We start from the raw sequence: 48,908 nt of genomic DNA, 5'->3' as shown, positions 1-48,908 counted from the left end.
AAAATAAAAAAGCCTTATTTTTAAAGGCTTTATAGCGTATTCAAATATTAGGAAATATAAGTGTTTTGTCCCCGCCGTGGTCACGAATAAACAAAAAAGACATGAAAAATAGTAAGCTTGCTTAAACTGTTTTTAATGTCTTTTTTGTTTTCAAAGCGGATGCTGCATTATCCATTACGTTGGGAATTATAAGCTAAAAAATCTTTTTATTTCTTCAATAATTCCTGCAATGGCTTCAACTGTTCCATATCGATATTCGAACTTTTAAGAACTGAAATCATGGTCATAATATTCGTTGGATTCATATCCTTGCCCAAAATCCGAACTAAGGCAAAACCAACATCTTTTTTATTGGCAAACAGAACAAATTCATTAATATGATTATCAGAACCTACATAACTCACAGAGGCACCTTCTTTTCCGGAACCATATTTCATCAACTGTTGGAATTTAGAGTTCTTTAAAATCAGGTTGACTTTGGTGTGTTCGGTTTCAAATTGCACCTTGTTCGTGTCGTTGATTTTAAAAGCCAAAATATTCATTTTATCGAAAGATTGCAAGGCATTACTTTGCTCCACTGACAATTTTGTTTTGTCAACGTTCAAAATGCTTGGAGAAACATCTAGGGCGATGAAATTCTTGTTTTCAGTGTTTTCAACAAAGTACTTTTGCAACGAAGGATCAGAACCGCAGCTTACCAAAAACAAGCTAAAGAATGCTACAATGCTATATATTAGTTTCATCTTATTTTCTAGCTTTAGTGGCTTTTTTTAAATCATCACCGCCAGGAATTCGCATTTTATCGGTAAGAATAGCGATTTCATTCAAGTCGAAATCGCCCGTTAACGACATCAATATTGTCTGATTTTCCTTGCTAGCTCCTTCAATAAACATCAAAAGTTCTTTAATTTGACTATCGCTTGCGCCAGATTTTATCAGTATCCGAATGTTTTTCCCATTGTTATTTATACGCATCAATTCCTCTAACCCTGCGCTCTTAACATATTTGTTTGCTGCTGCTTTCATATCGGCAGTAACTCTGACACTGCTGGTAGTAAAAACTTTAAGATTGTCTAATTTCTTTATCAAATTCATGTATTGCTGTGATTCCTTATCAGAAGCATCCACCTTGACTTTACTCATTAATTCGAACATTTTTTTGTTGACGATAATCGAAGTTACATCGTCTTGTCCGTCGAATTTATCGAAGGTCGCTTGGGCAAAAAAGGCATTTGAAACCAATGCTAATACTAGTGTTATTACAAAATTTTTCATTTTTTATGGTGTTTATTGTTATTTAAAAATTAAGTTTTTTGAATTATTGTATTCTTGAATGTATTGCACACTTCCTATACCCACGTTGACTTGGCTTGATAACATTGATAATGCTCTTTGCGTTTCCCTAAAAGCAATTTCAGGATTGTGATATGTTCCAAGATTTTGATCCTGACTAGCATTAAAATAATTGACATACGTAAAAGTTGTTATTCCCAGTAAAACAACAATTGAAGCTGCGATAGACAACCACATTCTGTTTTGCTTTATAGATTTTAATGGAATTTTTTGCTCTTTTGTCAAAGAAAAATAACCAAAAATAGGTTTGTATTGTTCCAAATGCTGTGCAACATTCAGTGACGAAAAGTAATTTTTTAATTCAATTTCCTCAGCAACACTAGTGTCTCCCCGAAAGTAATTTTCTAATAGAATTTCTATTTTATCCAATTCCATAACTGTGTGTTTTTATCATAAATTCTCTAATTGTTTTCCTTGCTCTTGAAAGCGCCACGCGAATCGCCGTTTCATTCATATCCATTATTTTTGCAATTTCTACAAATTCGTATTGTTCAATATCTCGCAATTGAATAATAAGCCGTTGTTGTTCTGGCAATTGATCGATTATTTTTTCGACCCAATCGAGACTGTCTTTGCCTTCCAATATTTTATCAGAACTTGGCGCCTTATTATCGAAATTAGTATGAACAATTTTAAGATTTCCTGCTCTTTTAGATTTTAACTGATCCAAACAATAGTTCTTAGTTATCGTCATCGCAAAAGCTTCCAGATTATTATAATCATCCAAACTCGAATTTCGGCTCCATAATTTCACCAAAACTTCTTGGGTTGCGTCCTCGGCTTCCTCCGTGCTTATGAGCAATCGCTTGGCCAGTCGAAAGACTTTGTCTTTGAAAGGAGTGATCAACTTCACAAACTCGTTTTGGTTCATATAAAATATTTATTAGAGCAGTTAATACATTAAAGACGAAACTAATTTATTTTTGTTACAAAGTTTATAAAATAAAACTAAAGTTGGTATTTTTGCGTTAGTTTATTATCAAAACCAAAATATGAAAACAACATTCAAATTTATAATTGCATTCCTTTTAGTCACTTTTACTTTCCAAAGTTGTCAAGACAATGATGATGTAGCGACACCAAATAATTTAGAAATTCAAAACTTCATCTGGAAAGGACTAAACTTGTATTACTTGTGGCAAGCTGACGTTCCTAATTTAGCCGACGACCGATTTGCAAACCAAACCCAACTCAATGCCTTTTTATCAGGATATCCTGTTCCTGAAAAATTGTTTGATGCTTTAAGGGTCGATAAAACAATCGATAGATTCAGCTGGATTGTAGATGATTATTTAGTTTTAGAAGGACAACTTCAAGGATCAACCAATAACAATGGAGTAGATTTTGGATTAAGTTATAAATCATCTGGATCTACAGAAATAATTGGCTGGGTTCGTTATATTATTCCAAATTCGAATGCCTCAACCAAAGACATTCATCGTGGTGATGTTTTTTATGGTGTAGATGGAACGCAACTTACCGTTAGCAACTACCAAGCATTGTTGTTTGGTTCAAATAATGATTATACTTTAAATTTAGCCGATATAAATAGTGGCGCATTTACACCAAATGGAAAAAATATTACTTTAACAAAAACCGTTTTGGATGAAAATCCAATTTTAGTAAATACCGTAATCAATTCTGGTTCTCATAAAATAGGATATTTAATGTACAATGGATTTTATTCTAATTATGACACCCAATTAAACGATGCCTTTGGAACATTAAAATCACAAGGAATTACTGATCTAGTTCTAGATTTAAGATACAATGGAGGTGGCTCAATACAAACTTCCGCCCGATTAGCAAGTATGATTACTGGGCAATTTACAGGACAAGTATTTGCAAAACAACAATGGAATGCAAAAATCGAATCCTATTTTGACTCCAACGACCCGGAATCATTGAAAAATTTATTTACCGACAAAATAGGAACTACTCCTATTAATAGCTTGAATATGACTAAGGTTTATATTCTAACTTCTAAAGGAACTGCATCAGCAAGTGAACTAGTAATAAACGGATTGATCCCTTATGTGACGGTTGTTCAAATTGGTGACATAACTGTTGGCAAAAATGTTGGCTCCGTAACTTTGTATGATTCCCCTGATTTTGGAAAGACAAACAGAAACCCAAACCACCGTTATGCGATGCAACCTCTTGTTCTAAAAATAGTAAATGGAGCTGGTTTTGGAGATTATCAAAGTGGCTTAACTCCAACTTTTTCGCTTGCCGAAAACCTTAGCAGCCTTGGAGTTCTAGGTAATTCGGCTGAGCCTTTATTGAGCTTGGCCATTGGAAAAATCAACGGAACTAGAAAAATAGCTCAGCCAATTACAGGAATGCAGTTTGACTATTTCCTAGACACAAAATCTATAAACGGCATACAAAACCAAATGTATCTTGAAAAAGCTCCCGAAGGATTATTGAAAGCTTTAGAATAGAAAAAGTAAAATACAAAAAAAAGGCTTTCATCACTGAAAGCCTTTTTTTGTATAAACTGTTTTCGGAATTATAAATTGATATTCAACCCCAATTTGAAGTTTCGTCCAAGTGAACTATAACCTACGTTTTCAACAAAATCAGCCTTCAAAATATTGTTAACTATTCCAAAAATTGTCATTCGGTTTTTTACCAATTCATATCGAACTGTAGAGTTTATCAATTGGTATGAACCCAAAACTATTTTTTGTGTTGTATACAAATTCCCGTCAAAGAAAGCATCTTTTCTACCATCGACATATTGATAATTTACGTTTAAAAAGGCTCTCTTACACATTTGCAAATCGAATGAGGAATTCAATTTATGCTTTGGAATCAATCCGTCCAAGGCTTCATCAACTTGCGTAAAAGTGTAATTAGAAATCCATTTAATATTTTCGTTTATAGTAAAAGTGATCTCCGTTTCTACACCTTTGGCTTTATTCATTCCGTCGATGTTAATGTATTTATAATCGGAAGAAAATCCAATGAAATTATTTTGTTCCCGATAAAATCCTACGGCCGAAAATCGAAGCCTTTTATCCAAAAGTTGCGTTTCGAAACCCGCTTCAATCGTACTGTTTTTCTCTGGTGTCAAAGCCGTATTTCCGTATTCCGAATACAACTGATATAAACTTGGCGTCACGAAAGCCGTGCTGTAAGAAGCCAATATTTTAAATGGAATAGCTTTAAAATCATAAGAAGGATTCAAGTTATAAACTAACTGATTCCCGTATTCACTATGAATGTTTAATCGTGCTCCTGCATTCAAATTCAAACCAAAATCCGAAGTAAATAAACCCGTAACATAAGGATCGATCATATTGATTTTAGCATTTTCTTTCGCAATGCTTCCATAAGGCGTTCCGCTGCTCATATCAAAAAACTGGTATTGTGCTCCAGTCACCAAAAACAAAGACTTAGAAAAATTGTATTTATTAAAACCGTCAATATTCACACTTCTAGAATCGTATTGAGAAAACCCAACAGTTCCAGAATAACTATCCAATTCATCATAAGCACGAGATAGTGTATTGAAACTTGAATTCAGGATAAATTGTCCATTATTGTATTTGTATTTTGGCATAAAGCCAAAGCGAAATTGTTCGGTATTTGAATGATTCAAAGGGGTGTCATTTGTTCCTGTATTGTCAAAACCACCATCATAATCATTGTTGATCTTGTCAAAATTTCCAAAGAAATCCAACGTCAATTTATCGGTGGCTTTATAACCCAACTTGGCCAAATAATTGATCCTCGAAAATTGATCCTCTTCATAATTGCCGTTCTCAATTGGCGGAGCAATTTGTGACATTCCATTAGTCTCGGTACTATTCAAAGAGGCAAAATAATTAATTTTTTTCAGGTTTCCGTTTACCGAAAAACCTTGGCTAAAATCTTGAAGACTCGTCTTTGAAGTTAAAGCGGTGTTGTTAGTTCCTGCATTAAAAAAAGCATTTCCCGCAATGGATTTTTTGCCTGATTTTTTCAAAGTGATATTGATCACTCCAGTCGCAGCACCTGTTCCGTATAAAGTGCTGGCGGCTCCTTTCATAATTTCGATACTTTCGACTTGGTTCGCTGGAAGCAAACGCAAATCATATTCTAAACTAATTCCAGAAGCATCGGTAACCGGAATTCCGTCAATGAGAATAAGCACCTGATTATTTTTTCCGCCTCGAATGTAGTACCCTAAATTTTTTCCGGCTACACTTTGACTACCATTAATTTCGATACCCACAACCGAACTCAGAATGGCCGCAATGCTTTGTCCTTCCCTCTTTTTTAAGTCTTCAGAAGTGATTTTGGTGATAATTTTTCCAGACTTTTCTTTTGGTAAAGCGAATTTTGAATCCGAAATTACTACTTCATCCAGTTGAGTTCCCGATGCAATTCCGTCTTTTTGCTGCGCAAAAACACAGTTGGTCATCAGCACGAATAACGCACTGATACGAACGATTTTGTTGTTCATTTTAGTAAAATATTTTTAATAATAAAAAATGGGAGAAAAGCATAGAATGACCCATACCCAAACCTTTTTTCCCGAAAGTTTGATACTCAGTGTATTAGGCAGGTCTCCTGGCTTGCGTCTTGTTGTTTACCTTCCCATCCATATTCAGGACAGTGGTTTTGTAGATAACAACAAGCTGAATAGCTTACAGTTGCGGGTACAGCGTAAGATTTTTGAATTTTGATTTTTGAATAATGATTTCGGATTTAAATCTGAAATCAAAAATCGTTAATCATCAATCTTCAATCACTCTCTTCCCTTTTAATGCCGTTTTAAAATTAAAAACAGCAACCTCAATACAGCTGCAAATGTAATTCTAAGATTTGAATAAAAAAATAAAAATGATTTTTAAAAAAGAATAAATATACCTTTGCATATCTATTTCAAAAGTGTTTCTATGAAATCTGTTTTTCTCCGTGCTATTCTATTTTTATCTGTATTTCTATTAAATGGATGTAAACAAAACGACTTCATTTCTGAGAAAAAATCAAATACAAAAAATAAAATTCAGCATGCCAAAGGTTTGGAAATATACAAACACAAAGGCTTTACGATAGTAAAAATAACGAATCCTTGGCCTGAAGCCAAAGAAAGTTTTACCTACATTCTTCAAGAAAAAAACGGAATTATTCCTGATAGTTTAAAGAAATTCACCGTTATTCCAATTCCCATAAAATCGATTGTTGTGACTTCGACCACCCATATTCCAGCATTGGAATTATTGGGAGTCGAAAACACTTTGGTTGGCTTTCCAAACACAAATTACATTTCTTCCGAGAAAACTCGAGTATTAATTGATGCGGGAAAAGTGCGCGAAGTGGGGTCGAATGAAAGTCTGAACACCGAAGTTTTAATCGATATGAAACCTGACGTTATTATCAGTTTTGGTTTAAATGACAGCAATCCAACCTTGGATAATCTACAAAAAAGCGGCTTAAAAGTAATGATTAACGGCGATTGGACGGAACAATCTCCACTTGGAAAAGCGGAATGGATTAAGTTTTTTGGGGCATTATACGGATTGGATTCCAAGTCAAATAGGGTATTTTCAAATATTGAAACCGCATACAATTCTACTCTGGCTTTGGTAAAAAAATTCACGATAAAACCCACAGTACTCTGCGGGGCAATGTATCAAAATCAATGGTTCGTACCACAAGGTGAGAGCTGGGCTTCTCTATTTTTGAAAGATGCACAATCTGATTATTTATGGAAAAACTCCAAAGGAACCGGGAGTTTATCTGTGCCTTTTGAATCCATATTGGAAAAAGCACAAAATGCCGAATTCTGGATTGCTCCTGGGGATTTTTCGACATTAAAAGAAATGACCGACAGCAATCCGCATTACAGCCAGTTTCATTCATTTAAAAATAAAAAAGTATATTCGTATGCGGTAAATAAAGGAGCAACAGCTGGAATCATTTATTTCGAATGGGCCTCTACTCGTCCCGACTGGGTTTTAAAAGATTTGATTAAAATTTTCCATCCGGAATTATTGCCGAATCATAAACTTTATTTCTTCCATAAATTAGAATAAATTGATGAACACCAAACAAAATACTATTCTTTTTACTATCCTAATCATCGGAGTGATCTTCTTGTTTATCATTAACATAAGTTTGGGTTCGGTTTCTATTCCAATAAAAGAGGTTTTCAATAGTATTACGGGAGGAAATTCAACTAAGGAAACTTGGCAATACATCATCATCGATTATCGATTACCCAAGGCTATCACTTCGATTATCGTTGGAATGGGGCTATCCATCAGCGGATTGTTGATGCAAACTTTATTCCGAAATCCATTGGCTGGGCCTTACGTTTTAGGGTTAAGTTCTGGCGCAAGTTTGGGCGTGGCAACAGTTATCCTGGGCGCAACATTTTTACCTCTATCTTTGGCTTCTTTTTTACTTTCCTCCTACGGAATTGTTTTGGCATCCAGTTTGGGCAGTTTTCTGGTTTTATTAGCGGTTTTGGTAGTTTCTCAAAAGCTGAGAGATACAATGGCAATACTAATTGTCGGGTTGATGTTCGGAAGTTTAACTAGTGCCATCGTAGGCACACTTACTTATTTTAGCACCGCAGAACAATTACAAAAATTTACTTTTTGGTCCTTGGGAAACCTTGGAAATTTATCTTGGTCTTCACTACTCATTTTGTCCATTTGTGTAGCAATTGGTTTGCTTTTGAGTCTTCTCAGTGTCAAGCCACTGAACGCGTTACTTTTAGGAGAAAACTATGCTAGAAGTTTAGGGATGAATTATAAGAGAATCCGATTGATTATCATCTTTGCCACCAGTATTTTGGCGGGAAGCATCACCGCTTATGCAGGACCAATTGCTTTTATTGGATTGGCGGTTCCTCATATAGCCAAGCTAGTTTTCCAAACTAGCAATCACAACATTTTGTTCTGGAGCAGCTTGCTTTTTGGAGCGATTATTATGCTTATTTGTGACAGTATTTCGCAACTTCCGGGAAGCGATATTACGCTGCCTATTAATGCTGTAACTTCTGTTTTTGGAGCTCCTATTGTGATTTGGTTGTTAGTTCGAAAACGTAAAATGATGAACTAATGGAAAACAATAGCATCTTACAAACTTCAAATTTAAGTATTGGTTATACAACCAAAAGCGAAACAACAACCATTGCCGGAAATTTAAACCTAAATTTAAAAAAAGGTAAACTAATTTCATTAATTGGTGCCAATGGTATTGGAAAATCAACCCTTTTAAAAACCATTACAGGAATACAGAAACCTCTTTCTGGAACTGTTTTGTTGAATGAAAAGAACATTCACGAACTAGACTCCTTGATTTTAGCACAAAACCTAAGTGTTGTTTTGACCGAAAAATTACCTCCAAGCAACTTGACTGTTTTTGAACTTATTGCTTTAGGAAGACAGCCCTATACAAATTGGATTGGCAAGTTGACCGACAATGATTTTACAAAAATAAATGAAGCAATCGAGCTCACCCAAATTGGTCATTTAGCATCCAAAAAACATTATGAAATCAGTGATGGACAACTACAAATCGTCTTGATTGCAAGAGCTTTGGCGCAAGACACACCTTTAATAATTTTGGACGAACCCACAACCCACTTGGATTTACTACACAAAGTAGTGCTTTTTAAACTGTTAAAAAAACTAACTCAAGAAACTGGAAAGTGTATTCTATTCTCGACTCATGATATTGATATGGCAATTCAATTGAGCGACGAAATGATTATTATGACTCCCGAAAATGTTGTTCAGGACCAACCTTGTAATTTGATTACAAAGGGAAGCTTCAACACTTTGTTCAAAGACGAAAACATTGTTTTTGATAGTAAAAAAGGGAAGTTCGTGATAACTTAACCGCAAAGACAAAAAGGAAGCGGGAAGTTTTAAAAGTTTTAAAAACCAAATATTTATTTTAAACACTGCCAACAGCTATTTACCAATAGCAATCTGTCGTTTTGCTTCGCCAATAACAAACGCAACCGAATTTGCAATATTAAAACTTCTAATTAAATTCGACATAGGAATCGTAAGATGATTTTCGAATCGATTCAAAACCTCTTCGCTCAAACCCACGCTTTCTTTGCCAAAAACCAACCAATCGCCATCCTGAAAATCATTTTCTAAATACGATTTTTCGGCATGAGAACTCATTAAGAATACTCTAGACTTGTCTAGAATTTGGGCTATCCATTCTTCGATATTTAGATATTCAGTAGCGTCTAAATGGACCCAATAATCCAATCCGGAGCGTTTCAGGTTTTTATCATTAATGACAAACCCAAAAGGGTGAATCAGGTGCAAACGGCTTTCGGTGCCTACACACAAACGACCAATGTTTCCAGTATTATTGGGGATTTCGGGTTCTACAAGAACAATGTTTAACATTTTTATTTTGAATTTTTATATTTCGAAACTTTCAACTTCAACCACTTCTCCGGCTTGCAAATCATTTAAATGGACGTTTCCTATTCGAACGCGTACCAATCGCAAGGTTGGAAAACCTACCGCTGCGGTCATTTTCCGAACTTGGCGAAACTTTCCTTCATTGACTGTGATGGAAGTCCAAGAAGTGGGACCATGACGTTCGTCTCTTATTTTTTTTTCTCTTGCGCCAAAAGCGGGAATTTCATTGATGATAAAAGAATCGCAAGGTTTGGTTATGTATTTTGTGCCGTTGAAACCTATTTCGACACCATTTTTTATTTTCTCGATGGCATCTTGATTTATAATCCCGTCAACTTGAACATAATATTCTTTATCTACTTTTTTGCTGCGCACGATTTCGCTCATTTTACCATCTGTGGTGAGCAACAATAACCCTTCGGAATCCTCATCAAGACGACCAATAGCCATTGTGCGTTCAGGAAAATTGTATAATTCCCCTAAAAGCTTCTTTTTCCTTTTGAGCTCATAAATAAACTGGCTTAAATAGCCATAGGGTTTGTGAATGATGAAATGGCGGTATAACATTTTGAGATACTAGTTCTAATAATTGGTTGCAAATTTACAGTTTCCATTTCTTGTTATTCTAATAAAAACCTTTCAATTCTAAAAATATTACTTATTTCGTAATAATGATTTCACTTCCTGTAAACTCCCATCTACTTTTTCGATTTGCAATCCCAGAATAGCCGCAATCAATGGGTAGATACTCACATTTTGAAATGTACCAGTTTTTTTATCCTTCTTAAAGTTGGGGCCTTTGGCATAAAAAATCGCATGCATATCTTTATTACAATTATCATATCCGTGGGTACCACCAACTGTTTTTTGGTTTATACTACTAACCAAACTATAATTTTTTTGAGCTTCAATTACAAAATCCAAAACCCTAGGATTACTTCCATAATGGAATCTTTTAGGTAAATCTTTAGTTGCCCAAAACTTTATATGTGGTACTTTTTTTAAAGCGTGAGCGATAGAATCCTTATATCCTTCTTTGGCCTGGATACTCATAATGGGATTGATTACTTGATGATATCCTACCCAATTTGGTTTTAAATATTCTAAAAGAGTTACTTTTTTAGAATCGGATATATTGGCCATACCATGATCAGAAACTACAATTAAATTTATTTTATTTCCAATAGGTAATGCATCTAGTTTACGAACTAAAACTCCAATAATTGAATCCATCTTAGCTACAATTTTTCCGTTTTCTACCGACATAGGGCCAAATGTATGCCCGGTATTGTCCGGCTCATCAAAATAAAGCGTGATTAAGTGAGGCCGCTCTATTTCGGGAAGATTTAACCAGTCAATCACTGAATTTATTCTATTGGCATACGGAACAGTTTCGTCATATTTTTTATAAATACTTGGGCTTTTATCACCAGTTTCTGATCCTGGCCAAAAAAAGGAAGCTGTTTTTAAACCTTGTTGTTCGGCGACATTCCAAATGGGATTGCCACCATAAAACTGGGCGTCGTTTTTTGCAGCGCTCGATAAGGAAAATTTTTTTTGGAGCAAAGGATCATAAAAACTATTATTGATTATTCCGTGATGATCTGGATACAAACCTGTTACTATAGAATAATGGTTGGGGAAAGTTTTAGTAGGATAGGAAGGTTTCATAGATTTTGCATGCACACCCACTTTAGCTATGGCATTTAAGTTTGGAGTTACAAAATATTTTGGATAGTCCCATCGAAAACCATCTAAGGAAACCAAGACTACATATGGTTTATCAGAATCTTGGCTAAATACCAACCCAAAATTAATCAACATTAAAAATACAAATAGCTTTTTTATAATCTTCCTATTGATTCCTGTAAGAGCTTCTTTTTTCATATTCAAATTTTAAAGTACACTACAAATATATCGTTAACTTTAATTTTTTTCATTAACAAATCTTCAAATCATTTTATTTAGAACTCTCATTAGGTATTCCAAAAAATACATTCTTCAAATTATCCCCTTATGCATTCTTAAATTAATAATATTCCTTACTTTTACTTTCTACAATAAAACATCTTTTTTATGTCTAATATTCTTCCATTTTTACTGTTATTTATTATCGTTCTAGCTATAGGTATTTTCATTGGAAAACTACTGTTTTTAACCAAATCTAAATCCGAAAAAAAATTTCTTGAAGAAAAATTGAATGATTTAAAAGAGCAATCTCTAACCGAAAAAGTGGCTTTAGAGAAACAGCTGAAACAAAGCGTTCAAGAAAAGGAAAGTATACGCAACGAAAAAGAAGCGATAAACATTCAATTGATAAAGAAGGAAGTCGATTTTGAAAATCTTTGGCAACGCAACAAAGAACAAAAAGAAGAAGTTGAAAAACTTCAGGAAAAGTTCACAAAGGAGTTTGAGAATCTAGCTAATAAAATCCTAGACGAAAAATCAAGCAAATTTACAGAGCAAAATAAGGAGAATATGAAAAATATTCTTTCGCCTTTACAAGATAAAATTCAGTTATTCGAGAAGAAAGTCGAAGACACACATAAGGAAAGCATTGATTATCACGCGGCTTTACGCCAACAAATTATTGGTCTGAGTGAAATGAATGCTCAAATGAGCAAAGAAACCTTAAACTTGACCAAAGCATTAAAGGGAGATAGCAAGATGCAGGGAAATTGGGGCGAGCTAGTCCTGGAACGGGTACTTGAAAAATCTGGACTAGAAAAAGACCGGGAATATTCTGTACAACAATCGCACACCAATGAGGGCGGACAAAGGGTTTTTCCTGATGTAGTTATCAATCTTCCCGACGGTAAAAAGATGATTGTCGATTCAAAAGTGTCCTTGACAGCTTATGAAAAATACATTAATGAAGAGGATGATAGCTTGAAAAATGGCTATTTAAAAGAGCACGTAAATTCAATAAAACGCCACGTGGATCAATTGGGCGAAAAAAATTATCACGATTTATACCAGATAGAAAGTCCTGATTTTGTGTTGCTTTTCATTCCGATGGAACCCGCTTTTGCAATGGCATTAAACGAAGACACGACATTATACAACAAAGCTTTCGAAAAAAACATAGTAATTGTAACCCCTTCTACTTTATTAGCAACATTACGAACAATTGACAGCATGTGGGCCAACCAAAAACAACAGGAAAATGCTTTTGAAATTGCGCGCCAAGCGGGAGCTTTATATGATAAATTTGAAGGTTTTGTCGCCGATTTAATTAAAGTTGGAAAGAAAATAGACGAAAGTAAAATAGAATATCAAGGAGCAATGAACAAGCTCGTGGATGGAAAAGGAAATCTAATCACAAGTGTCGAAAAATTAAAAAAAATGGGAGCTAAAGCCAAAAAGTCTCTGCCAGAAAACATCTTGAATCGTTCCAATGTAAAAAATATATAAAATTTGCAAAGTTATCTATTCTAGTTAATAATTCTTTTTGTATGAATTTTTTTATTTTATTGTATTGTGCAAAAAAAACCTTTAAAGATTAAATTTAGCACTAAAATAAAGGAAATTACATTCCTATTGCTGTTGTTCATATCGAACAATAGTAATGCTCAAAACGAAATGATTATCAATAAAGGAAACATATCTTTTGAAGCTTCTATCCCTTTATTTGAAGAAGCTAAGACGTCAAACGAATCTGTACAATGTGTTTTAAATATAAAAACTGGAGAAATCAACAGCGTAGCTATTATCAAAAATTTTTATTTCAAAATCGCTTTAACGGAAGAGCATTTTAACGAACATTATTTGGAAAGTGATTGTTATCCAAAAGCTCTTTTTAAAGGAAGAATTACAGGTTTTAATTGGAATTTCGCCTAAAGAATTTAAAATGAAAGGCAAGCTAGAAATGCATGGAAAGAAAAAGGAATTTACCACACCTATTTTTCTTAGAAAAGTAGCTAATGCTTTAGAAATTATTTCTAATTTTATTATAGAAACAAATGATTTTAAAATTAAAATACCAAGTGTTTTGAGCATGAAAGTGGCGGATATGGTTAATATTGAAACTAATTATTTATTACAGTAAACTTAAACTTTCAAACAATCCCTAAGGGCTTTTTCTAGATTTTTAAATTGCAATTGAAATCCTAATTTTTCGATTTTATCAGAAGAAACTCTTCTTCCCGTGAGTATGATTTTAGCCATTTCTCCTAATACTAGTTTTAATAAAAAATCGGGGACATTAGGCAACCAAATAGAATAATCATAAAATTTTGCTAATGTTTTAGAAAAAATAGAATTTGTTGTGTCATCTGCTATTGCAGCATTATAAGCTCCATTCATTTTTTTATTGTATAACGCTTCTAAATAAATAGCACACAAATCATCGATATGAATCCAAGGCATATATTGTTTCCCGGAACCTAAGGCGGAACCCAACTTCAATTTAAAAACGGGTATCATTTTTTTTAAAAATCCATCCTCCTTTCCTAATACCAATCCAGTTCTAATTTTAACAGTTCGAATACCTAGACTTTCAATAGTGTCAGCGGCAGCTTCCCATTTTTGACAAGTTAAACCCAAAAAATCGTTGACCGAAGGTGTTTCTTCTGTACAAATTTCCCCGCCGTTTATTGCACCATAAATTCCGACTCCAGAAGCCGAAATAAAAGCGTCAAGTTTTTTATCTTCCTTATTTAAAACAGTATAAATTAATTGGATAGATTGTTCTCTACTTTCAATAATTTGTCTTTTTCGGGTTGTCGTCCATCTTTTTTCGGCAATATTTTCACCGGCTAGATGAATGATATAATCCGCATTTAAAACGGAATTTTCATCAATATAAAGACTATCAATATCCCATTTATAATAGGTTATATTTAAAGTATTTTGTTTATCACTTCTACTCAAGATAGAAACAGAAAATCCATTAGCTAGCAACAAATGAGTCAATTGCTTACCTATAAACCCAGAACCTCCACTTATTAAAACATTTTTTTTCATAGCAATACAAAATTAACCATTTTAAATGATATTTAAAACATTAACATTTTATTTTGTTTAACTTATTTAATATATGGTTAAACATTACGTATCTTTATTGCCTAATTTAAAACAAGAAAAATGGGTGCTAAAAAATCAACAATTACAAAAGACAAAATTGCTTCAATGTATATGAACTTTAGATTGGAGAATATTGGTAAGCTTAAATCCGTTTATCAATTTGCAAAAACAAATAGTTTTGATGAAACAATATTTTATTCGTATTTCGCAAATGTTGAAAATCTTGAAAAAGAAGTTTTTAAAATATTTTTAGAAAAAACATTAGAATTGATTCAGAAAGATAGCAACTATGAAAGTTATGACACAAAATCTAAAATGCTTAGTTTTTATTTTACATTTTTCGAAATTTTGTCTGCTAATAGAAGTTATGTAACAATGAGTTTGAAAGAACATCAAAACCCACTTAAAAACTTAACACAGCTTTCTAGTTTAAAAAGTGGTTTTAGGCAATACGTTTTGGAAATATACTCAAATCAAGAGTTAATGAAAAACGAAAAAATTCAAATTTTTCAAAAAAAGGCACTTCAGGAAACGGCATGGATTCAACTTTTAATGACACTAAAATTCTGGTTAAGCGATGAATCTCCTGCTTTTGAAAAAACGGACATCTATATAGAAAAATCAGTAAAGCTAAGTTTCGAATTAATGAATAGTGCACCCCTAGATAGTTTAATTGATTTTGGTAAATTTATTTACAAAGAAAAAATTCAAAATATATAATGAAAACCATAGACTACATTCCTACTTCAAAAATAGAAAGAGCAACAAAATTAGTTCAAACAGGTGCAAAAGTTGGAGTGAATTACTTAAAGTATTACGGGGAGAAAATGGTAAATCCAGAAATGAATCGTGATAAACTTAATGAAAACAATGCTGAAGATATTTATGATGGGCTTAAAAATTTAAAAGGAAGTGCACTGAAAGTAGCGCAAATGTTGAGCATGGACAAAAGTTTTCTACCACAAGCTTATGTAGAAAAGTTTTCTTTATCACAATTTTCTGTACCTCCACTTTCTGCTCCTTTAGTGTTAAAAACATTCAAGAATAATTTCGGCAAAAGCCCATATGAAATCTTTGATGATTTCAATGCGAATTCCGTTAACGCAGCAAGTATTGGACAAGTTCATTTGGCTACAAAAGACAACAAAAAACTTGCTGTTAAAATTCAATATCCTGGTGTTGCCAATAGCATTTCCTCCGATTTAGCCTTAGTAAAGCCCATAGCAACCCGAATGTTTAATCTTCAAGGCAAAGATTCCGTCAAGTATTTCAAGGAAGTAGAAGATAAATTAATCGAAGAAACTAACTATATTTTAGAACTTAAACAAAGTCAGGAAGTGGCGAAAGCTTGTGATAAAATCGAGAATCTAATATTTCCAAATTACTATCCTAAATATTCTTCTGATAAAATAATTACAATGGATTGGATGACAGGAATTCATCTGTCAGAGTTTACCAAAATAAATTCTAATTCAGGAATTGCAAACAAAATTGGTCAGGCATTATGGGATTTTTATATGTATCAAATTCATGTTTTAAGAAAAGTTCATGCTGATCCGCATCCAGGTAATTTTTTGGTAAACCAAGAAAATCAATTGGTTGCACTTGATTTTGGATGTATGAAAGAAATTCCAAATGAATTCTACGTTCCCTATTTTGAATTAATAAACAAGGAGGTTATTGACAACAAAAAACTATTTAGCACTAAATTATTCGAATTAGAAATTCTTAGAGTGGACGATTCTAAAGAAGAAATCGAATATTTTACCCAAATGTTTTATGATTTATTATCCCTATTTACCAAACCATTTCAAACCCAAACATTTGATTTTTCAGATGAAGAATTTTTTAAAAATATTGCGCAATTAGGAGAACGGTTTTCAAAAGATCCCAATCTACGCAAAATGAATGGAAATAGAGGGTCTAAACATTTTATATACATGAATCGAACTTTTTTTGGATTGTATAATTTGATGTTTGATTTGAAAGTCAAAATTGTGGTAAACCAGTATCTAAAATATTAGCCTTGAAAAAAGAACTCTCTGATATAGATAAAGACAGAATTATAGAAATGGCATGGGAAGACCGAACTACATTCGATTCCATTTTGTTGCAATTTGGATTAAAAGAACAGGAAGTTATCGATTTAATGCGAATCGAAATGAAACCTTCCAGCTTTAGAATGTGGCGAGAAAGAGTGCAAGGACGAAAAACAAAACACGAAAAATTAAGGAATTTTAGACAAGGTCGATTTAAATGCAGCATGCAAAGACAAATTAACAACAACAAAATTTCAAAGAGATAATAAATAAAGACATGAAAAACATACTAATAATTGGTGGTAGCAAAGGAATAGGAAGTGCCATTTTGTTGCAACAATTAGAAACAAACTTGATTTACAATATTAGTAGAAATGCTCCGGATATTTCACATCCAAACCTGACCCATTTTACTGTTGATGTTTTGAATGATTCACTACCAGAAATAGCAGCTATTGACACCTTGATTTATTGTCCGGGCTCTATTAATTTGAAACCCATCGGAAGTTTAAGCATCGATGATTTTAGAAATGATTTCGAAATCAATGTCATTGGTGCCGTAAAAGCAATTCAAAAATATTTACCGATATTGAAGAAAGGAATAAATCCATCAATTATTCTATTCAGTACCGTTGCCGTAAAATTAGGGATGCCTTTTCATGCTAGTATTGCCACAGCGAAAGGAGGAGTTGAAGGCTTAGTAAAATCTCTTGGGGCAGAATTAGCATCACTTGTGCGTATCAATGCAATAGCGCCTACTATCACCGAAACTTCACTGTCTGCAGGTATTTTAAGAAATGACAAGATGAAAGAAAACATGATGGAACGCCATCCGATGAAAAGTTATTTAAAGGCAGAAGAAGTGGCAAATATGGTTAACTTTCTCATTTCGAAAAATGCAAAATCTATCTCGGGACAGGTATTCGAAATGGACTATGGTATAGTTACTTTTAAAATATAAATAAATAAAACAAGTTTAATAAAGATATAAAAAATGATAGCAAAACAAATAAAAGGGTACGAAAAAATAGAAAAATACGATACTGAAACAACTGCCGTAATCGCTGAAAATTACAAATCAATAATAGAAAATCTAGGAGAAAACATTTACAGAGAAGGCCTTGAAAAAACTCCAGAAAGAGCTGCAAAAGCGATGCAATATTTAACTCACGGTTATGGATTGTATCCTCTAGAAATTCTAAAATCAGCCGTTTTCACAGAGAACCACAAACAAATGATTGTTGTAAAAGATATTGAAGTATACTCAATGTGCGAACATCATATGTTGCCCTTTTTTGGAAAGGCACATATAGCATATATTCCGAATGGAAAAATTGTTGGGTTGAGTAAAATTCCAAGAGTAGTTGATGCCTTTTCTAGAAGAATGCAAGTTCAGGAAAGACTTACGGATCAGATAAAAGATTGTATTCAAGAGGCTCTAAACCCGCTAGGTGTTGCTGTAGTTATTGAAGCACAGCATATGTGTATGTGCATGCGTGGCATTCAAAAACAAAATTCGGTTACCACAACATCTTCTTTTACGGGTTCATTCGAAAAAGACAAAACCAGAAAAGAATTTATTAGTTTGGTTTCCAATAAATTAAGTTGAATTTAATAAGACAAATAAAAAAATGAAAATTCTCTTAACAGGCGCAACAGGATATATCGGGAAGCGACTATTGCCTATTTTAATAGCGGAAGGTCACGAAGTGGTTTGTTGTGTAAGAGATAAAAACAGGTTTTATTGTCCAGAAGAATTTTTATCAAAAATTAAAATAATTGAAGTCGATTTTCTCAAAATTCAAACTTTAGAAGTTATTCCAAATGACATAGAAGCCGGATATTATTTGATCCATTCGATGTCAAGTTCCGCTAATAATTATGATGAGTTAGAAAAAATTTCGGCAGAAAATTTTGTTCATAGAATGAACCAAACAACTGGAAAACAAGTTGTTTATTTGAGCGGAATTGTAAATGACAAATCCCTTTCGAAACATTTATCCTCTAGAAAAAAAGTGGAAGATGTTTTAAGTACTGGAAAATTTGCATTGACAACTTTAAGGGCAGGAATTATTGTGGGTTCTGGTAGTGCCTCTTTCGAAATTATCAGGGATTTAATTTATAAACTTCCAATTATGATAACTCCTAGATGGTTGAACACTAAATGCCAGCCGATTGGCATCAATGATGTACTCGAATTTTTAACTAAATCACTAAACAATCGGGTCACTTATAATAAAAATTTTGACATTGGCGGTCCCGATATTCTAACCTATAAAGAAATGCTTTTGGGTTTTGCAAAAGCAAAAAAATTAAAAAGATGGATTATTACTGTACCAGTAATGACGCCTAAATTATCATCGTATTGGTTGTATTTTGTGACTTCAACTTCCTATAAATTGGCCTCCGCATTAGTCAGTAGTATGAAAGTAGAAGTGGTTTGTAAAAACAATGAAATAAATGAATTGTTAGGCTTAAAACCAATGACTTACGAACAAGCTTTATCAAGAGCTTTGATAAAAGTCGATGAAAATAAGGTAGCTTCGAGTTGGAAAGATTCCTTAGTTAGCGGCCGATTTAGTAGTAATATTTCTGAATTCCTTAAGGTTCCTAAGAAAGGTTGTTACATTGACCGCCGAAAAAAAGAAATTATAAACAGGGATTTTACAATCGAAAGAATTTGGTCAATTGGCGGAGAAACGGGTTGGTATTATGCAGATTGGCTTTGGAGTTTTCGCGGATTTATTGATAAAATGTTTGGTGGTGTAGGTTCCCGCAGAGGAAGAACAAATAAACATGAGATTCATCCTGGTGATGTGTTAGATTTCTGGAGGGTTTTAATTGCAAACAAAGAGCAGGGTAAATTAGTTTTATATGCCGAAATGAAATTACCCGGAGAGGCTTGGCTCGAGTTTAAAATTATTCATAACACATTATATCAATCTGCAACATTTAAACCCAAGGGAATTTTGGGGAAAATTTATTGGTATTCGGTTTTGCCATTTCATGGTTTTATTTTCAATGGTATGTTGAATAAATTAATCAAATAATTTACTTCAAAATTCCTTTTTTGTATGTTTCAATTGCTCTGTTTCTAGCAAATGTGTGCTCCACCATTGGCTTCCCATATTCCAAATCAAATTCCGGAATCCATTTCCGTATATAAATTCCTTTTTCATCAAATTTTTTGAGTTGGATTTCAGGATTAAAAACTCTAAAATAAGGTGCTGCATCGCAACCTGTTCCGGCTGCCCACTGCCAATTTCCCACATTAGAAGACAATTCAAAATCCAATAATTTTTCTGCAAAATAGGCTTCGCCCCATTGCCAATTAATCAATAAATGTTTGCATAAAAAACTCGAAACAACCATTCGAACCCTGTTGTGCATGTATCCCGTTTCGTTTAATTGTCGCATTCCTGCATCAACCATAGGATAACCTGTTGTTCCAGAACACCATCGCTTAAATTCATCTTCGTTATTCCGCCATTGAATCCCGTCATAAGCTGGTTTAAAATTTTGTGTAACGACTTTTGGAAAACAGAACAGAATCTGCATAAAAAATTCTCTCCAAATCAGCTCACTCAAAAATACTTGATTTTTATTTGCCGCCCAATTTACTAATTTTCGAATGCTAACTGTTCCAAAACGCAAATGAGGCGAAAGATAGGAAGTAGCGTCCAAAGCTGGAAAGTCACGTATTTCCTGATAATGAACAATATTTTTTAAATTATGTGGAATCACTTTTGTGGGGTTTTCCTCGAATCCAATTTGTTTTAAAGTTGGAAAAGAAAACTTAGTTTTATAAAAATTAGAAAAGTATTTACTGGCATCATATTCTTGAACTGGACAAAATGAATTGTATTTTTCCAACCATTTATTTTTATATGGTGTATAAATAGTATACGGCAATCCGTCAGCTTTTGAAATTTCTTTTTCCTCAAAAATGACTTGGTCTTTAAAAGAAAAATGTACTGTTTTATTAGCTTCCAATAATTCGCAAATAGCCAAATCTCTTCTGATGGCATAAGGTTCGTAATCTTTATTAAAGAAAACTTCCTTGACATCATATTCCTGAATAAGTGCATACCAAACTTCTGATGTTTTACCTTTTTTGATCAAAAGAGAGCTTCCTATTTCCTCTAATTTCTGATTTATTTTAGAAAGCGAATCGTAGATAAACCCAACTCTGGAATCATTTTTTGGTAAACTGTCTAAAATTTCTTCATCAAAAACAAACAATGGAATGACAGGATGTTTCGATTCCAAAGCAAAAAATAAACCTACATTATCCTCTAAACGCAAGTCTCTACGGAACCAAAATATAGCAATTCCTTCTTTATTCATTATTTAGAATTGAAGATTTCATCTACTTTTAAAACCCTATATTCGAATATTTCTATCAACTTATTCTTCACAACAAGTGTATTCATTATTCTTCCTATGAAACCAAGAGGCAAGCCGTAATGAACAACATCAGTCATTTTAGTTCCATTTTCAACGGCTTCAAAAAAGTGCTTGTGATGCCATAAAGAATAAGGTCCGAAACGTTGTTCGTCTATGAAATAATTATTTTCTTTAACAAAAGTAATTTCGGTGACCCAAGGTAATTTCAATCCCAAAAGCGGCGACACCGTGTACTGGATAATTTGCCCTGCATACATTGATTTATTATCGAAATCCGTAATCTTAAAACCCATCGTTTCCGGAGTGATTTTTTGAAGATTTTGCGGACTCGAAAAAAAGGCCCAACATTCTTCAACACTTGCATTTATATGTTGGACGGTTTCTTTTTTATATAATTTCATTTTGTTTTTTTTTCTATTTTATTTATTAAAACCAAACTCATTAATAGCATGGTAAATGCGTAGCCTATATCTTCAATTGGTATTGTTCCTAGCCTAATTCCTAAATTCTCAAAATTGTTATATAACACTACGGGCTCCTCAATAAAACTCCCTGTGAGTATTCCATTTACAATCCCAAATGGAATCAGTATAATTAGAAAAGTGATAAAAAAAGTTTTCAAAATCTCAGGAACCCTGAAAACGGCATAAGTCAAAACAAGTACTAAAAGGATGTAATTAATTGAAGTATATAGTTTATTATAATGAATAATAATCGTGGGAATAAGTATTAAAATCAATATCCCATAAATGATTCGTACCGTTTTATCAGATAATGAAACCTTTGGATAAAAATAGTGAAAAGCAAAGTGAATAAAGATACTGGCATAGGGAATACAGATGAAAAAAAGCCATTCTTCGATAGGTAATCCAAAAAATTCTAAACCAGAATGGTATCGGGGATTAAAGCTCCAAACTCCTATATTAGTGAAAATAATATCCCAAACGATAAAGAAAATAGCCGTTATAAGAATTGCAGAAAAAACAGATTTCCAACGTTTTATATACTTCATCCGGCTTTCGAAACTGTACAGAAACGGAATTAGAAAAGAGGTGATATTTAAAATTAAATATAAGGACATTTTAAATTTTGAAATATTTAAAAGGCACAAACAACATTCCAAAACACTCTCCTTCTCCTTTACCCAGGTGTTTATGATGCACTTTATGCCCTTTTCGAAGTGCCACCAAATATTTATTTTTAGTGTTTTTAAACAATTTGAATCGCTGATGGATCATCACATCGTGAACAAGAAAATAACTCATCCCGTAAGCAAAAATTCCTAATCCAATGAAAAATCTAAAATCAAACCCAGCATTAGCTCCAAAATAAAAAAGAAGGATGCTTGGAATAGCAAAAATCACAAAAAAAGCATCATTTCGTTCGAAAACATGAGCGTATTTAGGTTGATGGTGATCTTCATGTAAATACCACAAAAATCCGTGCATAACAAACTTATGCGTACACCAAGTGACGCATTCCATAAGGATATAAGTGGCTAAAAAAATTAACAAAGATATCATTCTAAAATGGTATTAAGTTGAACTAATAATTTACACCAATTTCAATTTGTAAGTTACAAAAGAATTGGTTAACAATCGTGCTTTTGTGTAATTAGAAACTCGAATTCTTGAATTTCCAATTTCATAATAAGGCGTTTTTTCTAACTTATTCAACAATTTTTTATAATAAACATAGGCAGTATAAACTCCGAATTTAGCTTCTAAAGGTAGTTTTTTAATGCCCTGAAAAGCAATTAAGAAATCTTCTTCTATTTCTTTTATAATCATTTCTTTCGATTTTTCGTCAAATGACTTTAGGTCTACACCTGGGAAATAATTTCGATTTAAAACTAAATTATCATCTTTTAAGTCTCTCAAAAAATTTACTTTCTGAAAAGCAGAACCCAATCGCATCGCCTCGGCTTTCAATTCATCATATTTCTGATCATTCCCATTGACAAAAACCTTTAAACACATCAAGCCAACAACATCAGCAGAACCATAAATATATTCATGATATTCCTGCTTGCTGTGATAATCAGATTTTATCAAATCCATTTTCATGCTCTTTAAAAATGACTGAATTAAATCGTCAGAAATATTATATTTTACAACTGTTTGCTGAAATGAATTCAATATTGGGTTTAAGCTAATGCCTGTTTTTTGAGCCTTATAGTATTCGTTTTCAAAATCATTTATTAAAGCTTCTTTGTCGAAACCATGGAAGGAATCGACAATTTCGTCAGCAAAACGAACAAAACCGTAGATGCTGTAAATTGCATCACGAATACTTGGTGCAAGCATTTTAACCGCCATTGAAAATGAAGTGCTATAACTTTTTGTTACTAACACACTGCATTTAAACGAGACTTCATCAAATAATTTCTTCATAATTCTTATTTATTTGAAAATTGTTTAATAATTAAATCAGACACTATTTTTCCTGAAATTATTGATGGCGGAACTCCAGGTCCTGGAACGGTTAGTTGACCCGTAAAGAATAAGTTCTTTACTTTTTTACTAATTATCTTTGGCCGTAAAAAAGCGGTTTGTGTTAAAATATTAGCTAATCCATAAGCGTTTCCTTTATATGAATTGTAATCTTTGACAAAATCATTGACGCAATAACTTTCTTTAAAAATGATATTATCCGTTACTTTCTGATTCGTTAGCTTTTCAAATCTTTTAATAATATTCTCGAAATAAATTTCTCGAATCGAAATCGAATCCTTAATACCTGGAGCAATTGGAATAAGGAAAATTCCAGCCTCTTTACCATCTGGCGCAACAGTTGAGTCCGTTTTGCTTGGAAAACTAGCGTAGAATAATGGTTTTTCGGGCCATTTTGGATTGTCATAAATGTCTTTTGCGTGAATATCAAAATCAGTATCAAAAAACAAAGTGTGATGAGAAACATTTTCTATTTTTTTATCAAAAGCAACATAAAACAAGAGTGATGATGGGGCAAAAACTTTTGAATCCCAATATTTTTCGGAATAGCCTCTATACTTTTCGTCTAATAAGGTTTCAGTATGATGGTAATCCGCACCGCTCAAAACAACATCAGATCGAAATGTAAATCCGTTAGAAATAACACTTCGTACGATACCATTTTCAACATTTATTTTCTCAACATTTTGATTTGTTTTAATTTTTACCCCCAATTCAACAGCTAAAATATACATCGCTTTGACCACTTCATACATTCCTCCTTTGGGGTGCCAAGTTCCTAAACCAAAGTCAGCATAGTTCATAAAACTATAAAAGGAAGGCGTATTTGATGGTTTGGCACCTAGAAACAAAACAGGGAACTCCATAATTTGTTGCAAGCGACTATTTTTGATTTTTTTTCGAACAGAAGTTCTAATACTGCTAAAAAATTGATTTGCTTTCTTGATAGTAACAGGTGTAATTAACTCTGTTATTGAAATTCCAGGTCTATAAACTAAATCCTTGATAGCAACATCATAGTTATGCTTAGCGTTATCTAGGAAGGAATATAAATGAATTGCACTTCCTGTTTCCTCTTTTTCGAAAACACCTAAAATATCTGGAAAATTATCTGGAATTTTAATAGAATCTAATTCATCAAAGTAGACTTCATAAGCAGGATTTAACTTTTCTAGATGGTAGTAGTCAGAAGGTTCTTTGTTGAAATCAGCAAAGAATTTTTCGAAAACATCTGGCATCCAATACCAAGTTGGTCCTATGTCAAAAGTAAAACCATCTTTTAGAAGCTGCCTAGCTCTTCCGCCTACGGTATCATTTTTTTCGAGAATCGTAACGTCAAAACCTTCCTTGGCTAAGTAGCAAGAAGCTGCTAAAGACGAAAAACCGGAGCCTATTATTGTAATTGATTTTTTCATTTGTTAAACAAATATACAACAAAGTTAAACAAAATTAAAATATTAACAACAAATTATAATACGGACACTAAATTAGAAATAGAATTAAATACAGAAATTGTTTTTGGAAGTTTTTCATTATCAATAAATTGCGTCATTTTTCCAAGCAACCAAAACTGTGAATTAGCATCAATTATTTCAGTAGAAATTTCTTTTAAATAATCATCAATGCTATCTTTTGTAGGCTGAACAGTGAAATAAGACACATAAACAATATTGTCAAAATATTTTTTCATGTCTTTTAAACTATCGATAGGCACACTTTCTCCAAGATATATTGTTTTATAACCGTTTAGTAATATCTCGTAATTCAAATACATTAAACCTAATTCGTGAATCTCATTTTCAGGGAGATAAAGCACGAAAATTTTATCTGATCTTGTAGGCTCTAGTATTTGAACTTTCTCTGTATTTATGAGTAATTTTTGTTTGATTAAATAGGAAATAAAATGTTCTTGGGCGGGTGAAATTGTACCCGATTGCCACAACAAACCTATTTCATTCATTAGCGGAATAAAAACATCGTAAAAAACATCTCGAAAAGATTTTTCAGAAAGCAAGCTGTTGTAAGTATTAAAAAACAAAGCTTGATCAAAGCTAACCATCGCCATTTTAAATGCATTTAGAGCGTGATTTTTAGAACTTTTTTCAGATATAATTTCTCGAACGAGAAGCGCTATTTTTTCAGTAGACAACTCCGATATTCTGGATATTTTATAGCCATAAGAGTTTAACAATGTGATATTTAAAAGCTTTTGTAAACTGGCAGAATCATACGTTCGAATATTAGTATCTGTTCGAATGGGCTGAAGAATATCATATCTTTTTTCCCAAATTCGAATTGTGTGTGCTTTTATTCCAGAAAGATTTTCTAAATCCTTTATACTAAAAACCGTTTTAATGTTGTTTACCATTTATATAAATTTAATGAACAAATGTATAGTTTAATTTTCAAAAAAAATGATTATAAAAAAAGATAGGCATAATTTTTAATTTTTTAAACAACAAAAAACCATTAATTGATTTAAATTTACCTTTTTAATAAAAACTATAATTAATTTAAAAAAGATGTTTTCTAATTCCCTAATTTTATAAAAAAATCTATGTCCATTTCTAATAAATTTCGTCTCGATAATAAAGTAGCCATTGTAACCGGTGCCAGTAAAGGAATTGGCAAAGCCATTGCATTGGCATTAGGGCAGCAAGGTGCAAAAATCGTAATTGTCAGTCGCAAGCAAGAAGCTGTTGATCAAACAGCAAAAGAATTTTTAGCAGAAGGAATACAAGCCATTGGCATTGCCGCAAATATGGGAGATATTTCACAAATAAAAAACATGGTAGACCAAGCGGTAAAACACTTTGGAGGAATCGATATTGTGATAAACAATGCCGCAATTAATCCAACTTTTGGTCCAATAATAGATACTGACAACGCTGTTTTTGATAAAATTATGGGAGTTAACGTGAAAGGCGCTTTGGAATTATGCAAACAAGCCTATCCATTTATGAAACAAAAAGGAGCCGGTTCTATAATCAACATAAGCAGTATTGAAGGCATTACACCCGGAATGGGTTTAGGATTATACAGTATTAGCAAAGCCACTTTAATTGCCCTTACTAAAGTTTTGGCAAAAGAATGGGGGTCCGATAATATTAGAGCGAACGTGATCTGTCCTGGATTAATCAATACAAAATTCAGCCAAGCATTAACCGATAACGAAAAAATTTTGAAACACGTATTGGCAAAACAAGCATTGCCACAACTTGCCGAACCAATTGATATTGCAGGATTGGCATTGTTTTTAGCTTCGGATGCGTCATCATTTTGCACCGGCTCCGTAATCACTGCCGATGGCGGTTACACCATTTAAACCCGATTTTTATGATAACACTATTTTCTAGCGAAAGATTAAAACTAATCTATCCAAAAGTAAAAACATTTGTTGAACAGGAACTGTATCCCATCGAATTAGAATTACTGCATTTACCATTTAAAAAAGCGGCAATTATTCTCGAAGAAAAAAGAACAAAAGCAAAACAAATGGGTTTATGGGCACCATACTTATCTGAAAAAGATGGTGGACTTGGACTAAATATGATTGAATTTGCACAAATAAGTGAATTAATGGCGATGACTCCTTTTGGCCATTATGTTTTTAATTGCCAGGCACCAGATATTGGAAACATAGAATTAATGCACAAACATGCTTCAAATTCATTAAAAGAAAAATTTTTACAACCCTTAATGAAAGGCGAGATCAGAAGTTGTTTCTCGATGACAGAACCGGAATTTGCTGGTTCAAATCCTATAAATATGGGAACAACCGCAGTCCTTGATGGAGATGAATATGTTATCAACGGTCACAAATGGTTTACAACTTCGGCTGATGGTGCCAACTTTGCAATCGTAATGGCAAATACAAACGAAAATGCATCTCGTTACGAAAGAGCAAGCATGATACTTGTTCCGACTAACACAATAGGTTTTCACTTAAAAAGAAATATTTCTATAATGGGAGAAACCGGTGAAGGATGGAGCAGTCATGCAGAAATAGAATATATAAATTGTAGAGTTCCAGCCACAAATTTAATTGGCAAAGAAGGTAGCGGATTTTTATTGGCACAAGAACGCTTGGGCCCGGGAAGAATTCATCATTGTATGCGATGGATTGGAACTTGTGAAAGAGCTTTTGAAATGATGTGTAAAAGAGCTGTCAACAGAGATATGGGTGACGGAACAAAATTAGGACAGAAACAAACCATTCAGAACTGGATTGCCGAAAGTCGTGCCGAAATTAATGCGGCGAGATTTATGGTTTTACACGCCGCAAACAAAATGGATTCCGAAGGTAGCAAAGCAGCAAAAACTGAAATTTCTGCTATCAAGTTTTTTGTGGCCGGGATCTTGATGAAAGTATTGGATCGAGCCATTCAAACTCACGGCGCATTAGGCGTTACAGACGACACTCTTTTGTCTTTCTGGTATAGACACGAAAGAGGAGCCAGAATTTATGATGGTCCAGATGAGGTGCACAAATCCTCTTTGGCAAAAGCCATTTTAAAAGGATATGGTTTAAAAATATAAATTTTAATTAAATAATAATTCTATTTATGAGTGACTATTCCGAAAATATTGACAAAGCAGTCGCTATTCGTGAAGGAGAAAATTTGGATGAAAATAAATTAAAGGATTATTTGTCTCCAATAGTGCCAAATTTTAATGGAGAACTTACAATTGAGCAGTTTCCTGGAGGTTATTCTAATCTTACTTTTTTGTTAAAAACATCAAAAAAGGAATATGTTTTGCGCAAACCACCAGTGGGCGCCAATATCAAATCGGCACACGATATGTCAAGAGAATTCAATGTGTTAACCGCATTAAAACCAGTTTACAATCCAATCCCAAATCCAATATCATATTGTGACGATCTATTAGTTTTGGGTGCTCCTTTCTATATAATGGAAAGAGTTCGCGGGATTATTTTACGAAATAAAGCCCCAAAAGGAATTGAACTCACTCCGGGAATTATGAAATCAATTTCAGAATCGGCGGTCGATAACTTAGCCGCTTTACACTCAATAAATATAGAAACTACAGGCTTAATTGCTATGGGAAAACCCGAAGGTTACACCAAGCGTCAAGTAGAAGGCTGGATAAAAAGATACGATGTTGCACAAACTGATGTTATCGAAAATATGAACAAAACCGCTTATTGGCTGCAAGCAAACATTCCTGATGAGGGAATTCCTGCCTTCATTCACAACGACTATAAATATGATAATTTAGTACTTGACCCAGAAAATTTAAACCGTATTATTGCAGTATTGGATTGGGAAATGGCAACAGTAGGCAATCCTTTAATGGATCTTGGAACAACGCTCGCTTATTGGGCCGAAGCCAATGACAGCGATGCCTTAAAGCCCTTTAATCTAACTTGGCTTCCAGGTAATTTAACTCGGGATGAAGTGGCGCAACGTTATGCTGACACAAAAAAAATAACCGCCCCAGATATGTTGTTTTATTATATTTTTGGCTCTTTTAAAATTGCAGTAATTGTTCAACAAATTTATGCGCGCTATAAAAAAGGATTTACAACAGATGCTCGGTTTGCCAATTTATTATATGTGGTAAATGCCTGCGCTTCGAATGCTCAAAAAGCAATTCAATACAACCGAATTAGTCACTTTTATTAAAATAAAAAATATGCAATTGAAATTAACCGACATCAAAAATGTATTAATCCTGGGAAGCGGAACTCTGGGTCTTCGAATTGGATTACAAGCCGCAATTAGTGGATTCAACACCACAATTTACGACATCAATGAAACTGCATTTACCTCCGCAAAAATAATTCAGAATGACATTCTTAAAAGCTTGATTAAAAAAAATCAGATAACAAATGACGAAGCTTTAGCTGCAAAAAACAGAATTTCATTTACAACAGACGCTACCCAAGCTGCGGTAAATGCAGATTTCGTCAGCGAATCCGTAGTAGAAGATTTAGATATAAAGAAAAAAGTTTGGTCGCAATTTGCACAACTTTGTCCGACACATACCGTTTTCACTACGAATACTTCCTATCTTACTCCTTCCCTATTTGCAGAAGAAACGGCGAGACCCGAAAAGTTTTGTGCCTTTCATTTTCATGATGTTTTTATTGCCAATGTAGTTGATGTGATGCCCAATTCAAAAACAGAACAATGGGTAGTGGATTTGTTAATGGAAATGGGGGGTAAACTAAATCAAACTCCCGTCTTTGTAAAAAAAGAATCACCCGGTTATATTTTTAATGCGATGCTGGTTGCCTTTATTAGTGCTGCTGGAGCATTGGTAACCTATGACGTTGCAAGCATTGAAGATGTTGACAGAAGCTGGATGGGGAATTTCAAAATGGAAATGGGTCCTTTCGGAATTTTAGACATAATCGGATTGGAAACAGCATGGCACATCACCAATGCTGGCACAGATACCAAAAGCCAAAAACTTGCGGAATTACTAAAAACGTATATTGATCAAGGAAAATTAGGCGTAAAAACTGGTGAAGGATTTTATAAATATCCAAAACCTGAATACCAACAAAGTCATTTTATAAATGGCAATAAACAATAAAAATTAAAGTCTATGACAAAGCAATATATAAGTATGGAAAACATTCGTTTTCTTTTATTTGAAGTACATAAAATTCAAGATTTATTAGATTATAAACGCTACGAACACATTGGCGGAATCGAAGAAATAAATTTGATTATAAACGCCGCAAAAGATATCGGTGACAAAGAATTGTTTCCCTTTTTTAAAGAAATGGATGATAAACCAGTAGTGTTTAAAGACGGTAAAATCCATTCGCATCCACAATTAAAAAACATTTTTAAGGCTGTTGCCGATGCGGGTTGGTTTAGCGCCACATCTGAATTAGAACACGGAGGAATGCAATTACCATTCACCTTATATTCTGCAGGACATCTTATTTTCGAAGCAGCAAACAGTAGTGCTCAAGGTTATATCGGGGTTTCCACTGGCGCAATGGAACTTATAGAATCTTTTGGAAATAAAGCATTAAACGAAACCTATGTCCCTAATATGATGGCTGGTAAATGGCAAGGAACAATGGCACTTACAGAACCTCAAGCTGGCAGTTCCCTGTCTGATATTACAACTGCCGCCAACCCAACAGAAGACGGTTATTATGAAATAGTGGGGCAAAAGATATTTATTTCTGGCGGAGAACATGAAGCCTGCGACAATTTTATCCATCTCACATTAGCAAGAATAAAAGGTGCGCCAGCAGGAACAAAAGGCATTTCCTTGTTTGTAGTTCCAAAATTTAGTCCCGAAAACGGAGAATTAAAATACAACAATGTAATTTGCGCTGGGGATTTTCAAAAAATGGGACAACGCGGTTACGCGACCACGCATTTGGTTTTTGGCGATAATGGAGTTACAAAAGGCTTCCTTGTTGGCGAAGCAAATAAAGGCCTGTCGTATATGTTCCAAATGATGAATTCTGCTCGAATTGCTGTTGGCCAAACCGCAGCTGCAGTTGCTTCGGCGGCCTATTATGCTTCTTTGCATTATGCCAATGAAAGACCACAAGGTAGAGCTACTGCCAGTAAAGACTTAGCACAAGAACAAATATTAATCATAAATCACGCTGATGTTCGCCGAATGTTATTCCAACAAAAAGCAATTGTCGAAGGTTCCTTGAGTCTTGTTTATGAGTGTTTGAAATACTTTGACTTGGAAAAAGTCACCGAGGGAGACGAAAAGGAAAAAATGTATTTGCTCCTGGAAATATTAACGCCAATTGTAAAAACCTATCCTTCGGATGCAGGAATTACATCGGTGAGTAATGCGGTCCAAGTTTTAGGAGGTTATGGTTTTACAATGGATTTTGATTTGCAACAATATTACCGCGACATTCGAATCATGTCAATTTACGAAGGGACTACTGGGATTCAATCCCTCGATCTTTTAGGGAGAAAAATCCCGATGCAAAACGGCAAAGCATTCCAATTGCTAATAAACGAAATAATGCAAACTATTGATTTTGCAAAACAATTCGACGAACTAAATTCTTATGCCGAGAAATTGGCATTGGCAATGACCACTTATAAAACTACCTTAAATCATTTGCAACAATTTGCAAAGCAAGGAGAAATTGAAAGATATTTAGCAGATGCCACCTTATTTATGGAACTTTCAGGAATAATTACCATAGCTTGGCAATGGTTGAAACAAGCCACTATTTCAAAAAAAGCTATAAAAAATGGGGATACATCTAACCAAAGCAGCGCTTTTTATGAAAGCAAAATTGAAACAATGAAATTTTTCTTCAAATATGAATTACCAAAAAACATTTCTATAAGCAACGCATTGATGAACCCGGAAATTGTGACGATAAAAGCGGAAAAGGAAATGTTGATGTAATTAGAATCTTTGAGTTTTAAAATTTCAAACAAATATTAAAATTAGAAAATCAATTAAATGTGATGATAAAAAAAATAGTCAACTTTATAGATCTTCATACTGGAGAAGAGGACAAGAAAAAAGTATTGGAAAACGTAAAATCCAATATTTCGTTCAGGGGTTCTAATTTATGGATTTTGGCTTGCGCCATCGTAATCGCTTCGATTGGATTGAATATGAATTCGACTGCCGTAGTGATTGGCGCTATGCTTATTTCGCCTTTAATGGGGCCAATTATTGGTGCCGGATTTAGCTTAGGTATATTTGACTTTGAACTTCTAAAAAGAGCGCTCAAAAACCTCGCAGTAGCAACCTTGGTAGGTTTATTGGTCTCAACCATTTACTTTGTTTTGAGCCCATTTAAGGATACACAATCCGAATTATTATCCAGAACTTCTCCGAATATTTACGATATTTTAATCGCTCTTTTTGGCGGACTTGTTGGAGTTATTGCTATAACCAGAGTCGAAAAAGGAAATCCAATTCCAGGAGTTGCCATTGCCACCGCATTAATGCCTCCTTTATGCACCGCGGGATACGGACTAGCAATAGGTAATTATAAGTTTTTCCTGGGGGCAATGTTTCTATACACAATAAACTGTGTTTTCATATGTATTGCTACTTTTTTTATAGTCAAATATTTGAAATATCCACCAACAAAACAAATAGATGACAGGCGTGATAAGCAAGTTAAATATGTAATAACGACTTTGATTTTAGTGTTGTTGTTGCCCAGTATTTATTTTGCTTACAAGCTTATTGACCAAAAAAAATATGAACAAAAAATAGAAATTTTTATTAATAATGAATTTTTAAATAGAGGCTATACTCTTATTTACAAGAAGATAACTTTCAATACCAATCCCAAAAAATTAGCAGTTGGTTTCTTAACCAAAAAATTTACTACCGAAGAAATTAAGACACTCAACGAAATGCTAAACACCTATACTGATGACAAAACCCTATTGCAAATCAGACAAGATACAACCAATTATAAAAAATATATATTGAATGAGATAAATATTGGAAAGATAGGAATAAATGAAAAAGACTTAAAAATAGCAACATTAGAACAACTACTATTAGCAGACCAATACGACACCAAAGCAGTGTTATCTGAAGTTAAAATAATATTTCCGGAAATCGAGAATCTATCCATTTCCAATCACACTCTCAATAAAAATACCGATAGCCTAAAAACTATTCCCGTTCTTCTTTACAAAAGCAAAACCGAGCTTACAGAAGATTCAAAACAAAAACTGACCTTATGGTTACAGCAAAGATTATCGAAAAACAAAATCGACATTTATAAGCAAAACTAAAATGTATAGAGGACGCTTTTTAATAAAATATTCTTTTTCTCGATATAGTGGTCTGTAGAAGATAACTCGAGCCAGCAAAAAATCATCCTCGAAACTAATTAGACCCAAAAGCTTAAAATAGCACAAGCAATAAGTCGTTTCAAATCAATCGGAACATTTATTTTAATTTAATTTTTGTAGAGTTTTTAGCTTCAGAAAGTGCAATATGACTTTGTACGTTGCCCAGATTTGACAACAATGAAAGTTTTGTTAAAATGAAAGTCTCGTAACTTTCAATGTCTTCTACCAATACTTTTATCAAAAAATCAAAGTTTCCAGTAATTCTATAACATTCAATTACCTCCGGAAATTCCTTTACTTCTTTAACAAATTTTTCTAAATAACTTCGGGTATGTTCTTTTAAAGTTAAATTGATAAATATTACTTGTTTCAGTCCAAGTTTGCGTTCGTTTAACAAGGCAACATATTTTTTTATGAAACCATTTTTTTCTAATTTTTTAATTCTTTCAAAGATAGGTGTTGCTGAAAGCTTTAAAATTTCTGATATTTTTTTTATCGTGATTCGACCGTCTTCTTGTAATAAATCAAGAATTTGAAGATCAATAGTATCTAATTGTGTATTCATTTTTGATGTAAAATAATTATTCACCCAAATTTACAAAACTAAATTAGAATAATATTCTATTAAATGTGATTTATAAAGATTAAAACACCAATTATGAACATTATTTAAAGAATTATGTTCCAATTGTATTATTCTTCATTTAAGTTTGTTTGTAAGTATAAATACAAATATATGCATAACCTAATTGAAATTTTCGAGCGTAGTTCGCCAGAGATTGTTTTTGAATGGACTGACAAAGAAACTGAAGCCAAGGGATGGGTTGTTATTAATTCATTAAGAGGTGGTGCCGCTGGAGGTGGAACTAGAATGCGAAAAGGATTAAATCGAGACGAAGTGGTCTCCTTAGCAAAAACTATGGAGATAAAATTTACGGTATCTGGTCCTCAAATAGGAGGCGCAAAATCGGGTATTAATTTTGATCCACTAGATCCAAGAAAGCAAGGCGTTTTAAAAAGATGGTTTAAAGCCATACTCCCTTTGTTAAAAAATTATTATGGAACTGGTGGAGATTTGAATGTAGATGAATTGCACGAAGTTATTCCTATTACTGAGAGCTTTGGATTAGCACATCCACAAGAAGGTATAGTAAATGGTTATTTTAACATTGAAAGAGGAGAAAACCAAAACAAAATAGAACGATTGCAATACGGAGTATCTAAAATAGTTACTGATAAAAAATATATCCCTTCTGGAATAGTTGGCTATAAAATTGCAGATTTAATTACGGGATATGGAGTTGCCGAAGCGATTAAACATTATTACACTATTTGGGGAGGTACTATTAAAGGCAAAAAAGCTATTATACAAGGTTGGGGAAATGTAGGTGCCGCAGCAGGTTTTTATTTAGCGAAGTATGGCGTTAAAGTTGTTGGAATCCTTAATCACAACGGTGGTTTTGTAAATACCGAAGGATTTAATTTGGAAGAAATACAAAATTTGTTAGCAAAAAAAGCTACCTTAGATTCGGAATTGTCTTTTCTTTCTTATGAAGAAGTAATGGAAAATACTTGGTCAGTTGGAGCAGAAATTTTTATACCCGCAGCTGGATCTAGAATGGTTGAGAAATCACAAATGGACACTTTGATAAAAAACGGATTAGAAGTTGTTAGTTGTGGCGCCAATGTGCCTTTTAATGATAAAGAAATTTTTATGGGACCTATTTTATCCGAAATAGATAGCAAAGTATCCATTATTCCAGATTTTATTGCTAATTGTGGAATGGCTAGGGTTTTCTCGTATTTGATGGAAAATGACGGCGAAATTACAGATGAAATTTTATTTGAAGACACGTCTAATATTATTAAAGGAGCGCTATTAAAAACCTTCGAACTAAGTTCAAATGGTCTTAATTTAACTGAAAATTCACTAAATTTAGCGATACAAAAATTACAAAATAAGAATGAAAAGCTAATTACCAAATTTTAATTTAAATAAATAAAATTATGCCATTCTATCACAAACTAGGAAATATCCCCAATAAAAAACACACTATTTTTAAAAGCGAGAAAGAAGATTTTTATTATGAAGAGCTTTTTGGCACTATAGGTTTTGATGGCATGTCCTCATTACTTTATCATACGCAACGCCCTACTCAAGTTAAGAATATCCTTAAATCGTATGATGTTTCTCCAAAAATTGTAGTAGAAAAAAATATGAAATCCTTAAGTCTTAAAGGGTTTAATATAACGCCAACGGATGATTTTTTAGAAAGCAGGAAAATCATTTTAGCAAATAGTGATTGTTATATTGTTTTAGCCGCTCCGAAAAAATCATTGAGAGATTATTTCTATAAAAATACCGATTCAGACGAAGTTATTTTTGTTCATAAAGGCACCGGTAAATTAAGAACTCATTTAGGGAATATCGATTTTAAATACGGGGATTATATTGTGATTCCTCGAGGTATCATTTATCAAATAGATTTTGACACAGAAGACAACAGACTCTTTATTGTTGAATCTAAAAGTCCCGTTTACACTCCAAAACGATATCGCAATTGGTTTGGTCAGCTTTTAGAACATGCTCCATATTGTGAGCGCGATATACATGCGCCTTCCGAACTAGAAACTCACAATGAAAAAGGTGATTTTATAATCAAGGTAAAAAAACAGGATACGATACACGAATATGTTTATGCAGCGCATCCTTTTAGCGTGGTTGGCTGGGATGGATATAATTTTCCGTATAAATTTTCTATTCATGATTTTGAACCAATAACAGGAAGAATCCATCAACCACCGCCAGTACACCAAACTTTTGAAACAAATGCATTTGTAATATGTTCATTTGTCCCACGATTATATGATTATCACCCAAATGCTATTCCGGCACCATACCATCACAGCAATATAGATTCTGATGAAGTTTTATACTATGTAGCTGGCGATTTTATGAGTAGAAATAATGTTGATAAAGGGCAAATAACATTACATCCTGCTGGCATTCCTCATGGACCACACCCTGGAACTATGGAAAAAAGTATTGGCAAAAAGGAAACACTGGAATTAGCCGTAATGGTAGATACATTTAAACCTTTAATGGTTACCGAAGAAGCGATGAAAATTGCCGATGAAACCTATTACCAATCATGGCTAGACAACAATAATTAAGTATAAAAACCAAGTCAATGGCAGCTATTAAAAATTTAAAAGATTTACAAAACACAGAATACGGACTTAAAAAACTGTTTTCAGAGGCGGAAGATTTCCTTCCTTTATTAGGTACAGATTATGTGGAGTTATATGTAGGCAACGCAAAGCAAAGTGCCCACTTTTATAAAACTGCTTTTGGTTTTCAATCCTATGCGTATGCCGGTTTAGAAACAGGACTCAAAGACCGTGTCTCTTATGTATTAAAACAAGATAAAATAATGCTTGTTTTAACAACTCCGCTAGGAAGAGACGGTGTAATTAACGAACATATTAATACCCATGGCGACGGTGTTAAAGTAATAGCACTTTGGGTGGATGATGCCACAAAAGCCTATGAAGAAACCACTAAAAGAGGGGCGAAACCATTCATGGAGCCTACAAAAGAAGCTGACGAAAATGGGTGTGTAATTCGATCCGGAATATACACTTACGGAGAAACAGTTCATATTTTTGTGGAACGAAAAAATTATAATGGCTTGTTTTTACCTGGTTATAAAAAATGGGAATCTCATTACAATCCAGAAGCTATCGGGCTAAAATTTATAGACCACATGGTAGGCAATGTAGGCTGGGGAGAAATGAATACTTGGTGTAAATTTTACGCAGAAATTATGGGTTTTGCCCAAATTATTTCTTTTACAGATGATGATATTTCCACCGATTATACCGCTTTAATGAGCAAGGTAATGAGTAATGGAAATGGCAGAATTAAATTCCCTATAAATGAACCCGCCAAAGGCAAGAAAAAATCCCAGATTGAAGAATATTTAGATTTTTATGGTGGCTCAGGAGTTCAGCATATAGCCGTAGCCACTGATAATATTGTAGCCACAGTTTCGGCAATGAGAGATCGAGGCGTAGAATTTTTATATGTTCCCGATGAATATTATGATGATTTAATTGAACGAGTTGGAGAGATAGATGAAAATGTAGAAATACTTAAAGAACATGGAATATTGATTGATCGTGATGAAGAAGGCTATTTGTTGCAATTGTTTACAAAGCCAGTTGTCGATCGCCCAACCCTATTTTTTGAAGTGATACAAAGAAAAGGAGCTCAATCTTTTGGAGTAGGAAACTTTAAATCTTTATTTGAAGCAATAGAAAGAGAACAAGAAAATAGAGGCACGCTATAAATTTTATAAAAGGCTAAAAATGGATAAGGGTAAAAGGCAAGAATTGAATTGGAATACTGTAACAAAAAGATTACCCAAACACTTACACAAGTTTATTGTTAAACAACCTTATGAGTTTTATACAGCTCAAAACCAAGCGGTTTGGCGTTATGTGATGCGATTAAATACCAACTATTTACCAAAAGTGGCACATAGTTATTATCTTGAAGGGATTACCAAAACAGGTATTTCTATCGACAGAATTCCAGAAATGGAAGGAATGAATAGAATCCTTAAAGACATTGGTTGGGCAGCAGTTTCAGTAGACGGGTTTATTCCTCCAAATGCGTTTATGGAATTCCAAGCTTATAATGTTCTAGTAATCGCCTCCGATATACGCACCATAGACCATATTGCTTACACACCAGCTCCAGATATTATTCATGAAGCTGCAGGACATGCTCCAATTATTGCAAATCCAGAATATGCAGAATATTTAAGACGATTTGGCGAAATTGGCAGTAAAGCAATTTCTTCAACCAAAGATTATGAATTGTATGAAGCCGTCAGAAAAGTATCTATTTTAAAAGAGGATCCAAATACGGGAAAACCAGAAATAGAAGAAGCTTTAAAGGTTTTAAATGACATTCAAAATAATATGGGGGAATTGTCAGAAATGGCCCAAATTAGAAATCTCCATTGGTGGACGGTTGAATATGGCTTAATTGGTGAGTTAACAAATCCGAGAATTTATGGGGCAGGATTATTGTCTTCCATTGGAGAAAGTGAATTGTGTTTAAAAGAAGGCGTCGTGAAATTACCTTTTACCATAGACGCTGCAAATGTAAGTTTTGACATTACCAAACAGCAACCGCAGCTTTTTGTAACACCCGATTTTGCATATTTAAGTTATGTATTGGAGAAATTTGCCAATAAAATGGCTCTAAGAACAGGAGGTCTTTCAGGAGTTGAAAAATTGATTCAATCTAAAAACATAGGCACTATAGAACTTAGCACAGGAATTCAAATCTCTGGAATGTTTTCAAATGTTATAAGTAACGAGGGGAAAGCCATTTACATCCAGACTAAAGGGGAAAGCGCATTAGCTTCAAGAGACAAAGAACTAATAGGACACGGAACAGATTATCATGCAGCAGGTTTTGGAAGTCCCATTGGAAAATTAGAAGGAATTAATTTGGCAATTGAAGACATGTCACCACGTGATTTGGAAATTTATGGTATTTATGAAGGAAAACGCACTACCCTATTATTTGAAGGAGGCGTAAAAGTTGAAGGCCATATTATCACAGGAAAACGAGACTTAAGAGGGAAAATAATCTTAATTTCTTTCCAAGATTGTACTGTTTCCCACAATACTAATATTCTCTTTAAACCAGAATGGGGTATTTACGATATGACAATTGGGAAAGAAATTATTTCGGCCTATGCGGGTCCTGCAGATGTAGAATCATATCATGATTTATATAAAGTTTCCACCGTTAAAACCCATAAAATAAAATATTCAGATACAGAATTAAACCTGCACAAGTACTATCAAGAAGTAAGAGATATGCGAGAGAATAAAATGGTAGATTTCGAATTATTATCCAGAATAACAAACGAGTTAAAAGATAAATTCTCCAAAGATTGGCTTTTGCCTTTAGAGATTTACGAGTTAGTTTATACTTTTAACGACCCTCTAAAAGAAGTTGTTTACACTCATTTAACAAACTTGAAATCAGACAAAAATTACAACAAATTGATTTCTGATGGAATGCAATTAGTTACTAAACAAGAATTAATAATGTGATTAGAATCCGAAAAAGAGACCTGTTTAAAATCACTTTTAACGAATTTCTAACACAAATAAAATACAAACTTATGAAAACTTGGGTTTCAATACCAAATCAATCTGATTTTACAATATATAATATTCCTTTTGGAATTTATTCCACTCATTCAACAAAACCGAGAGTTTGTGTTGCTATTGGTAATCAAATTTTAGACCTAGTCGTTGCTCGAAAACTGGGTGTCTTTAAGGGATTAGGAATTAAAAAGAGAACGTTAAAAAATACATTTTTAAATGACTTTATTGCATTAGGAAAAGTAAAAACAACAAAAGTTCGTGAAATTATTCAAAAGGAATTAAGTAACGAAAATTCTATATTTAGAAATAATGAATCCCTATTTTTATTGCAAAGCGGTGTTCAAATGCATTTGCCTGTTTCCATCGGGGATTATACAGATTTTTATTCAAGTATAGAGCATGCAACGAATGTAGGTATGATGTTTCGCGATCCAGAAAATGCACTTTTACCCAATTGGAAACATCTACCTGTTGGATATCACGGGAGAGCTTCTTCTATCATAGTAAGTGGCGAAAACATTCACAGACCTATGGGACAAGTCTTCCCTCCTAATACGGATTTTCCAGTATTTATAGCATCGTCTCGTATAGACTTTGAATTAGAAATGGGATTTATTATTGGTCAGAACACAAATTTAGGAGAAAAAATAAACACAGCTAACGCTGAAAAATATATTTTTGGCCAAGTTTTATTTAACGATTGGTCGGCAAGAGATATTCAAAAATGGGAATATGTTCCGCTAGGACCATTTTTGGCAAAAAACTTTGGGTCTTCAATCTCTCCTTGGGTGGTAACAATGGAAGCTTTAGAGCCTTTTAAAGTCGAAGGACCAGCACAAGAACCAAAAGTATTACCCTATTTGGAGTACAATGGATTAAAAAATTATGATATTAAATTAGAGGTAGCCATTCAGCCAAAAGACAACTTCGAAACCATAGTGTCGCATTCTAATTTTAAATATATGTATTGGAATATGTCACAACAATTATCCCATCACACCAGTAATGGCTGTAATATAAAAATAGGCGATTTAATGGCATCTGGAACTATAAGTGGGAAAGAACCAAATTCTTATGGCTCAATGTTAGAACTCAGCTGGGGCGGCCAAAAACCAATACCGCTACAAAACGGCGAAAATAGAACTTTTATTGAAGATTTCGACACCGTAATAATGAGAGGCTATTGCGAAAAGGGAGCGATTAGAATTGGTTTTGGTGAAGTCAGATCTCAGTTATTACCCGCATTATAATTAATTTCAAATGAAACACCTACCTCAATATCTCCTAAGCATAAAGTGAAATCAATATAGGTGTTCCATCTGACAGATGAAAAACAAATAAATATAGGCAGATGAAAGAAACAACCACAACAATAGACCCAAATTCAATTTCGACAACAGAGTTGCAACAAATATTATTGACAGCCGTTGCTCCAAGACCAATTGCATTAGCAAGTACCGTAGATAAAAATGGAAATGTAAATTTGAGTCCTTTCAGTTTTTTCAATGTATTTAGCGCAAACCCTCCCATCCTGATTTTTTCACCTGCAAGAAGAGCAAAAGACAACACTACAAAGCACACTTACGAGAACCTAAAAGAAGTCAAAGAAGTTGTTATCAATATTGTTAATTTTCCAATGGTGGAACAAATGTCGCTTTCGAGCACCGAGTATGGTAAAGGGGAAAATGAATTTGTAAAATCCGGATTTACACCAATTGCTTCCGATAAAATAACACCGCCAAGAGTTGCCGAAGCTCCAATTTCGTTTGAATGTATTGTAGATGATATTATTGAATTAGGTGCCGAAGGCGGTGCTGGAAATTTAATTATTTCTAGAGTGGTAAACATTCATATTAGAGACGAATACAAAGGAAATGACGGGAAATTGGATACGGAAAAACTGGATTTGGTAGCACGCATGGGTGGAAATTGGTATACAAGAACAGGAAAAGATTCAATATTTGAAATCCAAAAACCCATTTATAGTAAGGGAATTGGAGTGGATGCTTTGCCAATACATGCCCGGAACAGCAAAGTATTAACAGGTAATGATTTGGGAAGATTAGGCAATATGGCCGAGAAACCTTCTCTAGAGTCAATTAAAAAATGCAAAAAAATACAAGAAGTTAATGATGCTTTAAAAACACCTAATTTAGAAGATCAATACAAAATACTGCATCGAATCGTAAAAAAACATTTAAATAATTCTGATTTAGAAGAAGCATTAAGCATCTTGTTTTGTATGTAATTGTCATCTACAAAATGAGAAATTTTAATTTACAAAAAAACCAATTGAGGCTTTTTCAAAATATAAAATTCAAACTTACTTGCTCAAATCCATTTTCTTCTAGAGTACAATTCACAAAACTGATTGTCTTTCAAATCAACAATAAACAAGATACTTTCTCTTTTTAATATTATTTCTGGTCCAAATTATAAAATAAATTTATGCAAAAAAGACCTATGTGATACCGCACTTTTTGAGCTTAATTAAAAGTTTGTTTTGTATCTTTGCAGTGCTAAAACGAAACTTTCTGTTTCCTTAATTTACTTCAAACACAAAGATTAAAAAACTTAAATACAAGTACTATAAAAACACTATGAATAGAACACAACACATTGAAAATGAAATCTCAGAATTAAGAGTTCAATTGCAAAATCATAAACTTTATAAAAATTTAAAAAATGTAAATGACATTAAAACCTTTATGGAGAATCACGTATTTGCTGTTTGGGATTTCATGTCACTTCTAAAAGCTCTCCAAGTAAAACTAACTAATATTCAAATACCTTGGACACCTTCAAAAAAACCTGCGTTAGCCAGATTCATAAATGAAATTGTTCACGGAGAAGAAAGTGATCTTAATGAATTAGGCGAGCCTAAAAGTCATTTTGAGATGTATTTAGAAGCAATGACTCAGATAAATGCAAATACAAATGATATCAATACATTTATAAAATTAATCGAATCTGGCCAATCTGTTAATTACGCATTAAATGAAATTAACATTGATCAAAGAGTATCTGATTTTGTAAAATTTTCATTTTCAATTATAGAAATAGACAAGCCTCACTTGGTTGCTTCTGCGTTTACATTTGGCAGAGAAGATGTTATTCCTGATATGTTTATCGAAATTCTAAAAAACGCTGACTCTGGAAACAACCTTTATAATAAACTAATCTATTATCTAGAACGCCACATCCAACTTGACGGAGAGGAACACGGCCCTCTATCACTTCAAATGATTTCAGAATTATGTGAAAATGATGAGACAAAATGGAATGAAACATTGGTCGTTGCAAAACAATCTTTAGTAAAAAGGATCTCGCTTTGGAATGCAATTAACGACTTAATTGAAAAAGAAAAACTAGCCTATAAAAAGGCATGAAAAATAACACTTATTCCTAAAAATAGACTTTAGGTATAACGGATAGTTCGTCTATAAAAACGCTCTATTTTGTATATACAAATCGTTAAAAAAAATATGAAATTAAATTATCATACAAAAAAAGCCCCAATCAAGGGGCTTTTTCAATATACAAAACTCAAGCTTATTTGCTCAAATACATTTTTCTTCTTGAATACAATTCATAAAACTGATCGTCTTTCAAATCGTCAATAAACAAGATGCTTTCTCCGGTCGATTTCATTTCTGGCCCTAATGCTTTGTTCACGTTATGGAATTTACTGAAAGAGAAAACGGGTTGCTTAATAGCGTAACCTTTTAACTGTGGATTAAATTTAAAATCAGTCACTTTATTGTGACCCAACATTACTTTCGTGGCATAATTTACATACGGCTCGCCATACGCTTTTGCAATAAATGGAACCGTTCGCGACGCTCTAGGATTGGCTTCAATGATATAAACAATATCGTCTTTTATCGCAAACTGGATATTTATTAATCCAACAGTTCGCAAAGCCAAGGCAATTTTTTTGGTGTGATCTTTTATTTGCGTCATCACAAATTCACCTAAATTAAATGGTGGTAAAGTCGCATTACTGTCGCCAGAGTGAACTCCGCAAGGCTCGATGTGTTCCATTATTCCTATGATATACACGTTTTCACCATCGCAAATTGCATCGGCTTCAGCTTCAATCGCGCCATCTAAATAATGATCTAAAAGTAATTTATTTCCTGGAATCGTTTTCAATAAATTGATTACGTGTTCTTCTAATTCTTGTTTATTAATCACAATTTTCATTCCTTGACCGCCCAAAACATAAGAAGGACGAATCAATAACGGAAAGTCTAAAGTGTCTGCCAAGGCTGAAGCTTCATCTGCAGTTTCAGCAATTCCAAATTGAGGGAAAGGAATTTTTAAATCGGTTAAAAGTTCAGAGAAACGACCTCTATCTTCGGCTAAATCTAGCGCGTCGAAGCTCGTTCCAATAATCTTAATTCCATGTTTAGCTAATTTCTCTGCAATTTTTAAAGCCGTTTGTCCACCTAATTGCACGATAACACCTTCCGGTTTTTCATGTTGGATAATATCGTAAATATGTTCCCAAAATACGGGTTCAAAATACAATTTATCAGCAGTGTCAAAATCAGTCGAAACCGTTTCTGGATTACAGTTAATCATTATCGTTTCGTAACCACATTCTTTTGCCGACAAAACACCGTGAACACAAGAATAATCAAATTCGATTCCTTGTCCAATTCTATTTGGACCAGAACCTAAAACAATAATTTTCTTTTTAGGAGTTACAATACTTTCGTTGTGAACGTAGCGTTCTCCATTTTCTTTTTCTATTTCGGATTCAAAAGTCGAGTAATAATAAGGTGTTAAAGCTTTAAATTCTGCGGCACAGGTGTCAACTAATTTAAACACACGATTAATATTCATTGACATACGTAAAGCATGAATTTGACTCTCTAAACAACTTAACATATGAGCAATTTGTCTGTCGGCAAAACCTTTTTGTTTGGCTTCTAAAAGCAATTCTTTGGGTAAAGTATCCAACTTGAAATTGGAAATTTCTTTTTCCAAAGTGTATAATTCCTCATATTGTTTCAGGAACCACATATCAATCTTGGTGATTTCGTGAATTCTAGAAAGCGGAATTCCCAAAGCAATAGCATCATAAATTACAAAAACTCGATCCCAACTGGCGAAAGTCAGTTTATCGATAATTTGTTCGTAGTCTTTATATCCTTTTCCATCAGCTCCTAGCCCATTTCTTTTAATTTCTAAAGATTGCGTGGCTTTGTGTAGGGCTTCTTGAAACGAGCGTCCAATTCCCATTACTTCACCCACGGATTTCATTTGAAGTCCTAAAGTTCTGTCGGCACCTTCAAATTTATCGAAGTTCCAACGTGGTATTTTTACAATTACATAATCCAAAGTCGGTTCGAACAGCGCCGAAGTAGATTTGGTAATTTGATTTTTCAATTCATCAAGATTAAAGCCCAAAGCTAGTTTCGAAGCAATTTTTGCAATAGGATAACCCGTTGCTTTTGATGCTAAAGCCGATGAACGAGAAACACGAGGGTTGATTTCAATCGCCACAATATCTTCTTTTTCGTCAGGTGAAACAGCAAACTGCACGTTGCAACCTCCAGCAAAATTTCCGATGCTACGCATCATCAAGATAGCATAATCACGCATTCTTTGGAAAGTCGTATCTGACAAAGTCATCGCCGGAGCCACCGTAATAGAATCCCCCGTATGAATTCCCATTGGATCCATATTTTCGATAGAACAAATGATAACTACGTTATCATTTTTATCTCTCAACAATTCCAATTCGTATTCTTTCCACCCCATCAAAGCCTTATCAATCAAGACTTCGTGAATAGGCGAAGCTTCTAAACCGCGAGTTAAAAGTTCATCAAAATCTTCTTTTTTATAAACAATCGCCGCTCCCGTTCCACCTAAAGTAAAAGAGGGACGGATTACTAAAGGAAAACCAAATTCCTGGGCAATTTCTTTCCCTCGAAGATAAGAAGTACAGATTTCTGCAGGTGCAGAAGGCACTCCAATTTTCTTAAGTAATTGTTTAAACTGCTCTCTGTCTTCGGTGATATTAATGGCATTAACATCTACTCCAATTAATTTTACTCCAAAATCAGCCCAAATTCCTTTTTCATCTGCTTCAAGACACAAGTTAAGTGCCGTTTGCCCACCCATTGTTGGTAAAACAGCATCGATTTGAGGATGTTCTTTAAGAATTTGAATAATGGACTTCGTGGTCAATGGAAGCAAATAAATGTGATCCGCCATTGATGGATCAGTCATAATAGTAGCCGGATTTGAGTTAATCAAAATCACTTCGATTCCTTCTTCACGAATGGAACGTGCCGATTGTGAACCTGCATAATCAAATTCACAAGCTTGACCTATAACAATTGGACCCGAACCTATTATTAAAACCGATTTTATGGAGTTGTCTTTTGGCATTATATAGTTAGTTTGTTGTTTTATTTTTGCTCAAAGTTCCCTATTTTTAGTTAATTCTGTAACATTAAATCCTAAACTTGAAACTTTTTTAACGATAAGGTATAAAAAAAGGCGGTACTAAAAAAGTAACGCCTTTATGATGTTTATAGAAACATTATTTTTTATGTCTTGGTTCGCAAGAAACAGTCAATTTGTGTCTTCCTTTTGCTCTACGACGAGCTAGGACTTTTCTTCCATTCGCAGAAGCCATTCTGTCCATAAATCCGTGCTTATTTCTTCTTTTTCTTTTCGATGGTTGAAACGTTCTTTTGCTCATTGCTTTGTATCTTTAAAAATATATTTACGATGTCTTGTAGTTTTGAATAATTGTTGTTCTAAAACCGAGTGCAAATATACAAAGACTTTTATTTCTGGCAAGTGGTTTTATAATTTTTTTTTTAATTCCTTTTGCTATCTTTGCTGATATAAATTTACACACTATGTTTCATAAAAATATCAAACTTATTATCGCTGGACTATTAATATTTGCGGGCATTTACCAAATTATTGATAGAGAAACAGGAAACGGAATCTTCCTGATTTTATTGACTGCAATTCCTATTTTTCTTTATTTCAAAAACGAATTTATTTTATTAGCCTTCTTGAAGTTAAGAAAACAAGATTTTGAAGGCGCTAAGAAATGGTTGGCTTTCATCAAAAAACCAGAATCAGCTTTGGTTAGAAAACAACAAGGGTATTTCAATTATTTGCACGGAATTATGCTTTCGCAAACAAATATTAATCAAGCCGAAAAATATTTCAAAAAAGCAATCGAATTGGGATTATCAATGGATATGGATTTAGCAGTTGCAAAATTAAATCTCGCTGGAGTTGCAATGAGTCGCAGAAGAAAACTGGAAGCGACAACATTACTAAACGAAGCGAAAAAACTGGACAAACAAAATATGCTGGGTGAACAAATCAAGATGATGAAAGACCAAATGAAGAAAATATAATTTCAAAAAAGGCGATTAGAACAAGCACTAATCGCCTTTTTTTATTTTTATTCTAAAATGATTTTAGATAAATTTTCATTCAACCATTTGTATTTAGTTAAAATCATTGCGTGAGTTCCGCTTTTAACGACAATACAATTTTGAATGTGTTTTATTGGAAAAACCTCATCGGCATCACCGTGAATATGAACTACACTTTCATCCACAACTGTTCTTTCCCATAAAACGACTTGCTCTACCGCCCAATCTAAATAGCGTTTATCTCTAACGCGAAGGAATTTTCCATACATCTGGAGCCTTTGATTTATTTTTGCCCCAAAAGAAAATTGAGCCAAACTTTCTACATTAGCGAGTAAGTTTGTAGGAATCAGTTTATATGCTTTCGTGGTTTTGGCTACTTTCATTCTTCTTGGAAACTCCAAATTACTTTTAGCACTCGAAATGACAATTATTTTTCTAGCATCGATAAATTTTGACATTTCTTGAACCAAGATACCTCCAAAAGAAACACCTATCAAAACCGGATTCGGATGCGTTATCTTTTGTGTGATTCGTTTTGCATATTCTTGTAAAGACTCATTATCTAAAGGTATTTCCCATTCTAAAAGAACCATTTCAAAAATAGCTTCCGGAAGTATAATTCGCTCAAAAATTAAAGAACTTGCCGCTAATCCAGGCATAAAATAAACTGGTATTTTACTCATAATTGGTTTTTAACTATTTTACAACAGTATTCCGATTTATTATCACGAATTTTGTATAAAATTAATTTTTTTTACTGAAACCAAGTTTAATTCCAACTTTATATTATCAAATAAATTATGACGACACAACTTTATCAAGCAAATTCGAGAGGCAAAGCTAATTTTGGCTGGTTAAAAGCCAATTTTTCATTTTCGTTTGGAAATTATTACAATCCAAAAAGCATACAATTCGGAATGTTACGAGTTTTGAACGATGATACAATTGATGGAGGAACTGGTTTTGGAACTCACCCGCATGACAATATGGAAATCATCACGATTCCACTAGAAGGAGGCTTGAAACATCGTGACAGTATGGGCAATGAAGGTATTATTCGTTTTGGCGAAGTGCAAGTGATGAGCGCTGGAACCGGAATTCAACATTCAGAAATGAATGCAAGCCAAACAGATGAAGCAAAAACGCTGCAGCTATGGGTATTTCCTGACAAGAAAGACGTAACGCCGAGATACGACCAGAAATCATTTGATATTGAAAATCAAATCAATACCTTTGTAAATATTGTTTCTCCAAATGACAAAAACGACGGAAATGCATTATGGGTTTACCAGCAAACGTTTTTTAATTTAGGAATCTTCGAAAAGGACACAACCATCACTTACAAAGTAAACATTCCGCAAAACGGTGTTTATCTGTTTTTGATTGAAGGTGAAATTGAAGTTGATAATCAAATTTTGAAAGAAAGAGATGCTTTGGGAATAATTAATTTTGATCCGTTCGAAATAAAAATGAATTCGAAATCAAAAATACTATTGGTTGAAGTACCAATGAAATAAATAAATTATTATGGAATTCGAAGCCATTATTGAAATCAAAGACAATGCTTTTGCTAGACAATTTGAAACTATAACTAAACAAGGATTAGTTACTGTTGAATATTCGTTTCAGGAGAAAAAAATATTTTTAACAAAAATTAATGTCCCAGATTTATTTGATGATGAGATTTTTATTTCAAACTTACTCAAAAATATTATGGCAATTGCCATAGAAAGAAAACTAAAAGTAGTTCCCATTCTTCCTAAAATTGTGGTGTTTTTCAAAAAAAATCCGATATACAAAGAGTTACTTCCTCCGG

Annotated in this window: 49 protein-coding genes and 1 riboswitch; of the genes, 29 read left to right on the top strand and 20 right to left on the bottom strand. The window is 33.5% G+C overall.

Annotated features, from left to right (window positions below; all coding sequences use genetic code 11):
- Positions 1 to 206: 206 nt before the first annotated feature.
- The 4 genes from AABM59_RS05225 to AABM59_RS05210 are packed head-to-tail and all read right to left on the bottom strand — an operon-like array spanning position 207 to position 2,224.
- Positions 207 to 743: a DUF4252 domain-containing protein gene (locus AABM59_RS05225; protein WP_338407922.1), complete on the bottom strand. Its 537-nt coding sequence runs from the start codon at positions 741 to 743 to the stop codon at positions 207 to 209.
- Between the two features lies 1 nt (position 744).
- Positions 745 to 1,275, bottom strand: coding sequence for a DUF4252 domain-containing protein (locus tag AABM59_RS05220; RefSeq protein WP_338407921.1), 531 nt, complete (start codon positions 1,273 to 1,275; stop codon positions 745 to 747).
- Between the two features lie 18 nt (positions 1,276 to 1,293).
- Positions 1,294 to 1,728 (bottom strand): hypothetical protein, encoded by a 435-nt coding sequence (locus AABM59_RS05215; RefSeq protein WP_338407920.1) that lies wholly within the window; start codon positions 1,726 to 1,728, stop codon positions 1,294 to 1,296.
- Complete coding sequence (locus AABM59_RS05210) at positions 1,715 to 2,224, bottom strand: sigma-70 family RNA polymerase sigma factor (RefSeq protein ID WP_338407919.1); 510 nt, start codon at positions 2,222 to 2,224, stop codon at positions 1,715 to 1,717. The genes AABM59_RS05215 and AABM59_RS05210 overlap by 14 nt, the downstream gene beginning before the upstream one ends.
- 121 nt (positions 2,225 to 2,345) lie before the next feature.
- Here AABM59_RS05210 and AABM59_RS05205 point away from each other — a divergent pair, with 121 nt between their 5' ends.
- Positions 2,346 to 3,797 carry a S41 family peptidase gene (locus tag AABM59_RS05205; RefSeq protein ID WP_338407918.1) on the top strand — a complete coding sequence of 484 codons (1,452 nt, stop codon included), beginning with the start codon at positions 2,346 to 2,348 and terminating at the stop codon, positions 3,795 to 3,797.
- A 68-nt stretch (positions 3,798 to 3,865) separates the two neighbouring features.
- Here the strand turns inward: AABM59_RS05205 and AABM59_RS05200 are convergent, their stop codons facing one another.
- Complete coding sequence (locus AABM59_RS05200) at positions 3,866 to 5,806, bottom strand: TonB-dependent receptor (RefSeq protein ID WP_338407917.1); 1,941 nt, start codon at positions 5,804 to 5,806, stop codon at positions 3,866 to 3,868.
- A gap of 79 nt (positions 5,807 to 5,885) precedes the next feature.
- Positions 5,886 to 6,156, bottom strand: a riboswitch (cobalamin riboswitch).
- An 86-nt stretch (positions 6,157 to 6,242) separates the two neighbouring features.
- Here AABM59_RS05200 and AABM59_RS05195 point away from each other — a divergent pair.
- Genes AABM59_RS05195 through AABM59_RS05185 form a run of 3 tightly spaced genes read left to right on the top strand, consistent with a single transcriptional unit; the run spans position 6,243 to position 9,197 of the window.
- Entirely contained in the window at positions 6,243 to 7,382 is a 1,140-nt protein-coding gene (locus AABM59_RS05195; RefSeq protein ID WP_338407916.1) for an ABC transporter substrate-binding protein, read from the top strand.
- A 1-nt stretch (position 7,383) separates the two neighbouring features.
- Positions 7,384 to 8,415 (top strand): iron ABC transporter permease, encoded by a 1,032-nt coding sequence (locus AABM59_RS05190; protein WP_338407915.1) that lies wholly within the window; start codon positions 7,384 to 7,386, stop codon positions 8,413 to 8,415.
- Positions 8,415 to 9,197 (top strand): ABC transporter ATP-binding protein, encoded by a 783-nt coding sequence (locus AABM59_RS05185; RefSeq protein WP_338407914.1) that lies wholly within the window; start codon positions 8,415 to 8,417, stop codon positions 9,195 to 9,197. The genes AABM59_RS05190 and AABM59_RS05185 overlap by 1 nt, the downstream gene beginning before the upstream one ends.
- Before the next feature lie 75 nt (positions 9,198 to 9,272).
- Here AABM59_RS05185 and AABM59_RS05180 read toward each other — a convergent pair whose 3' ends face one another.
- From AABM59_RS05180 to AABM59_RS05170, 3 genes are all read right to left on the bottom strand, one after another.
- Entirely contained in the window at positions 9,273 to 9,728 is a 456-nt protein-coding gene (locus tag AABM59_RS05180; protein WP_338407913.1) for a tRNA (cytidine(34)-2'-O)-methyltransferase, read from the bottom strand.
- Between the two features lie 15 nt (positions 9,729 to 9,743).
- The gene (locus AABM59_RS05175) at positions 9,744 to 10,313 is read right to left on the bottom strand and encodes a pseudouridine synthase (RefSeq protein WP_338407912.1); all 570 of its coding nucleotides are present in this window, start codon (positions 10,311 to 10,313) and stop codon (positions 9,744 to 9,746) included.
- 87 nt (positions 10,314 to 10,400) lie between these two features.
- Complete coding sequence (locus tag AABM59_RS05170; RefSeq protein WP_338407911.1) at positions 10,401 to 11,633, bottom strand: ectonucleotide pyrophosphatase/phosphodiesterase; 1,233 nt, start codon at positions 11,631 to 11,633, stop codon at positions 10,401 to 10,403.
- 189 nt (positions 11,634 to 11,822) lie between these two features.
- Between AABM59_RS05170 and rmuC the strand changes: the two genes are divergently transcribed.
- The 3 genes from rmuC to AABM59_RS05155 all read left to right on the top strand — a co-directional run bounded on the left by rmuC (position 11,823) and on the right by AABM59_RS05155 (position 13,794).
- On the top strand, positions 11,823 to 13,160 hold the full coding sequence (rmuC, locus tag AABM59_RS05165) for a DNA recombination protein RmuC (RefSeq protein WP_338407910.1): 1,338 nt from the start codon (positions 11,823 to 11,825) through the stop codon (positions 13,158 to 13,160).
- Between the two features lie 168 nt (positions 13,161 to 13,328).
- Positions 13,329 to 13,586 (top strand): hypothetical protein, encoded by a 258-nt coding sequence (locus tag AABM59_RS05160; RefSeq protein ID WP_338407909.1) that lies wholly within the window; start codon positions 13,329 to 13,331, stop codon positions 13,584 to 13,586.
- Between the two features lie 10 nt (positions 13,587 to 13,596).
- Positions 13,597 to 13,794: a YceI family protein gene (locus AABM59_RS05155; RefSeq protein WP_338407908.1), complete on the top strand. Its 198-nt coding sequence runs from the start codon at positions 13,597 to 13,599 to the stop codon at positions 13,792 to 13,794.
- Positions 13,795 to 13,796: 2 nt separating this feature from the next.
- On the opposite strand, the gene AABM59_RS05150 is transcribed toward AABM59_RS05155, so the two are convergent.
- The gene (locus AABM59_RS05150) at positions 13,797 to 14,711 is read right to left on the bottom strand and encodes a TIGR01777 family oxidoreductase (protein ID WP_338407907.1); all 915 of its coding nucleotides are present in this window, start codon (positions 14,709 to 14,711) and stop codon (positions 13,797 to 13,799) included.
- Between the two features lie 120 nt (positions 14,712 to 14,831).
- Between AABM59_RS05150 and AABM59_RS05145 the strand changes: the two genes are divergently transcribed.
- From AABM59_RS05145 to AABM59_RS05120, 6 genes are read left to right on the top strand one after another with little or no spacing between them, the layout of a single operon-like run.
- Positions 14,832 to 15,491 (top strand): TetR family transcriptional regulator C-terminal domain-containing protein, encoded by a 660-nt coding sequence (locus AABM59_RS05145; RefSeq protein WP_338407906.1) that lies wholly within the window; start codon positions 14,832 to 14,834, stop codon positions 15,489 to 15,491.
- Positions 15,491 to 16,795: an AarF/UbiB family protein gene (locus AABM59_RS05140; protein WP_338407905.1), complete on the top strand. Its 1,305-nt coding sequence runs from the start codon at positions 15,491 to 15,493 to the stop codon at positions 16,793 to 16,795. Before AABM59_RS05145 ends, AABM59_RS05140 begins: the two co-directional genes overlap by 1 nt.
- 2 nt (positions 16,796 to 16,797) lie before the next feature.
- Positions 16,798 to 17,076, top strand: coding sequence for a TIGR03643 family protein (locus AABM59_RS05135; protein ID WP_338407904.1), 279 nt, complete (start codon positions 16,798 to 16,800; stop codon positions 17,074 to 17,076).
- Between the two features lie 11 nt (positions 17,077 to 17,087).
- Positions 17,088 to 17,771 (top strand): SDR family oxidoreductase, encoded by a 684-nt coding sequence (locus AABM59_RS05130; protein WP_338407903.1) that lies wholly within the window; start codon positions 17,088 to 17,090, stop codon positions 17,769 to 17,771.
- Between the two features lie 33 nt (positions 17,772 to 17,804).
- On the top strand, positions 17,805 to 18,419 hold the full coding sequence (gene folE / locus AABM59_RS05125) for a GTP cyclohydrolase I FolE (RefSeq protein WP_338407902.1): 615 nt from the start codon (positions 17,805 to 17,807) through the stop codon (positions 18,417 to 18,419).
- Positions 18,420 to 18,441: 22 nt separating this feature from the next.
- A complete protein-coding gene (locus tag AABM59_RS05120) occupies positions 18,442 to 19,860 on the top strand; it encodes an SDR family oxidoreductase (protein ID WP_338407901.1) in 1,419 nt (472 codons plus the stop codon).
- 1 nt (position 19,861) lies between these two features.
- Here the strand turns inward: AABM59_RS05120 and AABM59_RS05115 are convergent, their stop codons facing one another.
- From AABM59_RS05115 to AABM59_RS05085, 7 genes are read right to left on the bottom strand one after another with little or no spacing between them, the layout of a single operon-like run.
- Complete coding sequence (locus AABM59_RS05115) at positions 19,862 to 21,157, bottom strand: deoxyribodipyrimidine photo-lyase (protein ID WP_338407900.1); 1,296 nt, start codon at positions 21,155 to 21,157, stop codon at positions 19,862 to 19,864.
- A complete protein-coding gene (locus tag AABM59_RS05110) occupies positions 21,157 to 21,618 on the bottom strand; it encodes an SRPBCC family protein (protein ID WP_338407899.1) in 462 nt (153 codons plus the stop codon). The genes AABM59_RS05115 and AABM59_RS05110 overlap by 1 nt, the downstream gene beginning before the upstream one ends.
- Positions 21,615 to 22,298, bottom strand: a complete 684-nt coding sequence (locus AABM59_RS05105; protein ID WP_338407898.1) for a lycopene cyclase domain-containing protein — start codon at positions 22,296 to 22,298, stop codon at positions 21,615 to 21,617. Before AABM59_RS05105 ends, AABM59_RS05110 begins: the two co-directional genes overlap by 4 nt.
- A gap of 1 nt (position 22,299) precedes the next feature.
- Positions 22,300 to 22,740: a carotene hydroxylase gene (locus AABM59_RS05100; RefSeq protein WP_338407897.1), complete on the bottom strand. Its 441-nt coding sequence runs from the start codon at positions 22,738 to 22,740 to the stop codon at positions 22,300 to 22,302.
- 30 nt (positions 22,741 to 22,770) lie between these two features.
- On the bottom strand, positions 22,771 to 23,610 hold the full coding sequence (locus AABM59_RS05095; protein WP_338407896.1) for a phytoene/squalene synthase family protein: 840 nt from the start codon (positions 23,608 to 23,610) through the stop codon (positions 22,771 to 22,773).
- A 5-nt stretch (positions 23,611 to 23,615) separates the two neighbouring features.
- Positions 23,616 to 25,085, bottom strand: coding sequence for a phytoene desaturase family protein (gene crtI, locus AABM59_RS05090; RefSeq protein WP_338407895.1), 1,470 nt, complete (start codon positions 25,083 to 25,085; stop codon positions 23,616 to 23,618).
- Positions 25,086 to 25,138: 53 nt separating this feature from the next.
- Positions 25,139 to 26,038: a B12-binding domain-containing protein gene (locus tag AABM59_RS05085; RefSeq protein ID WP_338407894.1), complete on the bottom strand. Its 900-nt coding sequence runs from the start codon at positions 26,036 to 26,038 to the stop codon at positions 25,139 to 25,141.
- Positions 26,039 to 26,227: 189 nt separating this feature from the next.
- Here AABM59_RS05085 and AABM59_RS05080 point away from each other — a divergent pair, with 189 nt between their 5' ends.
- The 6 genes from AABM59_RS05080 to AABM59_RS05055 all read left to right on the top strand — a co-directional run bounded on the left by AABM59_RS05080 (position 26,228) and on the right by AABM59_RS05055 (position 33,413).
- Positions 26,228 to 26,995: a glucose 1-dehydrogenase gene (locus AABM59_RS05080; RefSeq protein WP_338407893.1), complete on the top strand. Its 768-nt coding sequence runs from the start codon at positions 26,228 to 26,230 to the stop codon at positions 26,993 to 26,995.
- An 11-nt stretch (positions 26,996 to 27,006) separates the two neighbouring features.
- Complete coding sequence (locus AABM59_RS05075; RefSeq protein WP_338407892.1) at positions 27,007 to 28,209, top strand: acyl-CoA dehydrogenase family protein; 1,203 nt, start codon at positions 27,007 to 27,009, stop codon at positions 28,207 to 28,209.
- A 26-nt stretch (positions 28,210 to 28,235) separates the two neighbouring features.
- Entirely contained in the window at positions 28,236 to 29,318 is a 1,083-nt protein-coding gene (locus AABM59_RS05070) for a phosphotransferase family protein (protein WP_338407891.1), read from the top strand.
- A 10-nt stretch (positions 29,319 to 29,328) separates the two neighbouring features.
- Positions 29,329 to 30,234 (top strand): 3-hydroxyacyl-CoA dehydrogenase, encoded by a 906-nt coding sequence (locus tag AABM59_RS05065; RefSeq protein ID WP_338407890.1) that lies wholly within the window; start codon positions 29,329 to 29,331, stop codon positions 30,232 to 30,234.
- Positions 30,235 to 30,246: 12 nt separating this feature from the next.
- Entirely contained in the window at positions 30,247 to 32,052 is a 1,806-nt protein-coding gene (locus tag AABM59_RS05060; RefSeq protein WP_338407889.1) for an acyl-CoA dehydrogenase, read from the top strand.
- A 62-nt stretch (positions 32,053 to 32,114) separates the two neighbouring features.
- Positions 32,115 to 33,413 (top strand): TIGR00341 family protein, encoded by a 1,299-nt coding sequence (locus AABM59_RS05055; protein WP_338407888.1) that lies wholly within the window; start codon positions 32,115 to 32,117, stop codon positions 33,411 to 33,413.
- 157 nt (positions 33,414 to 33,570) lie between these two features.
- On the opposite strand, the gene AABM59_RS05050 is transcribed toward AABM59_RS05055, so the two are convergent.
- On the bottom strand, positions 33,571 to 34,038 hold the full coding sequence (locus tag AABM59_RS05050; RefSeq protein ID WP_338407887.1) for an Lrp/AsnC family transcriptional regulator: 468 nt from the start codon (positions 34,036 to 34,038) through the stop codon (positions 33,571 to 33,573).
- Between the two features lie 171 nt (positions 34,039 to 34,209).
- Between AABM59_RS05050 and AABM59_RS05045 the strand changes: the two genes are divergently transcribed.
- From AABM59_RS05045 to AABM59_RS05015, 7 genes are all read left to right on the top strand, one after another.
- The gene (locus AABM59_RS05045) at positions 34,210 to 35,463 is read left to right on the top strand and encodes a Glu/Leu/Phe/Val dehydrogenase dimerization domain-containing protein (RefSeq protein WP_338407886.1); all 1,254 of its coding nucleotides are present in this window, start codon (positions 34,210 to 34,212) and stop codon (positions 35,461 to 35,463) included.
- Between the two features lie 17 nt (positions 35,464 to 35,480).
- Entirely contained in the window at positions 35,481 to 36,647 is a 1,167-nt protein-coding gene (locus tag AABM59_RS05040) for a homogentisate 1,2-dioxygenase (RefSeq protein WP_338407885.1), read from the top strand.
- A 17-nt stretch (positions 36,648 to 36,664) separates the two neighbouring features.
- Positions 36,665 to 37,825 (top strand): 4-hydroxyphenylpyruvate dioxygenase, encoded by a 1,161-nt coding sequence (gene hppD, locus AABM59_RS05035; RefSeq protein ID WP_338407884.1) that lies wholly within the window; start codon positions 36,665 to 36,667, stop codon positions 37,823 to 37,825.
- Between the two features lie 19 nt (positions 37,826 to 37,844).
- Positions 37,845 to 39,614, top strand: a complete 1,770-nt coding sequence (locus tag AABM59_RS05030; RefSeq protein WP_338407883.1) for an aromatic amino acid hydroxylase — start codon at positions 37,845 to 37,847, stop codon at positions 39,612 to 39,614.
- Positions 39,615 to 39,685: 71 nt separating this feature from the next.
- Positions 39,686 to 40,921 carry a fumarylacetoacetase gene (fahA, locus tag AABM59_RS05025; protein ID WP_338407882.1) on the top strand — a complete coding sequence of 412 codons (1,236 nt, stop codon included), beginning with the start codon at positions 39,686 to 39,688 and terminating at the stop codon, positions 40,919 to 40,921.
- Positions 40,922 to 41,022: 101 nt separating this feature from the next.
- Complete coding sequence (locus AABM59_RS05020) at positions 41,023 to 41,919, top strand: flavin reductase family protein (RefSeq protein WP_338407881.1); 897 nt, start codon at positions 41,023 to 41,025, stop codon at positions 41,917 to 41,919.
- A 352-nt stretch (positions 41,920 to 42,271) separates the two neighbouring features.
- Complete coding sequence (locus AABM59_RS05015; protein WP_338407880.1) at positions 42,272 to 43,060, top strand: DUF3050 domain-containing protein; 789 nt, start codon at positions 42,272 to 42,274, stop codon at positions 43,058 to 43,060.
- 163 nt (positions 43,061 to 43,223) lie between these two features.
- On the opposite strand, the gene carB is transcribed toward AABM59_RS05015, so the two are convergent.
- Both carB and rpmH read right to left on the bottom strand, forming a co-directional pair.
- Positions 43,224 to 46,076 (bottom strand): carbamoyl-phosphate synthase large subunit, encoded by a 2,853-nt coding sequence (gene carB / locus AABM59_RS05010; RefSeq protein WP_338407879.1) that lies wholly within the window; start codon positions 46,074 to 46,076, stop codon positions 43,224 to 43,226.
- A 154-nt stretch (positions 46,077 to 46,230) separates the two neighbouring features.
- Positions 46,231 to 46,392, bottom strand: coding sequence for a 50S ribosomal protein L34 (gene rpmH, locus AABM59_RS05005; protein WP_007136275.1), 162 nt, complete (start codon positions 46,390 to 46,392; stop codon positions 46,231 to 46,233).
- 163 nt (positions 46,393 to 46,555) lie between these two features.
- On the opposite strand from rpmH, the gene AABM59_RS05000 reads away from it, so the two are divergent.
- Complete coding sequence (locus tag AABM59_RS05000) at positions 46,556 to 47,071, top strand: DUF2892 domain-containing protein (RefSeq protein ID WP_338407878.1); 516 nt, start codon at positions 46,556 to 46,558, stop codon at positions 47,069 to 47,071.
- Positions 47,072 to 47,118: 47 nt separating this feature from the next.
- On the opposite strand, the gene AABM59_RS04995 is transcribed toward AABM59_RS05000, so the two are convergent.
- Complete coding sequence (locus tag AABM59_RS04995) at positions 47,119 to 47,775, bottom strand: alpha/beta hydrolase (protein ID WP_338407877.1); 657 nt, start codon at positions 47,773 to 47,775, stop codon at positions 47,119 to 47,121.
- Between the two features lie 117 nt (positions 47,776 to 47,892).
- Here AABM59_RS04995 and AABM59_RS04990 point away from each other — a divergent pair, with 117 nt between their 5' ends.
- Both AABM59_RS04990 and AABM59_RS04985 read left to right on the top strand, forming a co-directional pair.
- Positions 47,893 to 48,609 carry a pirin family protein gene (locus AABM59_RS04990; protein ID WP_338407876.1) on the top strand — a complete coding sequence of 239 codons (717 nt, stop codon included), beginning with the start codon at positions 47,893 to 47,895 and terminating at the stop codon, positions 48,607 to 48,609.
- A 28-nt stretch (positions 48,610 to 48,637) separates the two neighbouring features.
- Positions 48,638 to 48,908 (top strand): N-acetyltransferase (locus AABM59_RS04985; RefSeq protein ID WP_338407923.1); only part of this gene is annotated, 271 nt, incomplete at its 3' end.

Source organism: uncultured Flavobacterium sp. (assembly GCF_963925185.1).
Classification (GTDB): Bacteria; Bacteroidota; Bacteroidia; order Flavobacteriales; family Flavobacteriaceae; genus Flavobacterium.
This window is presented reverse-complemented; position numbering and strand designations above follow the sequence as displayed.

What these genes read in the sequence shown, in the direction of transcription:
- AABM59_RS05195 (WP_338407916.1), top strand. Translation starts at nt 6,243, where the DNA reads ATGAAATCTGTTTTTCTCCGTGCTATTCTATTTTTATCTGTATTTCTA.
- AABM59_RS05015 (WP_338407880.1), top strand. Translation starts at nt 42,272, where the DNA reads ATGAATAGAACACAACACATTGAAAATGAAATCTCAGAATTAAGAGTT.
- AABM59_RS05145 (WP_338407906.1), top strand. Translation starts at nt 14,832, where the DNA reads ATGGGTGCTAAAAAATCAACAATTACAAAAGACAAAATTGCTTCAATG.
- AABM59_RS05220 (WP_338407921.1), bottom strand. Translation starts at nt 1,275, where the DNA reads ATGAAAAATTTTGTAATAACACTAGTATTAGCATTGGTTTCAAATGCC.
- AABM59_RS05060 (WP_338407889.1), top strand. Translation starts at nt 30,247, where the DNA reads ATGACAAAGCAATATATAAGTATGGAAAACATTCGTTTTCTTTTATTT.
- AABM59_RS05210 (WP_338407919.1), bottom strand. Translation starts at nt 2,224, where the DNA reads ATGAACCAAAACGAGTTTGTGAAGTTGATCACTCCTTTCAAAGACAAA.
- AABM59_RS05205 (WP_338407918.1), top strand. Translation starts at nt 2,346, where the DNA reads ATGAAAACAACATTCAAATTTATAATTGCATTCCTTTTAGTCACTTTT.
- AABM59_RS05200 (WP_338407917.1), bottom strand. Translation starts at nt 5,806, where the DNA reads ATGAACAACAAAATCGTTCGTATCAGTGCGTTATTCGTGCTGATGACC.
- crtI (WP_338407895.1), bottom strand. Translation starts at nt 25,085, where the DNA reads ATGAAAAAATCAATTACAATAATAGGCTCCGGTTTTTCGTCTTTAGCA.
- AABM59_RS05150 (WP_338407907.1), bottom strand. Translation starts at nt 14,711, where the DNA reads ATGAAAAAAAATGTTTTAATAAGTGGAGGTTCTGGGTTTATAGGTAAG.
- AABM59_RS05085 (WP_338407894.1), bottom strand. Translation starts at nt 26,038, where the DNA reads ATGGTAAACAACATTAAAACGGTTTTTAGTATAAAGGATTTAGAAAAT.
- AABM59_RS05175 (WP_338407912.1), bottom strand. Translation starts at nt 10,313, where the DNA reads ATGTTATACCGCCATTTCATCATTCACAAACCCTATGGCTATTTAAGC.
- AABM59_RS05180 (WP_338407913.1), bottom strand. Translation starts at nt 9,728, where the DNA reads ATGTTAAACATTGTTCTTGTAGAACCCGAAATCCCCAATAATACTGGA.
- AABM59_RS05045 (WP_338407886.1), top strand. Translation starts at nt 34,210, where the DNA reads ATGCATAACCTAATTGAAATTTTCGAGCGTAGTTCGCCAGAGATTGTT.
- AABM59_RS05070 (WP_338407891.1), top strand. Translation starts at nt 28,236, where the DNA reads ATGAGTGACTATTCCGAAAATATTGACAAAGCAGTCGCTATTCGTGAA.
- AABM59_RS05055 (WP_338407888.1), top strand. Translation starts at nt 32,115, where the DNA reads ATGATAAAAAAAATAGTCAACTTTATAGATCTTCATACTGGAGAAGAG.
- AABM59_RS05000 (WP_338407878.1), top strand. Translation starts at nt 46,556, where the DNA reads ATGTTTCATAAAAATATCAAACTTATTATCGCTGGACTATTAATATTT.
- AABM59_RS05040 (WP_338407885.1), top strand. Translation starts at nt 35,481, where the DNA reads ATGCCATTCTATCACAAACTAGGAAATATCCCCAATAAAAAACACACT.
- AABM59_RS05155 (WP_338407908.1), top strand. Translation starts at nt 13,597, where the DNA reads ATGAAAGGCAAGCTAGAAATGCATGGAAAGAAAAAGGAATTTACCACA.
- AABM59_RS05140 (WP_338407905.1), top strand. Translation starts at nt 15,491, where the DNA reads ATGAAAACCATAGACTACATTCCTACTTCAAAAATAGAAAGAGCAACA.
- rmuC (WP_338407910.1), top strand. Translation starts at nt 11,823, where the DNA reads ATGTCTAATATTCTTCCATTTTTACTGTTATTTATTATCGTTCTAGCT.
- AABM59_RS05030 (WP_338407883.1), top strand. Translation starts at nt 37,845, where the DNA reads ATGGATAAGGGTAAAAGGCAAGAATTGAATTGGAATACTGTAACAAAA.
- AABM59_RS05020 (WP_338407881.1), top strand. Translation starts at nt 41,023, where the DNA reads ATGAAAGAAACAACCACAACAATAGACCCAAATTCAATTTCGACAACA.
- AABM59_RS05110 (WP_338407899.1), bottom strand. Translation starts at nt 21,618, where the DNA reads ATGAAATTATATAAAAAAGAAACCGTCCAACATATAAATGCAAGTGTT.
- AABM59_RS05185 (WP_338407914.1), top strand. Translation starts at nt 8,415, where the DNA reads ATGGAAAACAATAGCATCTTACAAACTTCAAATTTAAGTATTGGTTAT.
- AABM59_RS05120 (WP_338407901.1), top strand. Translation starts at nt 18,442, where the DNA reads ATGAAAATTCTCTTAACAGGCGCAACAGGATATATCGGGAAGCGACTA.
- AABM59_RS05160 (WP_338407909.1), top strand. Translation starts at nt 13,329, where the DNA reads ATGATTATCAATAAAGGAAACATATCTTTTGAAGCTTCTATCCCTTTA.
- AABM59_RS05105 (WP_338407898.1), bottom strand. Translation starts at nt 22,298, where the DNA reads ATGTCCTTATATTTAATTTTAAATATCACCTCTTTTCTAATTCCGTTT.
- rpmH (WP_007136275.1), bottom strand. Translation starts at nt 46,392, where the DNA reads ATGAGCAAAAGAACGTTTCAACCATCGAAAAGAAAAAGAAGAAATAAG.
- fahA (WP_338407882.1), top strand. Translation starts at nt 39,686, where the DNA reads ATGAAAACTTGGGTTTCAATACCAAATCAATCTGATTTTACAATATAT.
- AABM59_RS05100 (WP_338407897.1), bottom strand. Translation starts at nt 22,740, where the DNA reads ATGATATCTTTGTTAATTTTTTTAGCCACTTATATCCTTATGGAATGC.
- carB (WP_338407879.1), bottom strand. Translation starts at nt 46,076, where the DNA reads ATGCCAAAAGACAACTCCATAAAATCGGTTTTAATAATAGGTTCGGGT.
- AABM59_RS05215 (WP_338407920.1), bottom strand. Translation starts at nt 1,728, where the DNA reads ATGGAATTGGATAAAATAGAAATTCTATTAGAAAATTACTTTCGGGGA.
- AABM59_RS05115 (WP_338407900.1), bottom strand. Translation starts at nt 21,157, where the DNA reads ATGAATAAAGAAGGAATTGCTATATTTTGGTTCCGTAGAGACTTGCGT.
- AABM59_RS05095 (WP_338407896.1), bottom strand. Translation starts at nt 23,610, where the DNA reads ATGAAGAAATTATTTGATGAAGTCTCGTTTAAATGCAGTGTGTTAGTA.
- AABM59_RS05075 (WP_338407892.1), top strand. Translation starts at nt 27,007, where the DNA reads ATGATAACACTATTTTCTAGCGAAAGATTAAAACTAATCTATCCAAAA.
- hppD (WP_338407884.1), top strand. Translation starts at nt 36,665, where the DNA reads ATGGCAGCTATTAAAAATTTAAAAGATTTACAAAACACAGAATACGGA.
- AABM59_RS04990 (WP_338407876.1), top strand. Translation starts at nt 47,893, where the DNA reads ATGACGACACAACTTTATCAAGCAAATTCGAGAGGCAAAGCTAATTTT.
- AABM59_RS05065 (WP_338407890.1), top strand. Translation starts at nt 29,329, where the DNA reads ATGCAATTGAAATTAACCGACATCAAAAATGTATTAATCCTGGGAAGC.
- AABM59_RS04995 (WP_338407877.1), bottom strand. Translation starts at nt 47,775, where the DNA reads ATGAGTAAAATACCAGTTTATTTTATGCCTGGATTAGCGGCAAGTTCT.
- AABM59_RS05080 (WP_338407893.1), top strand. Translation starts at nt 26,228, where the DNA reads ATGTCCATTTCTAATAAATTTCGTCTCGATAATAAAGTAGCCATTGTA.
- AABM59_RS05225 (WP_338407922.1), bottom strand. Translation starts at nt 743, where the DNA reads ATGAAACTAATATATAGCATTGTAGCATTCTTTAGCTTGTTTTTGGTA.
- AABM59_RS05170 (WP_338407911.1), bottom strand. Translation starts at nt 11,633, where the DNA reads ATGAAAAAAGAAGCTCTTACAGGAATCAATAGGAAGATTATAAAAAAG.
- AABM59_RS05050 (WP_338407887.1), bottom strand. Translation starts at nt 34,038, where the DNA reads ATGAATACACAATTAGATACTATTGATCTTCAAATTCTTGATTTATTA.
- AABM59_RS05130 (WP_338407903.1), top strand. Translation starts at nt 17,088, where the DNA reads ATGAAAAACATACTAATAATTGGTGGTAGCAAAGGAATAGGAAGTGCC.
- folE (WP_338407902.1), top strand. Translation starts at nt 17,805, where the DNA reads ATGATAGCAAAACAAATAAAAGGGTACGAAAAAATAGAAAAATACGAT.